Origin of the sequence: Aliidongia dinghuensis, assembly GCF_014643535.1 — a bacterium.
GTDB lineage: Bacteria > Pseudomonadota > Alphaproteobacteria > ATCC43930 > CGMCC-115725 > Aliidongia > Aliidongia dinghuensis.
In genome coordinates, this window is sequence record NZ_BMJQ01000001.1 from 113,160 (window position 1) to 168,291 (window position 55,132).

Annotated in this window: 56 protein-coding genes (2 of these 56 only partly in view); 19 read left to right on the forward strand and 37 right to left on the reverse strand. The window is 67.5% G+C overall.

Going from position 1 to position 55,132, the window contains the following annotated elements; all coding sequences use genetic code 11:
• Positions 1-778, reverse strand: partial view of an MOP flippase family protein gene (locus IEY58_RS00465; RefSeq protein ID WP_189041298.1) — the 5' portion only. The gene continues 668 nt to the left of window position 1, outside the view; 778 of the gene's 1,446 nt are visible here — the first part of the coding sequence; the start codon lies at positions 776-778; its stop codon lies beyond the left edge, outside the window.
• Positions 779-1,083: 305 nt separating this feature from the next.
• Here IEY58_RS00465 and IEY58_RS00470 point away from each other — a divergent pair, with 305 nt between their 5' ends.
• Entirely contained in the window at positions 1,084-1,806 is a 723-nt protein-coding gene (locus tag IEY58_RS00470) for a class I SAM-dependent methyltransferase (RefSeq protein WP_189041300.1), read from the forward strand.
• Positions 1,807-1,830: 24 nt separating this feature from the next.
• Here IEY58_RS00470 and IEY58_RS00475 read toward each other — a convergent pair whose 3' ends face one another.
• Positions 1,831-4,053 (reverse strand): GumC family protein, encoded by a 2,223-nt coding sequence (locus IEY58_RS00475; protein ID WP_189041302.1) that lies wholly within the window; start codon positions 4,051-4,053, stop codon positions 1,831-1,833.
• A gap of 99 nt (positions 4,054-4,152) precedes the next feature.
• Positions 4,153-4,533 carry a hypothetical protein gene (locus IEY58_RS00480; protein ID WP_189041304.1) on the reverse strand — a complete coding sequence of 127 codons (381 nt, stop codon included), beginning with the start codon at positions 4,531-4,533 and terminating at the stop codon, positions 4,153-4,155.
• 188 nt (positions 4,534-4,721) lie between these two features.
• On the opposite strand from IEY58_RS00480, the gene IEY58_RS00485 reads away from it, so the two are divergent.
• Positions 4,722-6,059 carry a hypothetical protein gene (locus IEY58_RS00485; RefSeq protein ID WP_189041306.1) on the forward strand — a complete coding sequence of 446 codons (1,338 nt, stop codon included), beginning with the start codon at positions 4,722-4,724 and terminating at the stop codon, positions 6,057-6,059.
• On the opposite strand, the gene IEY58_RS34555 is transcribed toward IEY58_RS00485, so the two are convergent.
• From IEY58_RS34555 to IEY58_RS00495, 3 genes are all read right to left on the reverse strand, one after another.
• Positions 6,010-6,141, reverse strand: coding sequence for a hypothetical protein (locus IEY58_RS34555; protein WP_268237539.1), 132 nt, complete (start codon positions 6,139-6,141; stop codon positions 6,010-6,012). The genes IEY58_RS00485 and IEY58_RS34555 overlap by 50 nt on opposite strands.
• Before the next feature lie 129 nt (positions 6,142-6,270).
• Positions 6,271-7,434 (reverse strand): acyltransferase family protein, encoded by a 1,164-nt coding sequence (locus IEY58_RS00490; RefSeq protein WP_189041308.1) that lies wholly within the window; start codon positions 7,432-7,434, stop codon positions 6,271-6,273.
• Positions 7,434-8,405, reverse strand: coding sequence for a glycosyltransferase family 2 protein (locus tag IEY58_RS00495; protein ID WP_189041310.1), 972 nt, complete (start codon positions 8,403-8,405; stop codon positions 7,434-7,436). Before IEY58_RS00495 ends, IEY58_RS00490 begins: the two co-directional genes overlap by 1 nt.
• Positions 8,406-8,704: 299 nt before the next feature.
• On the opposite strand from IEY58_RS00495, the gene IEY58_RS00500 reads away from it, so the two are divergent.
• Entirely contained in the window at positions 8,705-9,649 is a 945-nt protein-coding gene (locus IEY58_RS00500) for a hypothetical protein (protein WP_189041312.1), read from the forward strand.
• 13 nt (positions 9,650-9,662) lie between these two features.
• Positions 9,663-10,856, forward strand: a complete 1,194-nt coding sequence (locus tag IEY58_RS00505; protein WP_189041313.1) for a glycosyltransferase family 4 protein — start codon at positions 9,663-9,665, stop codon at positions 10,854-10,856.
• A gap of 200 nt (positions 10,857-11,056) precedes the next feature.
• Here IEY58_RS00505 and IEY58_RS00510 read toward each other — a convergent pair whose 3' ends face one another.
• Positions 11,057-11,653: a polysaccharide biosynthesis/export family protein gene (locus IEY58_RS00510; RefSeq protein WP_189041315.1), complete on the reverse strand. Its 597-nt coding sequence runs from the start codon at positions 11,651-11,653 to the stop codon at positions 11,057-11,059.
• A gap of 25 nt (positions 11,654-11,678) precedes the next feature.
• The gene (locus tag IEY58_RS00515; protein WP_189041317.1) at positions 11,679-12,956 is read right to left on the reverse strand and encodes an outer membrane beta-barrel protein; all 1,278 of its coding nucleotides are present in this window, start codon (positions 12,954-12,956) and stop codon (positions 11,679-11,681) included.
• 537 nt (positions 12,957-13,493) lie between these two features.
• On the opposite strand from IEY58_RS00515, the gene IEY58_RS00520 reads away from it, so the two are divergent.
• From IEY58_RS00520 to IEY58_RS00530, 3 genes are all read left to right on the forward strand, one after another.
• Positions 13,494-14,231: a sugar transferase gene (locus IEY58_RS00520; RefSeq protein WP_229743386.1), complete on the forward strand. Its 738-nt coding sequence runs from the start codon at positions 13,494-13,496 to the stop codon at positions 14,229-14,231.
• 13 nt (positions 14,232-14,244) lie between these two features.
• Entirely contained in the window at positions 14,245-15,426 is a 1,182-nt protein-coding gene (locus IEY58_RS00525) for a glycosyltransferase (RefSeq protein WP_189041321.1), read from the forward strand.
• 181 nt (positions 15,427-15,607) lie between these two features.
• Complete coding sequence (locus tag IEY58_RS00530) at positions 15,608-17,605, forward strand: glycoside hydrolase family 16 protein (protein ID WP_189041323.1); 1,998 nt, start codon at positions 15,608-15,610, stop codon at positions 17,603-17,605.
• Positions 17,606-17,678: 73 nt separating this feature from the next.
• Here IEY58_RS00530 and IEY58_RS00535 read toward each other — a convergent pair whose 3' ends face one another.
• Complete coding sequence (locus tag IEY58_RS00535) at positions 17,679-18,254, reverse strand: hypothetical protein (protein WP_189041326.1); 576 nt, start codon at positions 18,252-18,254, stop codon at positions 17,679-17,681.
• A gap of 280 nt (positions 18,255-18,534) precedes the next feature.
• On the opposite strand from IEY58_RS00535, the gene IEY58_RS00540 reads away from it, so the two are divergent.
• Positions 18,535-19,290, forward strand: coding sequence for a SapC family protein (locus tag IEY58_RS00540; protein ID WP_189041328.1), 756 nt, complete (start codon positions 18,535-18,537; stop codon positions 19,288-19,290).
• A gap of 150 nt (positions 19,291-19,440) precedes the next feature.
• Positions 19,441-20,886 carry an MFS transporter gene (locus tag IEY58_RS00545; RefSeq protein WP_189041330.1) on the forward strand — a complete coding sequence of 482 codons (1,446 nt, stop codon included), beginning with the start codon at positions 19,441-19,443 and terminating at the stop codon, positions 20,884-20,886.
• Positions 20,887-20,914: 28 nt separating this feature from the next.
• On the opposite strand, the gene IEY58_RS00550 is transcribed toward IEY58_RS00545, so the two are convergent.
• The 4 genes from IEY58_RS00550 to IEY58_RS00565 form a co-directional block, all read right to left on the reverse strand.
• Complete coding sequence (locus tag IEY58_RS00550) at positions 20,915-21,274, reverse strand: GFA family protein (protein WP_189041332.1); 360 nt, start codon at positions 21,272-21,274, stop codon at positions 20,915-20,917.
• Positions 21,275-21,371: 97 nt separating this feature from the next.
• Complete coding sequence (locus IEY58_RS00555; protein ID WP_189041334.1) at positions 21,372-22,613, reverse strand: RNA polymerase sigma factor; 1,242 nt, start codon at positions 22,611-22,613, stop codon at positions 21,372-21,374.
• A 13-nt stretch (positions 22,614-22,626) separates the two neighbouring features.
• Positions 22,627-22,995 carry a YciI family protein gene (locus tag IEY58_RS00560; RefSeq protein ID WP_189041336.1) on the reverse strand — a complete coding sequence of 123 codons (369 nt, stop codon included), beginning with the start codon at positions 22,993-22,995 and terminating at the stop codon, positions 22,627-22,629.
• 139 nt (positions 22,996-23,134) lie between these two features.
• On the reverse strand, positions 23,135-23,476 hold the full coding sequence (locus tag IEY58_RS00565; protein WP_189041338.1) for a TfoX/Sxy family protein: 342 nt from the start codon (positions 23,474-23,476) through the stop codon (positions 23,135-23,137).
• 173 nt (positions 23,477-23,649) lie between these two features.
• Between IEY58_RS00565 and IEY58_RS00570 the strand changes: the two genes are divergently transcribed.
• A complete protein-coding gene (locus tag IEY58_RS00570) occupies positions 23,650-25,074 on the forward strand; it encodes a porin (RefSeq protein ID WP_189041340.1) in 1,425 nt (474 codons plus the stop codon).
• Here the strand turns inward: IEY58_RS00570 and IEY58_RS00575 are convergent.
• Complete coding sequence (locus IEY58_RS00575; protein WP_189041342.1) at positions 25,049-25,747, reverse strand: TetR/AcrR family transcriptional regulator; 699 nt, start codon at positions 25,745-25,747, stop codon at positions 25,049-25,051. The genes IEY58_RS00570 and IEY58_RS00575 overlap by 26 nt on opposite strands.
• Positions 25,744-26,088: a hypothetical protein gene (locus IEY58_RS00580; protein ID WP_229743388.1), complete on the reverse strand. Its 345-nt coding sequence runs from the start codon at positions 26,086-26,088 to the stop codon at positions 25,744-25,746. The genes IEY58_RS00575 and IEY58_RS00580 overlap by 4 nt, the downstream gene beginning before the upstream one ends.
• A 334-nt stretch (positions 26,089-26,422) precedes the next feature.
• Between IEY58_RS00580 and IEY58_RS00585 the strand changes: the two genes are divergently transcribed.
• Positions 26,423-27,526 carry a hypothetical protein gene (locus IEY58_RS00585; RefSeq protein ID WP_189041344.1) on the forward strand — a complete coding sequence of 368 codons (1,104 nt, stop codon included), beginning with the start codon at positions 26,423-26,425 and terminating at the stop codon, positions 27,524-27,526.
• Positions 27,527-27,544: 18 nt separating this feature from the next.
• Here the strand turns inward: IEY58_RS00585 and IEY58_RS00590 are convergent, their stop codons facing one another.
• Entirely contained in the window at positions 27,545-27,967 is a 423-nt protein-coding gene (locus tag IEY58_RS00590) for a gamma-glutamylcyclotransferase family protein (protein ID WP_189041346.1), read from the reverse strand.
• Between the two features lie 170 nt (positions 27,968-28,137).
• Between IEY58_RS00590 and lepB the strand changes: the two genes are divergently transcribed.
• The 4 genes from lepB (at position 28,138) to IEY58_RS00610 (ending at position 33,040) form a co-directional block, all read left to right on the forward strand.
• The gene (gene lepB / locus IEY58_RS00595; protein WP_189041348.1) at positions 28,138-28,914 is read left to right on the forward strand and encodes a signal peptidase I; all 777 of its coding nucleotides are present in this window, start codon (positions 28,138-28,140) and stop codon (positions 28,912-28,914) included.
• A 182-nt stretch (positions 28,915-29,096) separates the two neighbouring features.
• Positions 29,097-30,452 carry an oxalate/formate MFS antiporter gene (gene oxlT / locus IEY58_RS00600; RefSeq protein ID WP_189041350.1) on the forward strand — a complete coding sequence of 452 codons (1,356 nt, stop codon included), beginning with the start codon at positions 29,097-29,099 and terminating at the stop codon, positions 30,450-30,452.
• A 69-nt stretch (positions 30,453-30,521) separates the two neighbouring features.
• Positions 30,522-31,943, forward strand: coding sequence for a malonyl-CoA decarboxylase (locus IEY58_RS00605; protein ID WP_189041352.1), 1,422 nt, complete (start codon positions 30,522-30,524; stop codon positions 31,941-31,943).
• A 65-nt stretch (positions 31,944-32,008) separates the two neighbouring features.
• A complete protein-coding gene (locus tag IEY58_RS00610; RefSeq protein WP_189041354.1) occupies positions 32,009-33,040 on the forward strand; it encodes a proline racemase family protein in 1,032 nt (343 codons plus the stop codon).
• Between the two features lie 16 nt (positions 33,041-33,056).
• Here the strand turns inward: IEY58_RS00610 and IEY58_RS00615 are convergent, their stop codons facing one another.
• The 4 genes from IEY58_RS00615 to modA form a co-directional block, all read right to left on the reverse strand.
• Positions 33,057-33,785, reverse strand: a complete 729-nt coding sequence (locus tag IEY58_RS00615) for a site-2 protease family protein (RefSeq protein ID WP_189041356.1) — start codon at positions 33,783-33,785, stop codon at positions 33,057-33,059.
• A 5-nt stretch (positions 33,786-33,790) separates the two neighbouring features.
• Positions 33,791-34,720, reverse strand: coding sequence for a DUF2167 domain-containing protein (locus IEY58_RS00620; protein ID WP_229743390.1), 930 nt, complete (start codon positions 34,718-34,720; stop codon positions 33,791-33,793).
• A 125-nt stretch (positions 34,721-34,845) separates the two neighbouring features.
• Positions 34,846-35,481 (reverse strand): LysE family translocator, encoded by a 636-nt coding sequence (locus IEY58_RS00625; RefSeq protein WP_189041357.1) that lies wholly within the window; start codon positions 35,479-35,481, stop codon positions 34,846-34,848.
• An 84-nt stretch (positions 35,482-35,565) separates the two neighbouring features.
• A complete protein-coding gene (gene modA / locus IEY58_RS00630; RefSeq protein WP_189041359.1) occupies positions 35,566-36,345 on the reverse strand; it encodes a molybdate ABC transporter substrate-binding protein in 780 nt (259 codons plus the stop codon).
• Between the two features lie 148 nt (positions 36,346-36,493).
• Between modA and IEY58_RS00635 the strand changes: the two genes are divergently transcribed.
• Positions 36,494-36,778, forward strand: a complete 285-nt coding sequence (locus IEY58_RS00635; RefSeq protein ID WP_189041362.1) for a DUF1330 domain-containing protein — start codon at positions 36,494-36,496, stop codon at positions 36,776-36,778.
• Positions 36,779-36,835: 57 nt separating this feature from the next.
• On the opposite strand, the gene IEY58_RS00640 is transcribed toward IEY58_RS00635, so the two are convergent.
• Both IEY58_RS00640 and IEY58_RS00645 read right to left on the reverse strand, forming a co-directional pair.
• Positions 36,836-37,534 carry an SDR family oxidoreductase gene (locus IEY58_RS00640; RefSeq protein WP_189041364.1) on the reverse strand — a complete coding sequence of 233 codons (699 nt, stop codon included), beginning with the start codon at positions 37,532-37,534 and terminating at the stop codon, positions 36,836-36,838.
• A gap of 81 nt (positions 37,535-37,615) precedes the next feature.
• Positions 37,616-38,971 carry a short-chain fatty acid transporter gene (locus IEY58_RS00645; protein WP_189041366.1) on the reverse strand — a complete coding sequence of 452 codons (1,356 nt, stop codon included), beginning with the start codon at positions 38,969-38,971 and terminating at the stop codon, positions 37,616-37,618.
• 81 nt (positions 38,972-39,052) lie between these two features.
• Here IEY58_RS00645 and IEY58_RS00650 point away from each other — a divergent pair, with 81 nt between their 5' ends.
• Entirely contained in the window at positions 39,053-39,214 is a 162-nt protein-coding gene (locus IEY58_RS00650; RefSeq protein WP_189041368.1) for a YciI family protein, read from the forward strand.
• A gap of 102 nt (positions 39,215-39,316) precedes the next feature.
• Here IEY58_RS00650 and pcaF read toward each other — a convergent pair whose 3' ends face one another.
• From pcaF to IEY58_RS00700, 10 genes are all read right to left on the reverse strand, one after another.
• Positions 39,317-40,519, reverse strand: coding sequence for a 3-oxoadipyl-CoA thiolase (pcaF, locus tag IEY58_RS00655; RefSeq protein WP_189041370.1), 1,203 nt, complete (start codon positions 40,517-40,519; stop codon positions 39,317-39,319).
• A 16-nt stretch (positions 40,520-40,535) separates the two neighbouring features.
• Positions 40,536-41,201, reverse strand: a complete 666-nt coding sequence (locus IEY58_RS00660) for a 3-oxoacid CoA-transferase subunit B (RefSeq protein ID WP_189041372.1) — start codon at positions 41,199-41,201, stop codon at positions 40,536-40,538.
• 11 nt (positions 41,202-41,212) lie between these two features.
• Positions 41,213-41,893, reverse strand: coding sequence for a 3-oxoacid CoA-transferase subunit A (locus tag IEY58_RS00665; protein WP_189041374.1), 681 nt, complete (start codon positions 41,891-41,893; stop codon positions 41,213-41,215).
• A 124-nt stretch (positions 41,894-42,017) separates the two neighbouring features.
• Positions 42,018-42,794, reverse strand: a complete 777-nt coding sequence (locus tag IEY58_RS00670) for an IclR family transcriptional regulator domain-containing protein (RefSeq protein ID WP_189041376.1) — start codon at positions 42,792-42,794, stop codon at positions 42,018-42,020.
• A 91-nt stretch (positions 42,795-42,885) separates the two neighbouring features.
• Positions 42,886-43,335 (reverse strand): hypothetical protein, encoded by a 450-nt coding sequence (locus tag IEY58_RS00675; RefSeq protein ID WP_189041378.1) that lies wholly within the window; start codon positions 43,333-43,335, stop codon positions 42,886-42,888.
• A gap of 292 nt (positions 43,336-43,627) precedes the next feature.
• Positions 43,628-44,389, reverse strand: coding sequence for a DUF6065 family protein (locus tag IEY58_RS00680; protein ID WP_229743391.1), 762 nt, complete (start codon positions 44,387-44,389; stop codon positions 43,628-43,630).
• Positions 44,386-46,119: a sensor domain-containing protein gene (locus tag IEY58_RS00685; RefSeq protein WP_189041380.1), complete on the reverse strand. Its 1,734-nt coding sequence runs from the start codon at positions 46,117-46,119 to the stop codon at positions 44,386-44,388. The genes IEY58_RS00680 and IEY58_RS00685 overlap by 4 nt, the downstream gene beginning before the upstream one ends.
• Positions 46,120-46,204: 85 nt before the next feature.
• Positions 46,205-46,828 carry an SAM-dependent methyltransferase gene (locus tag IEY58_RS00690; RefSeq protein ID WP_189041382.1) on the reverse strand — a complete coding sequence of 208 codons (624 nt, stop codon included), beginning with the start codon at positions 46,826-46,828 and terminating at the stop codon, positions 46,205-46,207.
• Positions 46,825-47,100 carry a DUF1488 family protein gene (locus IEY58_RS00695; RefSeq protein WP_189041383.1) on the reverse strand — a complete coding sequence of 92 codons (276 nt, stop codon included), beginning with the start codon at positions 47,098-47,100 and terminating at the stop codon, positions 46,825-46,827. The genes IEY58_RS00690 and IEY58_RS00695 overlap by 4 nt, the downstream gene beginning before the upstream one ends.
• 239 nt (positions 47,101-47,339) lie before the next feature.
• Entirely contained in the window at positions 47,340-48,326 is a 987-nt protein-coding gene (locus IEY58_RS00700) for a 2-hydroxyacid dehydrogenase (RefSeq protein WP_189041385.1), read from the reverse strand.
• 162 nt (positions 48,327-48,488) lie between these two features.
• Between IEY58_RS00700 and IEY58_RS34275 the strand changes: the two genes are divergently transcribed.
• Both IEY58_RS34275 and IEY58_RS00710 read left to right on the forward strand, forming a co-directional pair.
• Positions 48,489-49,187: an SH3 domain-containing protein gene (locus IEY58_RS34275; protein WP_229743392.1), complete on the forward strand. Its 699-nt coding sequence runs from the start codon at positions 48,489-48,491 to the stop codon at positions 49,185-49,187.
• A complete protein-coding gene (locus IEY58_RS00710; protein ID WP_189041387.1) occupies positions 49,184-49,978 on the forward strand; it encodes a class I SAM-dependent methyltransferase in 795 nt (264 codons plus the stop codon). Before IEY58_RS34275 ends, IEY58_RS00710 begins: the two co-directional genes overlap by 4 nt.
• On the opposite strand, the gene IEY58_RS00715 is transcribed toward IEY58_RS00710, so the two are convergent.
• The 5 genes from IEY58_RS00715 to pnp all read right to left on the reverse strand — a co-directional run.
• Positions 49,975-50,142: a Flp family type IVb pilin gene (locus IEY58_RS00715; RefSeq protein ID WP_189041389.1), complete on the reverse strand. Its 168-nt coding sequence runs from the start codon at positions 50,140-50,142 to the stop codon at positions 49,975-49,977. The two genes, IEY58_RS00710 and IEY58_RS00715, sit on opposite strands and share 4 nt — an antisense overlap.
• Before the next feature lie 280 nt (positions 50,143-50,422).
• On the reverse strand, positions 50,423-50,866 hold the full coding sequence (gene irrA, locus IEY58_RS00720; protein ID WP_229743393.1) for an iron response transcriptional regulator IrrA: 444 nt from the start codon (positions 50,864-50,866) through the stop codon (positions 50,423-50,425).
• A 109-nt stretch (positions 50,867-50,975) separates the two neighbouring features.
• Positions 50,976-52,373 (reverse strand): NAD(P)H-dependent flavin oxidoreductase, encoded by a 1,398-nt coding sequence (locus IEY58_RS00725; protein WP_189041397.1) that lies wholly within the window; start codon positions 52,371-52,373, stop codon positions 50,976-50,978.
• 112 nt (positions 52,374-52,485) lie between these two features.
• A complete protein-coding gene (gene ugpQ / locus IEY58_RS00730; RefSeq protein WP_229743394.1) occupies positions 52,486-53,262 on the reverse strand; it encodes a glycerophosphodiester phosphodiesterase in 777 nt (258 codons plus the stop codon).
• 83 nt (positions 53,263-53,345) lie between these two features.
• Positions 53,346-55,132, reverse strand: partial view of a polyribonucleotide nucleotidyltransferase gene (gene pnp / locus IEY58_RS00735; RefSeq protein ID WP_189041399.1) — the 3' portion only. It continues 340 nt past the right edge of the window; 1,787 of the gene's 2,127 nt are visible here — the last part of the coding sequence; its start codon lies beyond the right edge, outside the window; its stop codon occupies positions 53,346-53,348.

Sequence of the window (55,132 nt, forward strand, 5' to 3'; positions counted from 1 at the left end):
TGCGGTAGACCGGCTCCACGATCAGCATCCAGGCCATGTTGTAGTAGCCGAGCGGCTGTGGCCCGAGGAGTGCGCCGATCAGGAACTGATCGAGCCGGAGATTGATGTAGTTCACCGCCCGGTCGCCGACCTGGAACAGGCCGAACTGCATGAAGTGCCGGATTTCGGCATAGTGCAGGCGAAACTCGATCTTGATGAGCGAGCGGCCGGCGAGCCACAGGAACAGGCTGCGCAAGGTCGCGGTCAGGAGCTGCGAGAGTACCAGCGCATAGATGCCGACGCCTGCCCACAGCAAGGCAGCGGCGCTGGCGGCGCTCAAGAGGTTGGCGCCGAGCTCGACCCGGCCCAGCCGCTCGAACTGCAGGTTCTTCTGCAGGAGCGCCTGGAAGGTCTGGCCGATGGGGGCCACGGCGAAATTGGCGGCGGCGACCAGCAGCATGCCGATGAGCTCTGGCTGGCGGTAGCCGTAGGCGATGACCGGCGCCAGGACGGCGAAGAGGGCGGCGACACCGCAGCCGAACAGCAGGTTGAACCAGTAGAGGCTCGAGAGCTGGCGGCCGTCGGCGTCCTGCTTCGCGATGATGCCCTGAGTGACGCCGGCATCTGCGAAGATATAGGCGAAGCCCAGCACCAGGTTGACGATGGCGAACAGGCCGAGCTCGAACGGCGGCAGCATGCGCGCGGCGAACAAGGTCACGCCGAAGCGCGCGGCGATGTTCGACACCGTGGTCGCCGCGGTCCAGCGGACCGATTTCAAGGCTTTGACGCGCAGACTCATTGCGGTTCGATCGTCCTTCGACGCCGGAGACGTGGGCACCCGTTGCCGGGCAGGGGAGCGGCTGTGCCGGCGGACGAGGCCCGCCCTCCGGAAAAGGGCAGATCGGACGGTCGGGTCGCGGTCTCGGCCGGGCCGCACGGGATTCCGGCGCCTTGCGCGTATTTTGCTCGGTTGGGGGAACGTTCCGGGCGTGAGAGCGGTTCCCAGCTGGAGTGCGAGAAAACGCAGGTGCAGCATTGCATCCTTAGCGTGTATTCTATCTCTCGCCGGAGCACGTTGCCCATCCAGCTATCAACAGGTGTGTAATGCCGGACACGAAAGCCCGTCCGATCGTGCATTTCGTCAAGCAGGTGCCGCTCGTCGGCCCGGTCGCCCGCTCGATCGCCCGGCTGCCGCCGGTCGAACGGTGGCGCCGGCAGATGTCGTTCCACAGCTCGGCCGACTATTGGGATGCACGTTACCGGGCAGGCGGCACCTCCGGCGCCGGTTCCTACGGGCGTCTCGCCACCTTCAAGGCCGAGGTGCTGAATGAGTTCGTGCGCGCGCGCGGCATCCGCTCGGTGATCGAGTTCGGCTGCGGTGATGGTGCCCAGCTGGCGCTTGCAGACTATCCCGCCTATGTCGGGATCGACGTCTCGCCGGCGGCCGTCAGGATGTGCCGGGAACGCTTCGCCGGGGACCCGACCAAGCAGTTCCACGTCTTGGGCAGCATCCCGCCCGAGCTCGGGCCGTTCGGCCTCGTCCTGTCGCTCGACGTCATCTACCATCTGGTCGAGGACACGACGTTCGATGCCTACATGCGCGGCCTGTTCGACCACGCGTCCGACCATGTCGTGATCTATGCGAGCGATCGGGACGCGCCCGGCACGTCGCCCCATGTCCGCCATCGCTCGTTCACGCCGTGGGTGGCGCGGCACCGGACGGACTGGCAACACGCCCACACGATCCCGAACCGCTACCCGTTCGACGCGGCCGATCCCGACGAGACGTCGTTCGCCGATTTCCATTTCTTCGAACCCCGGCGGTAGCGCCGCGGCGGCGGGCGGACGCTATTACCGGCTGTAGCCGGAATAGACGTCCTGGCCCGTCGCCTTCTCGACCTTGGTCAGGATGATGCCGGTCGGCATGTCCGGATCGAGCGCCAGGCGGCGCAGCGCCTCACGCACCAGGCGCTGGCGCGTACGCTTCCACGACACGATGAGCGCCACCGCGTCGACCGAGCGGGCGAGCAGCATGGCGTCCGGCACGCGCATGACCGGCGGGGAGTCGATGACGATATAGTCGTACTCCCGCCGCGCATCGCGCAGCACCGCGCCCAGCCCGTCGGACTCGAGCATCGGCGCCAGCCGGTCGGTGTCTTCGGTCGCCGTCAGGTAGTTGAGGCCCGTCAGGTCGTCGACGCCGACCCAGTCGCGCCAGCCGGCCGGATCGTCGAGGAAGCTCGGCTGCCCCGGCCGCGACGGCGGCGGCAGCACCGTCTCGAGCGTCGGACGGCGGAAATCGCACTCGACCAGCAGTACGCGGCAGCCATCGCGCGCGGCGAGCCGCGCGAAGGACAGCGCGAACGAGGTCTTGCCCTCGCCCGGCACGGCGGAGCTCACCAGGATCGTCTTCAGCGACCGCCCCTCGGACGCCCAGCGGAGCTTCGCCCGGAAGGCGCGCAGCGTCTCGGCGACCGGCGAGGTCGGGTTGTCGACGACATAGCGGTGCGGCAGGCGCTTGCGGCCGAGGTTGCGCACCATGGGCAGGGCTGCGAGGCCCGGCAGGCCGGTCACGGTGCGGACCTGCTCCAGGCTCTCGAAGCCATGGTCGAGCTGGGCATAGAGAATGGAGCCTGCGATCGCGATCAGGCTGCCGGCGAAGGCCGCGAGCAGCGCCATGAGCGTGATCTTCGGGCTCGATGGATGCAGCGGCACCTCGGCGGACGAGATCATGCGGGCGTTGGCCTGCTGGATGTCCTGCGGCTTCGCCGTCTGCGCCACGCGCAGCATGAACTCGTCATAGACCTTGCGCTTGCTCTGGGCGTCGTCGTTCAGCCGCTGCAGCTGGTCCTGGGCCGCCGAGCTGGCGGTCGCCTTGGCGTTGAGCGTGGCGATCTGCTGGACCAGGCTCGACTCACGCGCCCGGGTCACGTCGACCTGGCCCCTGAGCGAGCTCACGACCTTGTCGATTTCCCGGTTGATCGCCGACTGCAGGCCGGCGACCTGCTGGTTGGCGGCCTTGAGGTCGGGATGGTTCGGGCCGACGCGGCTGCGCAAGTCGGACTGGTTGCGCGCGGCTTCCGCCTCCTGCGCGCGCAGCGCCTGGATGACCGGCGATGCCAGGACGTTGCTATTGGCGGCGACGCCGCCCTGCTTGGCGGCGATCGCCTGGTTGTATTGCGCTTCGGCCGCTGCCCGGTCGGCCCGCGCGGTCGCGAGCTGGCCATTGAGCTCGGCCACCTGCTGGCCGGCGACGGTGCCCTGCGGCGTGACCAAGAGGCCGGTCTTGTTGGTGAAGTCCTGGACCTTCTGCTCGGACTCGAGCATCTGCTTGCGCAGTTCCTCGCCGCGTACGTCGAGCGACTGGTTCGCCTCGATCGTTGCGGCCCGGTTTTCCGAGACGTACTGGTCGAGATATGTGCGGATGAGCGTGTTGACGACCTGGGCCGAGATCTCGGGCGTCTCGCTCTTGTAGGTGATCGAGATGACGTAGTCGCGGCCGTCGTTCACCAGGTCGAGATTTTTCGTGAGCGTATACAGCACGCCTTCATGGATCGCGGCCTGCGGATCGCCCACCTGCTTCTGCGGCCCGCGCATCAGCCCCTGGATGAACGGGATGGGGTTGAGCCGGGCCAGGAGGCTGTCGTCCTCGGGCTTCAGCGTCGGATTGAACTCCGGCACCTGGTCGAGGTGCAGCTTGTCGGCGACGGCGTTCAGCACCTGCCGCGAGCTCATGACTGCCATCTCGCTGCGGACGAGCGCCTGGTCGCCGGTCGGCGTGACGAGCGTCTCGAGCTCCGGGATCGACATCTTGCGGGTCGCGACCACCACGGCGCCGTCGGCGGTGTATTTCGGCGTCAGCTGCTTGGCGACCAGCACAGTTACCGCCATCGCCGCAAGGGCCGTCGCGCAAATGACCCAGCGCCGACGCCACAAGAGGGCGCCCATGCCGAGGATCGTCGTGGTTTCGATCGCGGGCGGCGCGAAGCTGTCGAGCGCCGGATGCTCAATCAGGGCGCCGCGGCGATAAATCGGGGCCGATGGCAGCCCGCTGCCGCTGGTGGCGTCGGTCATACGCGAGATCCTATCTCAACATCGGCGGAGGGCCTTGCCCAGGCCCAAATACTACGCCGACATGGTGGTGCTAGTCACCTCGCGTAAACGATCGAACTCCTAATTCGTTGCACTGCACACAATAAGAATTATTGCCCCGGCCGCAAACACGCCGCCGCAGAGCAGCGCCTTGAACGCGCCGCGCAGGACGCGGGTCATGCCGGTGACACCCTCGAGCGCGCGGCGGTCAGCCGAACGGGTCTCGCGGCCCATGAGCAAAACCATGTAGAACGAGAAGCCGAAGATCGTGTAGCTGTCGCGGATGTCGATCGGATGGCGGCCGATCGGCCGCGTGCCGAAGGCGCGCTTCAACGCCATGAACTGGCTCGCCGTAAAGGACCCGGCGATCGAGGGGCCGACGCGATTGGCAAGAATCTTGAAGAACGGGTCGACGTCGTCGGCCTGCGGCATCAAGATCTCGGCTTCGGTCTCCGCGGACATGCTGCTGGCTCCCGTGGCGCGATTTAACCGGCCACGTTCAAGAAGAAACTTTTTGACGGACCCCGTTTCCGGCACGCCTCCGCGCGCACCGCCTGAAGTCCGCCGGCGGAACAAATTCGAGCGGGCGATGGAGCGACTTTGGCCTCAAAACCGTTGACAAGGGCTTAAGCAGACGAGAGCGAATTTCGATGGATACAACGCTAGGATCGGTGGGGATCGAGCGCCGATGGCGCGGCACGGCGACGCGGCAGGGCACGATCGTCTCGAGCGTGCTCGCGGCGATGCTGAGTTCGTGCCTGTTCCTGACGCGTTTCGCGCTGACGGTCGGCAAAAGCGAATTGTCGCTGGCGCTTGTCGTCGTGCTGTGCGGCACGGCGCTCCTGGTCTTGACCGGCTCGATCCGGATCAGCCCGAGCCGCCTCGGGCTCTTCGGCGTGGCGGCGGCGACGCTGCTGCTGTCGGTGATGCTGAGCGGCGGCAGCCAGCCGTCCTACATGTCGTTCGCCAATCTGCTGCTGCTCTATGCCTGCTGGATCTTCGTGGTGCCGGACGACCGGCAGTTCGCCATGGTGATCACCACCGTTCGGCGCATGCTGCTCATCATCGCGATCGCCGGCATCCTGCAGTTCTTCGCCCAGGTCGGGATCCACTCGCAGACGCTGTTCAACTGGGACGTCCTGCCGCGCGCGGTGATCAGCCATGGCTTCAACTACGTCATCCCGGCGCCGGGGCTGGGCGGGCTCAACAAGTCGAACGGCTTCTTTCTGCTCGAGCCGTCGAGCCTGTCGCAGATGATGGCGATCGCCATCATTCTCGAGCTCGAATTCTATCGCGTGTCCTGGCGGATCGGCGTGCTGGCCGCAGCCCTGGCGCTTGCCCTTTCCGGCACGGGTCTCGTGCTGTTCTGCGCGATCGTGCCGCTGTTGCTGCTGCGCCGGGGCTTTGGCGGCGTGCTGCTGGTGGCGGTGCCGGCCGTCATCCTGCTGGGCTTGATCGTGGCCGGGCCCAAGCTCGCGCTGCTGCTCGACCGCGTGCAGGAGTTCCACTCGGACCAGTCGAGCGGCTTCGCGCGCTTCCTGTCGCCGTTCTTCCTGTTCAGCGACTTCCTCTATCCGCACCTGCAGACGACGCTGTTCGGCATGGGGCCGGGCGCGATCGAAACCTTCACGAACAAGACGGCCTACCTGATCCACGACCCGACCTGGGGCAAGCTCATCTTCGAATACGGCTTCCTCGGCGCCGTGCCCCTCTCGATCTTTGTCGGATATTGCTTCTTTGCCGGCGCGCGCTCGGTCTGGCTCGCAAGCGCGCTGTTCGTCAATTACCTGCTGCTCGGCGGCAACCTGGTCGATGCCCGACTGCAGGCGATGATCCTGGCCCTGGTCGTCCTGCAGAACCGGCCGCGCGACGTCCGCGGGGCCACCGTCCGGTCGGTGATGCCTGGTGCGCCCATGCCCCGCGCGCCCATGCCGGGCGTCAGAACTGCAGCGCCAGGCTCACATAGTCCGGTGCGCAGGGTCCGCTGAGCTTGAGCGAGCCGTCCCGGCTCGCGCAGCCGGCGACTACGGCCAGTGCGAAGAGCAGGCCCGCGATCCGCAGCAACCCCATGGCAGCCTCCGCCGAAATCCTTCAGCCGACATAGGGAAGTGGCGCCGCCGCCTGCTGCGGTCAATAGGGGCTGCGGTTAATGAGGGCTGCGGAGGGACGCCGCTCTTGGCCCGTGTATCGTCGGTCCGGTCAGGCGTCCGCCGGCAGGGTGCGGCTCTGGCTGCGCCGGTCGATGAGGCCCTTGGCGAGCGCGGCGAGCCGGTGATAGTGCCGCTCGAACAGGAACCAGAAGACCCAGGCACCGACGTTCGCGATCACCAGGATTTCGACGAAGGTGCCGACGTCGTGGTGCGTGGGCGAGGGCCGGTGCACGGCGAACCACATCAGCACCGTGTAGTGGATGAGGTAGAGCGAATAGCTGTAGTCGGCGATCCGGTCGATCGCCCGGCTGACGAAGCGCGGCACCGTGACCGGCGCCACGCCCAGCAGGAAGAAGCCGCCGAACAGGATGCCGGCCGTGAAGACCGCGAACTGCAGGTCGTAGATCCGCGTGTCGGTCACGAACGCCCGGCCGGCGAGCAGCATCGCCGACAGCAGGATCCCGACCGTGAGGAACCAGGCCCAGCGACCGCGGCCCGGCAGCGCCTGCGGCCCGCCGCGCCGCATCAGCCGGTCCTGCGCCCAGGCAGCGGCAGCGCCGGTCGCCCAGACGAAGCTCAGGCACTGGCCGACGCCGCCCATGGCGTTGTAGATCGGCACGATGCCGACCAAGGCCAGGATCAGGAGGTCGCGCACGGCGAGGCGCCGGAGCCGCGTCACGAAGAAGGCGAGATAGCCGAAGGTGAGATAGATCCACCATTCGATCGCCACGGTCCAGAACGGCCGGCCCGAGCCGAACGCCTCGATGAACCAGGGCCGATCGGGGCTGCCAAGCCTGCGCAGGATCTGGAACACCGGGAATTCCTGCAGCATCACCAGGTTGCCGAGCCACTGCAGCGGCGTCGAGCTTGCCGCATAGGGATAAGCCGGCAGGTCGTGCATCAGGCTGTCGACCAGCGCCACCAGCACCAGCGCCGGCAGGTAGGCCGAGAAGATGCGGCAGAACCGGTCGATCACGTAATGGCCGAAGCGATAGTCGGACCGGTCGCGCTTCTGCCGTACGCTGAGCGCAATGAGAAAGCCCGAGAGCAGAAAGAACACGAGCACGCCGAACTGCTCCCAGCGGCCGCCGCGGTCGTGGCCGGCGAGGAAATAGGCCGTGCTGTGGCCGACGAGGACGATCTGGGCGGCGAGCGCGCGGACCAGATTGAGATAATCGACCTGGCAGGGCGCCAGCTTGACGGAGTGGGCCATCAGGAACGGTGGGCTGCAGGGTGGGCCGCGAGCAGGCTGCGCAGCGCGCGGCGGATCGCCTTGCCGGGCCTGAGCGCCGAGGCGAGAGCCAAGTAGGCGTAAGCCGTGGTCTTGCGCCCGCCGACGAGTGCAGTGGTCGAGCGCCGGTAAAGCCCGTCCGACATGAGCTGCGCCCGCAAGGCCAAGCGCTCGCCGATCGGCCGGCGCCGCTCGTGCTCGAGGAACGCGTCATAGCTGAGCGTTGGCCGGCCGTCCCGTGCCGCATAGAAATTATGATAGGTCCAGCGCACGCTCATGAACTGCCGGGTCGCCGTGCGCGCCGAGATCGCGCCCGCATGGACGCGGTAGTGCAGCAGGATCTCCGGCTGGATCAGGATCGGCGCGCCGGTCGCCAGCATGCGTGCGAACAGGTCGACGTCCTCGGCAGGTTCGGCCGCCGAATTGTAGCCGCCGAGGTCGACGGCCGCCCGCCGGCGGAAGATCATGCTCGGGTGCAGGAAGCTCAAAGGCTCGCGCGCCTCGATGAAGCGGGTGAGTTCGTCGCGCGTGCGCGGCAGCGGCATGCGGCTCCCATGGCTGCACCCGTCGGTATCGATGATCTCGTAATAGCTGCCCGCCGCGATCAGGTCCGGGTTGGCCACGACGAAGGCCAATTGCCGCTCGAGCCGCTCGGGCAGCATCAGGTCGTCGCAATCGAGCCGGGCGATCCAGTCGGCCCGCGATGCCGCGATGCCGCGGTTCAGCGTGTCGGCGATGCCGGAGTTGGACTTGGCGATCGGACGGATGCGCGCATCGCGCTGGGCATAGTGCTGGATGATCCGGGCGCTGTCGTCGGTCGAGCCGTCGTCGACCAGGATCAGCTCGAAGTCGCCCAGCGTCTGGTCGAGCACGCTGTCGATCGAGGCGGCGAGATATGCGGCCCCGTTATAGATCGGCATCACGACGGAGACGCGTGGTGCGGCGGATGTCATAGGTCGGCTTCCAGCAGCAGAAACGGATGAAGGTGCGGCTGGTCAACGCCAGACCCTAGCCGAAGGGTCCCGAAATGTCGCCCGGCTTTTCATCGATTGCTCCCTAAATTCCACAAAAACGGGCGTGCGCTGCGGGAACGAACCGGTCACCACCTTGTTTGCGTGGCGCGTCTCGGGGAAATATGTCGATATTGCGCCGCACAAACGGCGTGCCGAACGTCTCAGAATCTTGCGCTTTGAGGATCTTGCCACTGCGGGCCGCACTCCGTGCCTCGCGCCGATCGCGAGGGGATTTCACGGTGCCAGCGAAGCTTCAGCCATCCGAGCAGCAACCGGGCAAACTGCTGATCGTCAGCTCGTCCGACACGAAGTTTTTCGGTCTGCTCAAGGACATGATCCTGTCGCTCGAGCGACTGGCGCGCCAGCCGGCGAGCCGGATCCCGGCTTACGCCCTAGGCATCGTCGACCTGGGTCTGTCGGACGAGGATCGCGCCTGGCTCGCCGAGCGGGATGCGATGATCGTGGCACCCCGGCCGCATATGGGCGCGGGCTCGCTCGACCGGCCGCTCGAGCTTGCGTTCCTGGTGCGGCCGTTCCTGCCGGAATATTTCCCCGGCTACGACATCTATTGCTGGATCGATTCCGACGTCTGGCTGCAGAACGAGGACGCAGTGCTGGGGCTCGTCGACGGGGCGGCCGAAGCGGGCATGGCGATCGCCCACGAGAACGAGCGCGCCTATCGCTTCCAGCGCTGGCTGTTTCTGTGGACGGCGAAGCATTTCGTCCTGGGATACGGCCCGTTCCGCGGCGCATGGCTCTTGACCCGGCCGCATCTCAACGCCGGCATGTTCGCGATCCGCGCCGGGGCACCGCATTGGGCGGCCTGGGCGCGACGCTACAAGGCCGCGATCGACAAGACCGGCAAGATCACGCCGCACGATCAGTTCGCGCTCAACCAGGCGATCTATCAGGACCGGCTGCCGACCCGCTTCCTCGATGCCAGCGCCAACTGGATCTGCGATCGCGGTGTGCCGATGTGGAACGACGAGGCCGGCGCCTTCTGCCGGCCTTACGCGCCCTATGAGACGATCTCGGCCTTGCATCTGGCCGGCCCGGGCAAGCGGACGGCCTATCGGATCGCACGCACCGGCGGCGGCTCGTTTACGACCATGATCCGGTATGGTGCCGCACCTGTGCCGGCGCCGGCGGCCGAACCGGCCGGCCTGTCGGTTGCGGCGCATTGAGGGGGCGGTCCGGATGCGCGTTGCCCTGATCGATCCGTCGCTCTTCACGCTGCCCTATGACGAACGGCTGGCCGAGGCGCTGCTGCGGCGCGGCCACCGGGTCGAGTTCTTCGGCAAGGCCCTGGGGCCGCGCGACGCGCCGCCGCAGAGCGTGCCGCTGCGCCAGCATTTCTATCGCGAGCTCAACACCCTCGGCGTCGACCACTGGCCTCGCGTGCCGGCAAAGCTCGCGAAAGGCTTCTTCCATGCGCGCGCCATGGCGTCGCTTGCCCGGCAGCTCGCGCGCGAACGGCCCGACGTCATCCATTTCCAATGGGTGCCGCTGCCGGTGGTCGACCGCCTGTTCCTCGGGCGCTTCGCCCGGGTGGCACCCCTCGTCATCACCTGCCACGATTCGCAGCCGTTCAACGCCAATCCGGGCGCTGCGGTGCAGCGGCTGGGGGCCACCACGATCCTGACGCGCTTCGACCGGGTCATCATCCACACCGAGCAGGCGCGGCCGCGGCTTGCCGCCTATGGCGTCGAGGCGCGACGGGTGCAGCGCATCGCGCATGGCTTCCTCGACGAATCGGCGCCGACGGCCCCACCGCCCGCGATCGAGGCGGGGCGTCCGGTGCGCTTCCTGCTGTTCGGCAAGATCAAGCCCTACAAGGGCATCGACCTGATGATCGAGGCCGTGAAGCGCCTCGCCCCGGAGACGCGGCGGCAGGTCGAAGTCCTGGTCATCGGCAAGCCCTACATGGACACGGCGCCGCTGGCCGCCGCCGCGGCCGGCATGCCCGAGATCCGCTTCGACTTCCGCTTCGTGCCGGACGAGGAGATGGCCCATCTGTTCCGCTGGGCCGACGTGCTGGCCTTTCCCTATCGCGAGATCGAGATGAGCGGGGTGCTGATGGCGGCGCTCAAGACGGCGCGTCCCATGGTCGCCTCCAACATCGGCGGCTTTGCGGAATTGCTCACCGATGGCGAGACCGGCTTCCTGGTGCCGCCGGGCGAGGTCGCAGGCCTTGCCCGGGCGATCCAGCGGTTGGTCGAGGAGCCCGAGACCCGCGCGCGCATGGCCGCGGGCCTGGTCGACCTCGTCCGCGCGATCCCGAGCTGGGACACGATCGCGGCCGAGACGGAAGGGCTTTACGCCGAAGCGATCGCCGAACGGCGCGCGGCCGAGGGCCGGCCGATCGGCGCGGCAGCCTCGCGGGCCCTCTAGTCGCGGGTCATTTGGCGGCGGTCGTCAGCCGCCAGCGTCGAGCCGCGTCCAGGCGAGCGTTTGGCCCGATGGGCAGGTAATCGGATTTAGATACGGGCGATCCAAGGTCGCGGTGCGACGCCGGCGGCGCCGCCCCCGGCAAGGCGGCGATCGCCTTGCCGGGGGCCGCGTGCGCGAAGGCTTCGCTGGCGCGCGCTCGCTCAGAACCAGCGTTCCGGCACGATCACCGTGTCGCCCGGCTCGATGCCGGTCGACTGATCGGCCGTATATTGCTGGTGCTGCGGATCGCCATGGCGGATCACGCGCAGGTCTTCCTTCTTGGCGCGGTAGGTGTAGCCGCCGGCGAGCGCCACGGCGTTGATGGCGCGCAGGTCGCCCGACCAGTCGTAGCTGCCGGGCTTCGCCACCTCGCCCACGACATAGACCGGCAGGTGATGCGTCACCACGACCGAGACGCTCGGGTTGACGACGATGCCGCCGCGGCCGAGCCGGTCGCGCAGCGCCCCTTCGGCCTGCATCGGCGTGAGGCCGGCGACCTTGGTGCGGCCGGCCAGCAGGACCGAGACTTCGCCGCTATCGTCGATCACTTGTTCGCCGGTCAATTGGTCCTGGCCGAACACGGTGATGGACACGGTGTCGCCGACATGGAGGAGGTTCGCATCGGTGGTCGCTTCCGGGGCGTTGGGCGGCGCCGTTTCGGCGCAGCCGGCGACCAGGCCTGCCAGCGCCAGGCCGAGCAGGGGGGCTCCGAAGCGGGGAGCGAAGCGGGCAGCTATGTTGGAGCCTGCGCGAGGCATGGTGTGGTTCCCTTCTGATCCGGCCTCAGAACTGCTTCTTGAAGGTCAGCATGAGGATGTTGTCGTTGAAGGTGCGGCTGGCATTGGACGTGAGGTTTTGGAACATGTAGTCGACGCCCACGATGAAGCCGCGGAGCGCCTCGTACTCCACGCGCCCGTCCGTCGAGATGATGTCGTAGCGGCGCGTGGATTTCTGCAGCGTGCGGGCATCGTAGCTCGCGGAGGCCTTGAGCAGCAGGTCGCGCTTCAGCTCATGGCTGACCGTCAGCGTCGTCATGTCGTGGACGTAGCCGGGGCTCTCCGCGAACAGATCCTCGAAATATTCGTGGGTGAACTTGATGTCGGCCTGCGTAAGGTCCGTCGGCGACCAGAGCAGGTCCAAGACCACGTCCGGCTTGTTGATCGTGCCGTAGCGCGGGTCGGCGTAATCCTGCGTCTGCCAGCCGCCGGTGATCGAGATCAGGAACAGGCTGTCGATATCGAACACGAAGCCCGCATCGCTGCGCACGCCGTTGCTGTCGCGGTGGAAGCCCGAGGCGTCGGTCTCGCGGCCGAAGGTGCGGCCGTCGGGGCGGATCTCCAGGAAGGCCTTCTGCTGGCCGAAGAACGTATGGTCGTACCGGACGTCGCCGAAGATCTCCTGGCGGTCGCGGTCGTTCGTGATGATCTGGCCCTGGGAGCCGAAGGACTGGTCGAAGATGCTCTGGTTGACGCCCATCGTGACGGTCACGAGGTTGCTGGACCCGTTGCCGAGAGCAACGCCGGTCTCACCGTCGTAGAGCAGGTAGGTCGCGGGCTGGAAGCCGTTGATCGTGTTCGGATCGCTGCGCGGCACGGACAGGCGCTGCACGCCGCCCTGTGCGAACAGGCTGACGTCCCGGCCGATCTGGTCCGAGAGGTTGAGGCGCGCGCCGCCCTGCCAATAATCCTCGTTCGGCAGCGTGATATAGCGGCGCTCCTGATAGTTCAGGTCGAGCAGCGCCCGGAAGCCGTCGTAGTGGTAGTCGCCGCTGATCCGCCCGCCGTAGTCGACGAAGCCGTCGCCTTTGACCCCGGTCTGCTGGGCGAAGACGTTGTCGTTGTATCCCAAATCTGCCACGGCGGATGCCTGGAACGACACGGCGCCGATCTGCGTTCCTGGGACCGAGGTGCGTCGGTCGAATCTGTCCTGCAGCAGCTCGTGCGGACGGACCTCGTCGGGTGGTGTGTTGATCGCCGGCTGGTCCGGCGTCGACTGTGCCGCCGCAGAGGGGCTGAGCGCCGTGGCAAGCAGGACCCAGAGGCTGGAGGCGACCAAGACCATCGCCTTGCCGGCCCTCCGATCGGTAGGTATCCGATCGGCAGGCCAGGGCCAGGACGAGGCAGCCGCCGGCATCTTCGGAACCGAGAGCAGCGAATGGGAGTTTTTTGAGTTTTTGCGGTGCAGCATCATCGGTCGGTGTCCAGCGGGGTTTCCTCGCATTGTTGACAATTTTACGTTTTTCTTCGCCGAAAATTCCATGGACCGCGAAAAAAACCGAAACGGCTTGGAAAATTTTCTGATAGAACTATGTTGCGTTGCAAAGACGACATGCGGTGCTCGTCGCTACCGAGGTACGCTTGCAGCGCTTAAAAGTTGCGGATACGATCCGTACATTCCCAATAATCGAGAAAAAAGCAACCCTGGGGCCGCTCGTGCCCTAAATTTGCTCCGAACGCGACTCCCGCACCTTCATTAGCATGCTGCGCATGCGAATGAGATTTCGAACTTGGTAGCGGGTATCTCTAGCCGATCCTGCAAGCATCTCCGCGAACATTTATCTGTGGATTTACTTGATCGGGGATCACGATGAAGTCATCGATGTCGAATTTGACTGCGCGCGCCGAGGGGCTCTCGGTCGCCGACCGGCCATCTTTCGGCACGGGCAGCTACGGAGCCGATTTCCGATCAAATCAGCCGGCCGACACGGCCCGAAAACCGCTGACGCCGGCTGATCGGACGAGCAAGCGCGTATTTGATCTCACGGCGAGCCTCATCCTCATCGTCCTCCTGGGGCCGCTGCTCGTGGCGCTGGCGCTGGCGGTCCGCTGTGACGGCGGCAATGCGCTGTTCGGCCATCGGCGAATCGGTATGGGCGGCCGGACCTTCCGCTGCTGGAAGTTCCGTTCGATGGTGCCGGATGCCGAGGTGGTGCTGGCCCGCACGCTCGCCAGCAGCCCGGCGGCCCGGGCTGAATGGGATCGCGATTTCAAGCTGCGCGACGACCCGCGGGTGACGCCGCTCGGCAAGTTCCTGCGCAAGTCGAGCCTCGACGAGCTGCCGCAGCTGTTCAACGTCGTGAAGGGCGAGATGAGCCTGGTCGGACCGCGCCCGATCGTGGCGGCCGAGGTCGAGCGCTACGGCACGGCGATCGACGATTATCACGCCTGCAAACCCGGCATCACCGGCCTGTGGCAGGTGAGCGGCCGTAACGACATCGACTATGCCGAACGCGTCGAGCTCGATCGGCGCTATGCCCGGACCTGGTCGCTCGGCGGCGACTTCATGATCCTTCTGCGCACGCTGGGCGCCGTCGCCCGGCGCAGTGGCGCCTACTGAGGAGCCCCGCGTCATGACCGCAGCCGCGATCCTGCTGGTGCTCTCGCTCCTCTTCCTGGGCCTGGCGGCGCATCCGTTCGTCTCCTATCCGATGAGCCTGCGCTTCGTGACGCGCGGCCGCGGCGCCCAGCGGCCCGATTCGTCGGCCCCTCCTTTGTCGACAGGGATGCGCCATCGTTTCGCGGTCTGCGTCTGCGCCTATAACGAGGCGGCCTGCATCGAGCGCAAGGTTGAGAACATGCTCGAGCTCAGGCAGACGGCGGGCGGCGATCTCGACATCCTGGTCTATGTCGACGGCTCGTCCGACCGCACGGCCGAACTGCTCGAGCCCTACGCTGACCGGATCACGCTCGTCGTCTCGCCGGAGCGGCGCGGCAAGACCTACGGCATGAACCTGCTGGTGAGCCGCACCAGTGCCGACGTCATCGTCTTCACCGACGCGAACGTGCGCATCGATCCGACCGCGATCGCGGCGATCGACCGGCGCTTTGCCGATCCTCAGGTCGGCTGCGTCTGCGGCCATCTCATCTATACCAACGGCGAGGAGACCGCGACCGCCGAGGTGGGCTCGCTCTATTGGCGGCTGGAAGAAACGATCAAGCGGCATGAGAGCGCGTTCGGCGCAGTCATGGGCGCCGACGGCTCGCTGTTCGCGATTCGTCGCAACCTGCACCGCGCCGTGCCGGCCAACCTGATCGACGACATGTTCGTGTCGCTCGGCATCCTGTGCGACGGCTACAAGGTCGTGACTGCGCCCGACGCGCTCGCCTACGAGGCATCCGTGACGTCGTCGAAGGAGGAATTCCGGCGCAAGGTGCGCATCGCCTGCCAGGCGTTCAATGTCCATCGCGAGCTGTGGCCGCGCCTGAAGCGGCTGCCGGCCGCCGTCGTCTATATGTATCTGTCGCACAAGCTCCTGCGCTGGGTGGCCGCGTTCAATCTGGCGCTCTCGGCGCTGTTCGCCGCGGCCGGCCTCTTCGTCATGGGCGTGCCGGCGGCGGCCCTGGCGCTGCTCGCAATTCTCGGGACGGGGATGCTCTGGGCCTCCATCCGCTTCCAGCTGCGGCCGCTGTCGTCGATCGCCGAGATCCTGGTGGCGCTGGCTGGCGCCTCGCTCGGCGTCATCCAGTCGCTGCGCGGGCATCAGTTCCAGACCTGGACCCCAGCCTCGTCGATCCGCCGGGTGGGCCATTGACGTTTGCTCGGCTGTCGCTTGGGCGGATCGCCCTGCGGCGGATCGGCGCGGTGGCGAACCAGGGCACCGTTCGCCGCCGCGCCGATTATGATGGGGCGAGCACGCGTCGGGCGGTGATTGCCGGAGGTGGTGATTGCCGGCCGGAGTGTTGCGCCCCTGACATGAGATGGAGCGTCCGCGCTTGATCTTCGCTTCGCTCCCCCGCCGCGACGTCCTGATCGGCGCCGCGGCGCTGGCCGCTTGGCGGCCGACGCTCGGATGGGCCGCCGAGGCCCCGCCGCTGCTGGCGCTCGACTTCACCCAAGGACTGCCAGCCGGCGCTCGTTTCGAGCGCGGCGGCCCGGCGATGGCCGAGGCGCCGGGCGGTGCGCTCAAGCCGGTGGCCGCCCATGTTCCGCGCCAGGCACTCGATCCGGCGACCGGCCGGCCGCAGGGCCTGGTGATCGAGGGCACGGCGACCAACTATGCCCGCAACGCGCTGGCGCTCGCGAGCCATACCTGGCAGCCGAAGGGGGCGGCGATCGCGGCGGTGGCGCCCGACGTCGCAGCGCCCGACGGCTCCCATACCGTCGCCCGTCTGCGCATCCATCAACAGAAGGGCGACCTGGGCATCGTCGGCGGCGCCGGTCCGATCGGGGCCGGCGAGATCTGCACACTCTCGCTCTATCTGCGCCAGATCGGCGAGGGCACCGAATGGTCGCTCAACCTGTTCGATTATGGGACCTACCACGGCCATTTCGAGCGGGTGCCGCTCGCGCCCGACTGGCGGCGCGTCAGCTTCACCATGCATTGGGACGGGCGCGACATCAGCAACAAGGTGATCAACCTCGCGCCCGGTCGCCCGGAATGGGCTGCGGGATCGACCCATGAGGCGCTCGCCTGGGGCTGTCAGCTCGAGCTCGGCCGGGTCGCTTCGTCGCTGATCGCAACGGACAGCCTGCCGGTCGCGCGCCCGGCGGAGACGGTCACGATCGACGCGGCTCCCCTGTCGCGGCCGGCCGGGCTCCTGCGCCTCGTCCTGCCGCGCGGCGGCGTGCGTGGTGCAACCTTGCTCGATACGGAGGGCGGCGGCATCCGGTTCGGCTATAGCGAGAGCGGCTGGCTCGAAGCGACGGTCGGCGGGGTTGCGGTCAGCGGCAGCAGCGACGCGACCGGTGATACGGTGGTCGAGCTCGGCTGGGGGTCGTCCGGCGTCATCCTGCGCAGCGGAACCGGCGGGACCGCGACGCTGCGCGGCAGCAATCCGGCGAAGCCCGGGCCGGTTGCCTGCGGGGCCAGCGCCCGTCTTTTTGCCCGCATGGACGGCTCAGCGCCGCTCAACGGGGTGCTGGGCCAGCTGGTGCTCGAGGCGAACGCGCCGGCGGCGCCGCGAATGGCCGCTGCGGCTGCGGCACCCGGCTTCGTGCCCGCCGGCTACAAGCTCGTGTTCGGCGACGAGTTCGACGATCCGGACGTGACCCGCATCAACGAGAACGCGACCGGTGGCCGACCGGGAGCACCCGCCTGGCGCAGCCGGTACCATCAGGACCGGTTCCAGGTCATCAACCAGGAAAAGCAGATCTACATGGATCCGGGATTCGGCGGCAAGGCCGGCCATCCCTTGGGCGTCCAGCCGTTCTCGATCAAGAACGGCATCCTCACCATCACGGCCGATCGCGCCGACCCGGTCGGGGTCAGCCCGCATATCCTCAATTTCAAATACACGTCGGGCTGCATCACGAGCGAGCTCACCCACTGGCAGACCTACGGCTATTTCGAGATGCGCGCGCGGCTGCCGGTCGGCAAGGGCTTCTGGCCGGCATTCTGGCTGCTGCCCAAAGCGCTGCACTGGCCGCCTGAGATCGACATCTTCGAGGGATCGGGCACGCGGCCGAGCGCCGTCCATCTGGGCGTGCTGATCGCCAAGGGCCAGACGGCCGACAAATGGATCGAGGACGTGATCAACGTCGGAGATGGCTTCCACGTCTACGGGCTCGAGTGGACGCGCGAGGAGCTCGTCTGGTTCCTCGACGGCAAGCCGGTCTGGCGCCAGCCGAACGGCATCAACGAGGACATGTACATCCTGGCGAACCTGGCGCTCGGCAGTCACGACCCGAAATTCATACCGGACCCGGACGAGACGACCCCGTTCCCCGGCAAGTTCGAGATCGACTACATCCGCGCCTACCGCAAGGGATAGGCTTGCAGGCAAGGAAAAAGCCGCGGGCCCTGCGGCGCCGCGGCTTTTTCTTGATTCTGGCCGATCCCTGGGATCAGACGCTGATGCCGACCGAGCCCAGCACGCTCGTCAGTGCCGAGACGCTGTTCTGCAGCGCCGCCGTAGCCGAGGACGCGGTCGTGGCGCCGCTCGTGCTCGTCGTGCCGTTCGTGTCGGCGCTGGTCAGCGCGGTGCTGCTGCCGTTGACATTGCCGCCGCCCGTGCGCGCGTAGATCGCCTTGCCGACTGCGGTCAGCTCGTAGGTGGCGCCGGTCACCTTGCCGCCGGACACGATCTTCTTGTCGAGCTTCAGCCAGCCGGCATTGCGGATGTTCGCGACCGTAGTCGGCTCCGTGCCGGTCGCGTTCCAGGGAATCGTGAGCGGGCCGCTATTGTCGCCGACCGCCTGCAGCACGCGCTGCTGGCTGTTGGTCAACCGGCCTTCGGAGAGTGCGAGAGTGGTCGACGGTGTCGTGGAGCTCGATTGGGTCAAGAGCGCGCTAATGGCGCTGCCCGAGCTCGAGCCGCCGAGCAGGTTCGCGACGCTCGCCGAACCGGTGGTCGATCCGAGCCAGCTCCCGAGGATGCCGGAGGTCGAGGAGACGCCGAAGGAGGACGGAATCGAGGACATCGCACTAACCCCTAGGTGTTTCCCCGAGAGGACGGCGCCGTCGGGGCGCCCTTCAACAACATCGACTGGGTTCAACCATTCCGGAGTCGACGAGCCGGAGCCGTTCGGCCAGTGCCTTTGCACCACGCAGCATAGAAGCACCGAATCCTTAACAAGTCGAGAACAAAGCTGTCGAACGCTGGCATCTGCGGTTGTCCGGCGCTAATGCTGCAGGGGGCAAGTTCTCGAATTGGAAGGGCGCGTCATGGTTGCAGCGGGTGCAGAGGCTGGCGAAGGCGGTATGGGTGGTGACGCTCCGGCGCTGCCGCCGTTCTTCAGGCAGGTCGTGGCCCTCAACGCCGCCCGGCACGGCGCGCTCAAGCTCGACCGCAGCCGCGGCTACGGCTTTGCGGCCGGCGTCAACGCCCTACCGCTCGGCCTTGGCGAAGTGCCGCTCGCGGCACAGCATTATCCGGTCGTGCTGACGGCGGGGCCGAACCCGGTGCCGGTCGCGGTTCTGGGATATCGCAACGGCGAGAATCTGTTCGTCGACAAGGACGGCGCCTGGCTTGCCGGCGCCTACGTTCCGGCCTATGTCCGGTCGTTCCCGTTCATCCTGATCGAGCCGCCCAGCACCGGGCAGAATCCGGCAGGAGAGGTCTATCTCGGTATCGAGACCACGACGCCGATGCTGGGCGAGACGGGCGAGGCACTCTTCGCCTATGGCGAGCCGACCGAGCTTGCGGCCGAGGCGATGCGCTTCGCGGTCGCCTATCGCGACGAGCTCGCCCGGGCGACGGCGTTCGGGCAGGCGCTCGGCGTAGCCGAGGTGCTGCAGGCGAACGCGGCGCGGCTCGACTTCAAGGACGGCGGCACGGCCCGGCTCGACGGGTTCCAGGTGATCGACGTCGCGAAGATCGAGGCGCTCGACGACGCCCGGTTCCTCGACTGGCGCCGGCAGGGCTGGCTTGCAGCGCTCTACGCGATCCCGCAATCGGCAGCCCGTTGGGCCACGATCGTCGATCGGGCGCATGGCCGGCGGCGCGACGAGCCTTGAGCCGGGGCACCTTCACAGGCGATGAACCAATCCCTAACGGGCGGCGGACATCGCCTCGGCGGCGGCGCGTTTCAGCCATGTGCCAACGGTAATTGTTGGTAGGCCCAGGCGAGCGCACCTTTACTTCGCAATCTTAGCTGATGGCGAAGCATGTCCCTGCGCGTGTCGAAGCCCATTCTGGTGGCGCTGATCATCGCCTGCGCGATGTTCATGGAAAACCTGGACGGTACGGTTATTACGACCGCTCTGCCGGAGATGGCGAAGTCCTTCGGGACCAACCCGATCCGGCTGTCGCTCGGCATCACCGCCTATATGCTGAGCCTCGCCGTCTTCATCCCGATCAGCGGCTGGATCGCCGACCGGTTCGGCGCCCGCACCATCTTCAGCGCGGCGATCGGCGTGTTCACCTTGGGCTCGATCCTGTGCGGCATCAGCCAGAACGTGCCTGAATTCGTCGGCGCCCGCGTGCTGCAGGGCATCGGTGGCGCCATGATGGTGCCGGTCGGCCGGCTGGTCCTGCTGCGCTCCTGCGAGAAGTCCGAGCTGGTACGCGCCATGTCCTACCTGATGGTGCCAGCCATGATCGGCCCGGTCGTGGGCCCGCCCTTGGGCGGCTTCATCACGACTTTCGCGTCCTGGCACTGGATCTTCTTCCTGAACGTGCCGGTCGGCCTGCTCGGCATCGTGCTGGTCCAGCGCTTCATCGAGAACCATCGCGAACCGGCGACGGCGCCGCTCGACTGGTGGGGCTTTGTGCTGACCGGCCTGTCGCTCTCGTGCCTCATGTACGGGCTGGAACTGGTCGGCCGGCCCGAGGCCGGCGCGGCCCAGACCCTGGGCTTCCTCGGCGCCGGGCTTGCGATCGGCCTGCCGGCGGTGCGCCATGCCCTGAAGCATCCGCAGCCGCTCGTTGACCTGGCTCTGCTGCGCGTGCCGACCTTCGGTGCCACGGTTATCGGCGGCTCGCTGTTCCGCATCGGCGTCGGCGCCATCCCGTTCCTGGTGCCGCTCATGCTGCAGGTGGGCTTCGGCATGGATGCGTTCAGCTCCGGCCTCCTCACTTTCGCGGCCGCGGCGGGCTCGCTCACCATGAAGATGTCGGGCCGGCCCATCCTGAAGCGCTTCGGCTTCCGCGCCGTGCTGGTGGTGAATGGTGCCATCAGCGCCTTCTTCATGATGATCTGCGCGCTGTTCACGCCGGCGACGCCGGCCGTCACCATTTTCGTGCTGCTCTTGGCCGGCGGCTTCTTCCGCTCGCTTGAGTTCACCAGCCTGAACACGCTCGCTTTTGCCGACGTGTCGAGCCCGAAGATGAGTGCGGCCACCAGCCTCTCCAGCATGGTGCAGCAGGTCTCGCTCGGCACCGGCGTGGCACTGGGCGCCATCCTGCTGCACCTGCATCTCATGCTCCGCGACGCGCCGCATGGGCCGCTCGGCACGGGCGACTTCCATTTCGCCTTCGTCATTATCGGGCTTATCTCGCTTGCCGCGGTCGCCCTCTTCATGCGGCTCGCCCCCGACGCCGGTGCCGAGCTCAGCGGCCATCGCCCGCGCGGCTTCGCGCCCGAGCGCGCGCCTGCCGCTGGCGACGACTAGCCGGGGACGACTAGCCGGGGACGACTAGTCAGTCGAGATAGGTCCAGCTATCGGCACCGTCGAAGTGCCGGATGCGGATGCCTTCGATATCCTTGGGCGGCATCAGGCGTGCGTTGACCGCGCAGCGGTCGGCTGTCTCGGTGCTGATGCCCCACCAATGGGTGATGCAGCCGCACACCCGGCAGTGATGCGTCTCGAGCGTCCTGTCGCCATGCACATAGGCGACGGTGGCGCCGGGCGCCGCGCGGATCGTGATCTCGTCCTTCGTGTAATAGGCCCAGCGTGTGCCGAACTTGCGGCATGTGGAGCAGTTGCATTCGGTGAGATGCGCCGGCGCGCGCGAGACGTCGATATGGACGGCGCCGCAATGGCAGGACGCTTCGAACATGACGGGCCCTCCGAACGCTATGGGGCCTTGAAGGTATAGAGCGGGCGCCGGAATGCCAACCGCTGCCGGGGCTTCTGCTGGGGCTTCTGCCGGGGCTTCAGACGGTGCCGAGGCTCGCGAGCCGCCGTTCGAGCCAGAGCCGCTCGGCCGGCGCGGGGTCGAGCGCCAGCACGGCGCCGTAGGCCGAGCGCGCCTCGTCGAGCCGGCCGGTCCGGCGCAGCAGGTCCGCGCGCACGGCATGATAGGGCGCGAAGCTCCGGAAGCGCTCGGCGTCGAGCCCTTCGACCTCGGCCAAGGCGGCGGCCGGGCCGGCGACCTCGGCGAGCGCCACCGCACGGTTAAGCCGGACGACCGGATCGTCGCCGAGGCGCAGGGCGTCGTCGTAGAGCGCCAGGATCTCGGGCCAGGGCGCCGGCTCGTCGAGGTTGCGGCGCCGGCACCAGGTCGCGTGCAGCGCCGCCTGCCAGCGGCGCCGTCCATGGGTCGGGCGCGCCGCCGCCTGGTTGAGATAGGCGTCCGCCGCGTCGATCAGCGCACGATTCCACAGCGTCGGATCCTGCTCCGACAAGGGCACCATGGCACCCGTCGCGTCGAGCCGTGCCGGCCGGCGCGCCTCGGCGTAGCGGACGAGCGCCGCCAGCGCCAGCACCTCCGGCTCGTCCGGCAGCAGCTCGGCCAGCACACGGGTGAGATCGAGCATCTCGCGACCATAGCCGGCGTGCGGGCCGGCGCCGGCTGCATCTTCATGGGCCTTGGCGTAGGCGATCTCGAGCGTCTGCAGCACCGCTTCGAGCCGTTCGGGCCAGGCCGCTGGTCCCGGCACCTCGAACGGAACGCCAGCCTCGGCGATCTTGCGCTTGGCGCGGACGAGCCGCTGGGTGAGTGTCGGCTCGGCGAGAAGGAAGGCGCGGGCGATCTCGGCGACCGTAAGGCCGCAGACGAGGCGCAGCGTCAAGGCCGCACGGGCGTCGGCCGCGACCGCCGGATGGCAGCAGACGAAGATCAGCCTGAGCCGCTCGTCCGGGATCAGGAGGGCATCGTCGAGCATCAGCTCCTCCGCAGTCGGCCCGGGATCGACGGGTTCGGGCGCGACCGGCGCGGGCCGTTCGCGCCGGCTCCGGCGGCGGAGCGCGTCGAGCACGGCCCGGTCGGCAGTCCGATAGAGCCAGGCGGCCGGGGCGCGCGGGATACCGTCACCGGGCCAGCGCTCGGCTGCGCGGGCGCAAGCCTCGGCGAAGCCGTCCTCGGCCAGGTCGAGGTCGCGATAGCGGGCGGCGAGGGCGGCGATGATGCGCGCCCCCGACGCCCGCGCCGCGGCGTCGAGCGCCGCGCCGGTCATCGAGACGCGACTGTCACTGCGCCTCGTAGCCGCCCGGCGGCGGCGGGATCACCGGACGGACCTCGATGGCGCCGTGGGCCGTGAGCGGCACGCGCCGGGCGATCGCGAGCGCTTCGTCCAGGTCGGCGACGTCGATCAGGTAGAAGCCGCCCAGCTGCTCCTTGGTTTCGGCGAACGGGCCGTCGTGCACCGTCTGCCGGCCATTGTCGGTGCGGATGGTGGTGGCGAGCTTGACGCTCTTCAGGCCCGAGCCGCCGATGCGCTTGGCGCCCAGCTCCCGCACCAGGGCGATGTGGCGGGGCCTGATCGCGTCCATGGCCGGGCCCTCCTTGTTCGGGCCGTAGACCGTCTCGTCCTCGTAGATCAGCAGCGCATACAGCATCGAACCGCTCCTCTTTCGCATGCGGGCACGCGGGGATCGCATCCCGTCGAGGCAGAGACGCGCAGCCTCGGCCGGAATCGACAGGCGGTCGAATAATTTTGTCGAATTATTTTCCGGCCTAATTATTTTTCGGGCCTAATTATTTTTCGGGCCGGCTCGCCGCGACGAAGCGCTGCGCTTCCTCGGCGAGCGCCGTCCAGTCCGCCTCGCGGGCCGGATCGACGGTCAGCCACTCCTTCATCGGCCGGCCCTTGTTGGCGTCGAACGGCACGCCCCAGCCGGCCTCGACCAGTTCGGCGACGCGGGGGCGCGGCAGCTTCACGACGAGCCGCCCGCGCGTCAGCATGGCGAAGATGCGGCCGTCGGTGAGCAGTGCCGTCGAACCGAAGCCTTTCTTCTCGGACAGGCTCGCGGTGCCGCGCGCGACGAACTGGGCGGCGAGCGCCGCGTAGCGGGCTTCGGGCGTGAGGGCTTCATCCATCGTCGGGCTCCGATGATCCGGATGATTCGCGCTGGGCGTTTCTTGACCCGCTGCTGCAAGTCCCTACACTAGCATCGTGATTGGCACATCTGTAACGTTGGCGACGTACTTTTCCGGCCATGACAATCCAGTTCCCGCCCGGGGATCGAGAGCGCCAGAGAGCGAGGCCTGCGATGAGGAAACAGCTTCTCCAGACATCCGCCTTCGTTGCAGCGAGCCTTCTCGCGCACGGCGCCTATGCGCAGACCACGACGACGGATCAGCCGATCCAGATGCGGCTCGGTGGCCAGTACTACACCGGCGCCGCCGCGATGATCTCGCAGGACGACAACCCGGGCCAGGCCGCCTACAAGCGCCAGCCGACCGGGTTCCAGGATTATTTCCTGATCCGCTTCATGGGCTCGACCACGTTCGCGAACGGCATCACCGCCGGCGTCTTCACGCGTCTCAATGCGTTCAGCGCGCCCAATGGCACGGTCAACACGTCGAACGGCTTCCAGAGCTCGAACAACACGACGATCAAGGACTCGTACATCTATCTGAAGAACGCCAACAGTTTCGGCGAATGGCGTCTCGGCGACTTCAGCGACGTGCGCCGTGACGATGCGGTCGGCATCAATGCCGGCGTTACCGGCGACCAGGCGATCGGCGCCAACTCGGGCGACATCTATTTCTCGGGCTCGCCCGTGATCAATCTGACCACGCTCAACCTCGACAGCCGTGGCACCAAGGTGGCCTACTACAGCCCGGTCATCTACGGCTTCCATTTCGATGCCAGCTACACACCGGACAAGGCGGGTGGTCATACCAACGGTCCGGGCAACATCGGTGACAACAACGGCCCGACCGACAACCAGACGAACGGCCTGACGCCGAGCTATCTCAACAACGCCACCGCCTATAACTACTGGTCGCTGGCGACGGGCTGGACCGGCACGGTCGGCCCGGTGAAGCTGGCCTGGACGGCCGGCTATACGGAGGCGAGCCGCAAGGGCGCCTGCGCCAACAAGGTGGCGCTCGGCAACGACGCGGCCATTCTTGCCAATGGCAACGTCGACTGCGCGCTGACCTCGACCAACAACGCCAATCCGCGCGTCTACAACAGCGGCATCCAGGTCAACTACGGACCCTATGAACTGGGCTTCGACTACGAGCAGTCGGTCGCGATCCCGAACGGCCTGACCGGCGGCATCGGCCAGGCGACGACGTTCAACGCCGCAGGCCTGCCGACCGCGTTCACCAACCGCACGAACGAGGAGGTCAACAAGGAGTTCGACCTCAACCTGTCCTACACGATCGGCGCGATCCGCCTCGGTGCAGAATGGGCCCGTGGCGAGTTCGAAGGCATCACCGGCGATCCGGACGTGAAGCGCGCCGCGATCAACGACGTGATCCAGGTCGGCGCCACCTATACGGTCGGGCCGGGCGTCAATGTCGCCGGCTTGATCCAGCAGACGCTCTACGACCCGAACGGCCACTATATCCCGAACGGCGCCAGCTTCACGCCGGGCAACGGCGGCGTTGCGGCCAACAACAACGTCTACGCCAAAAGCTTCAACTCGACGGCGCTCATCATGGAGACGTCGTTCCGCTGGTAGCGGGCTCGTCTGCGGTCGGCTCGGGCCAGCCGTCGCAGCCGCCAAGGAACAGGCGCGTGGTGCGCCGGACCCAGTGCGCCTGTTCGGCGGGCGTCATGGGCGTGCCGAGGCCGAGCGCCAGGCGCTGCGGCCACGAGACGATCATCTGGATGAATTGCCCGGCGGCGAACTCGGCCGTATCGGGGGATAGGGCGGGGCCGTCCTTCCGCGTGCGCAGCACCTGAGCGATGAGCGCTACTGCTTCGGCCCGGCCGTGCTGGGTGCTGACGGCCGCCACCAGTTCCGGGAAACGGGCCGATTCCGCGACGATCAGGCGGTTGAGCGCCAGCGCGCGCGGCGCCAGCGCCGCCTGCAGCATGAGGCCGCCCAGCCGTTCCAGGATCGCGGCACTCGTGGTCCCGACCAGCAGCGGGACGTCGGGCGGCGGGCGGATCTCGTCGACGATCCGGGCGACGACGGCGGCGAACAAGGCCGGCTTGCCGTCGTAGCGATGATAGAAGGTCCGCTTGGACATGCCGGCGGCCTGGGCGATCGCTTCGATGCTGGTGCTGCCGTAGCCGTCGCGCAGGAAGAAGTCGGTCGCGATCTCCAGGATCTTTTCGCCGAGCCGTTCCGCTGCCGCCCGCGACGGTCGCCCGCCGCGCGCCCTCTGCCGATCCTCTGCTGCCGTCACCGCGGATAATAGCCGGGCGGCGCGTAATAGCCGGGCGGCGGCGCGTAATAGTAGGGCTGCGGGGCGTAATAGGGCTGTGGTGGCGGCGCGTAATAGACCGGCGGCGGTGCGTAGTAGGCGGGTGCAGGGGGTGCCGCATAGACCGGCTCGGGGGCTATCGCGCGGAACGGCGCTGTCGCGATCACTGCCGCCGTGCCGACGATGGCGGCCGCAGCCGCGGCGAGGCCGAACACGACGCCGCCGCCGTGATGGAAATGCTCATGGGCAGAAGCCGGGGAGATGGGCGCTGCGGCCAGCGCCGCGGCCGCGAGGATGCTGAGCGAAACGGTCGTGATGCGCATGGCCCGAGCCTTTCGAGGGGCGCCCGCAGAGGGGGCCGCTCACGAATATAGGCGCGCGATAAACGAAACGCAACGGTACCGTTTTGTTTTTAAAGACCGCATTTCGTCAGATGTCAACGGTCGCACGCAAAAGGTGCGCGGTATCCATTTGCGCTGCTCACAATTGCGCTTAGACTGGGTGCGTCCCAACGCATCTTGACCATGAACCGGGCGCTTCCCCGTGTGCCGATCGGTCCCGGCCCGCCCCGGCGGATCTGCTCCGGGCGACGACGTCGCCCGCGCCGGACACGTACGCCCAACTCTCACATGCGCTCGACTCTATCGGGAGAAGGCCATGATGCAGCGCTCGATCCGGTCTGCCGCCGTCCTTGCGACCCTGCTTGCCGTCGCCGGCGGCGGGGCAGCCTTGGGCGGCGACCCGTCGCCTTATGTGATGCAAAAGCTCAGTCTGCCCAGCTCATTGCTGAACTATGCCGAGGGCATCAACAATCACGGTGTCGCCGTCGGTGGCGTCGATCCGAACAGCTTGCTGCGCGATATCGGGCTGAGCGCCGCCATCTATTCCAACGGACAGGTCAGCGGCGCGGGCGTGCTGGTCGGCGCCACCGGCAGCTACGACTATGCCATCAACGACCTCGGCCGGTCGGTCGGCTGGGCGATCAAGCTGCTCGGCGTCTATCCGGGGCCGACGCTCACCCACGCCGTGCTGTTCGCCCATGACACGGCGCAGGACCTGGGCGCACTGCCGGGCGGCGGCAACAGCGAGGCCTATGCCATCAACCAGCTGGACGTCGCAGCCGGCTATTCCCAGGTGAACGCGCTGTCGTTCGAGACCCACGCGACGCTCTTCACCTTCGCCACCCATTCGGTGACCGATCTCGGCACCTTGCCAGGCGACATCTCCAGCATCGCCTACGGCATCAACGACTATGGCCTGGTGGTCGGCTCGTCGTTCGACAGCAACGAAAACGAGCGGGCTGTGCGGTTCTTGCCCGGGCCGGTGACGGCGCTCGGGACGCTGCCGGGCGACAGCATCAGCGAGGCGCGCGGCGTCAACGACCAAGGCCAGGCGGTGGGCTTTTCCACCAGGCTGCGCGGTTCCACCCATGCCGTGATGTTCGCGGGCGGCCAGGTGGTCGACCTCGGCGTCTATCCGGGCGGCACGTACAGCGTCGCGGCCGCGATCAATAATTTCGGCCAGGCGGTCGGCTCCGGCGATACCGGCGACGGCAGCTTCGGCCATGCGCTCCTGTTCCAGAACGGCCAGGTCGTGGATTTGGGCCAGCTGCCGGGCGGCAACAGCAGCTGGGCGACCGCCATCAATGATCGAGGCGACATCGTCGGCTCGGCCAACGACGGCAACGGCACCGTCTGGGCGGTGAAATGGACGCTCGCCCACTGGGCCGTCGGGCCGCTACGCCCGTTGCCAGGCCGATAAGTCAACGGGGCAAATGAGTCAGCGGGCGAGCCAGGGCAGCAGCTCGGCCGCGACATAGTCGGGCGCGAATGCCCGTTCGACCGCAGCCGCGATGATCGCTTCGAGATAGCCGGGCTTGGGCGCGCCCGGCGCCTCGTCGCTCGCGACATAGACGAGCGTGTCGAATCCTTCGACCGGAATCTCGTGCTTGAGGTAAAGGCTGCGCGCCACCCCCTCGTAGCGGTCGAGCGCCGTCTCGCAGTCGGGTGTCAACGCCCAGACCACGCCCAGGACATGGGCGGCCGGATCGGGCACGATCGTCGCGAAGCCGCGCGTCATGATGCGGAAGCGCCAGCCGTCGAGCCGGGCATGGCCGACCGCGCGCGCCGCTGGGCAGCGATGGGTCATCTGGCGGGCGACGATGTTCGAGCCATAGGCGAAATAGCGGCGGGGCGTGGTCATGACAGGCGGTCGGGCTCCTCTCCGGCGGCATGGGGCGGCATCGCGACACAAGTAGGGTCTGGGCCCGGCCTTGCCAATGCCCCTCCGCGACGTGCTGCCTCATAGTCTTGACAGGGTGAGTTTCGCTCCCCTTATGCTCGCCGGAGTATCCGAAGAGGGGCGAGGCTCCCATGGGCGACCGCAGCACCGGCAAGACCGTCACATCCAAGCGCAAGGGCGAATGGCGAAGCACGATCGCGACGCTGGTCGTGACGTTGCTTTGCGTGCTGACGATCCGCACGGTCGCGGCCGAGCCGTTTGTCGTGCCCTCGGGCTCCATGGTGCCGACGCTGCTGGTCGGCGACGAGCTCGTGGCGGCGAAATATCCCTACGGCATCGGCAAATATTCCTCGCCGATCGGGCTCATGCCGGATTTCGACGGCCGCATCGCGGGCCACGCGCCCGAGCGGGGTGACGTCATCCTGTTCCGCCTGCCGCGCGATCCGGAGCAGACTTACGTGAAGCGCCTGGTGGGCCTGCCGGGCGACCGGATCCAGATGAAGGCGGGCCGGCTCCTGATCAACGGCGTGGCGCTGACGCGCCGCGCCGTCGGCAGCTACGAGGCCATGCTCGACGGCAAGCACTATCACTTCACCCGCTATGTCGAGACCCTGCCGGGCGGGCGCGAGCATCCGATCCTGAAGCGCGATGGGGGCTCGCCGCTCGACGACACGGTCGAGTTCACCGTGCCGGCGCGGCATTACTTCATGATGGGCGACAATCGCGACATGTCGCTCGACAGCCGCGTGCCGGCGGAGGCCGGCGGCGTCGGCTTCGTGCCGGAGGAGAATCTGGTCGGCCGGGCCGACCGGGTGCTCTATTCGCGCGACCCCGCGGTCGCGGCCTGGGATCTTGCCGACTGGCGCGAGATCTTCCGCTCCGACCGCTTCCTCGGCCGCATCGACTAGGCCCGCATCGACTAGGTCCGCATCGACTAGGTCCGCATCGACTAGGTCCGCATCCGGGGCCTGCCCGTCGGCCTCACCTGCGGGCTTCCTTGCAATCGCAAGTTTTATATTGCGCACGGATGGATTGAATTCCCGCAGCGGCCGGCTGATGATGGGGTCCTGGGACCTTATGCGGGCGTGCGATGCAACGACAAGAAAATGTCGCCGCTATAGCTGAGCGGCTGCCGCGTGGACCCGGGCGCTGGGGGCAATTGGCGCTCGGCATCGTCGGCATGATGATGATCGCCAACCTGCAATATGGCTGGACCCTGTTCGTCGTGCCGATCGAACAGGCCAACCATTGGGGTGTTGCGCGCATTCAAGTGGCCTTCACGCTCTTCGTGCTGGGCGAGACCTGGCTGCTGCCGTTCCAGGGCTATCTGGTCGATCGCGTCGGGCCGCGCCCGACGGTGGCGGCGGGCGGTCTGTTCGTCGCGGCGGGCTGGATGCTCAATGCAGCGGCCGACGGTCTCGTGATGCTCTATGTCGCGGCCATTATCGGCGGCACCGGTGCCGGCATGATCTACGGTGCTGCGGTCGGCAATGCGCTCAAATGGTTTCCGGACCGGCGCGGCCTCGCCGCCGGCCTGACCGCGGCCGGGTTCGGCGCCGGCTCGGCGGCGACGATCGTGCCGATCGCGGCCTGGATCGCGGACCACGGCTACCGGTCCGCCTTCTTCTGGTGGGGCGTCGGCCAGGGGCTCGTCGTGCTGGTCGTCGCCCTGTTCCTGCGTTCGGCACCGATCGATGCGGCCGCGGTCGGCCTGCCGATCGGCGCCCGACCGTACCGACATGGGCCGCACCGCCATGGGCCGCATCGCCACGGCAAGCCGGTCACGGACAAGACGCCGCGCGAAGTGCTGGCGACGCCGATCTTCTGGCTCATGTATCTGATGTTCGTGCTGGTCTGTGCCGGCGGCCTGATGGCAACCGCGCAATTGTCCGTCATCGCCCGGGATTTCGGCGTGGCCGAGGCGCCGGTGGCGTTCCTGGGCCTCACTTTGCCGGCGCTTACCTTCGCGCTCTCGCTCGACCGCATCATGAACGGCATCACCCGGCCGTTCTTCGGCTGGGTCTCCGACCGGATCGGGCGCGAGACGACCATGTTCGTCGCCTTCCTGCTCGAAGGCATCGGCATTCTGGCGCTGCGCTATTGGGGCGATGATCCCGTGCGCTTCGTGCTGTTGTCCGGGCTCGTGTTCTTCGCCTGGGGCGAGATCTACAGCCTGTTCCCGGCTTTGAGCGGCGACGTGTTCGGCCGCCGTTTCGCCACGGCGAACTACGGGCTGCTCTACACCGCCAAGGGGACGGCGGCGCTTCTGGTGCCACTTGCGAGCGTGCTCAAGCAATGGAGCGGCGACTGGACCGGCGTGTTCACGGTTGCCGCCGGCTGCAACGTGCTCGCGGCCTTCCTCGCCGTGCTGGCGCTCCGGCCGATGCGTCGCCGGTGGGCGAGCGTCGCCCGGCGCACGGCTGCGACCATCCTGTCCACGCAATGACGCTTGCGCCTGTCATGCGCCCGTGCGGAACATACTGTCCGCGCGTCCGCCGACCGACGGAGTGTCCTGATGAGCGCCACCTGGTTCGACCGCCTGCTATCCTCGATCGCTGATCGCGGCCGTGCCTGGGTCAAGATCCCGACCGGCGTGCCGCCGCTCGAACAGACGATCCAGCTGAGCCGCAGCCTGCTGTCGGAACGGGGCGAGGCGTCGGGCGCTGCCCTCGCGCGCGCCCTGCTGGAGGCGCTTGGGCCCATGGGCGAGGCCGACCGGCTCGCCTTCTATAAGCTCGTCGCGACCGATTTCGCGCCGGACCCGGAGCCGCTCAGGCGCGCGGCCGAGGCCTATCTCAAGACCCCTTCGCCGGCAACGGCCATGGCGCTCGGCGATGCGGCCGAGCCGCCGCGCCAGGAGCTGCTGCGCCGGATCAACATGGCGCCGGGCGGCACGGGCACGCTCGTGCGCATGCGCGAGAACCTGCTGCCGCTGCTGCGCGAGCATCCGGACCTGGCGCCGCTCGACAACGACCTGCATCATCTCCTCGGCTCCTGGTTCAACCGCGGCTTTCTCGAGCTGCGCCGCATCGACTGGCACGAGACGCCGGCCGCGATCCTGGAAAAGCTGATCCGCTACGAGGCGGTGCACGAGATCAAGGGCTGGTCCGACCTGCGCCGCAGGTTGGCGCCCGACCGCCGCTGCTTTGCCTTCTTCCATCCGGCGCTGGCTGAAGAGCCGCTGATCTTTGTCGAGGTGGCGCTGGTCAACGGCCTTTCCCAGGCGATCCAGCCGCTCCTGGAACAGGGCAACATCCAGGTGCCGAAGGCGCCCGACACGGCGATCTTCTATTCCATCTCGAACTGCCAGAAGGGGCTGCGCGGCATCTCGTTCGGCAACTTCCTGATCAAGCAGGTGGTCGAGGAGCTGAAGGCGGAGACGCCGAGTCTCACCCGGTTCGCGACACTGTCACCGGTGCCGGGCTTCCGCCGCTGGCTCGAAGCGCGCTTCGATGCCGGGGCGAAGCACATGCTCACTGCGGAGGAGCGCGTGCCGATCGCGGCCCTGGCCGATATCAAGGGGGCGAAAGGCGCGTTCCGCCGCCTGCTGGACGCACCGGGCTGGCACGAGGACACGGCGACCGCGGCGGCACTCAAGGCGCCGCTGCTCAGGCTCTGCGCCGAATATCTGACCGCGGCCAACGAGGGCAAGGGGCCGGCCGACCCGGTCGCCCGCTTCCACCTCGGCAACGGTGCGCGGCTCGAGCGGGTCAACTGGCTCGCCAACATGGCGCCGCGCGGCCTCAAGGAAAGCTACGGCGTCATGGTCAATTACCTCTATGACCTGGAGCGGATCGAGGCGAACCACGAGGCCTTCGTGCGCCATGGCACGGTCGCCCATTCGGACGCGGTCGCGGCCCTCGTCGCCCAGGGCGCCCGCGCACGCAACGGCGTCACCAGCCTGCTGAACTTCACCAGCCGGCGGAATGCGTCGTAGCAGTCCCTCGCCCGCGCGAGCGGGAGAGGGTAAGCACAAGACGAACACGAGAGGCCTTGCACCCCATGACCCGGCAGATCTACGAGACGGTCGACCTGCATACGGCCGGCGAGCCGGTGCGCATCATCACCGGCGGCTATCCAATGCTTGTCGGCGAGACGATCCTCGACAAGCGGCGCGAGGCGCGGGCGCGGTTCGACCATATCCGCACCGCGCTGATGCTGGAGCCGCGCGGCCATGCCGGCATGTATGGCGTGATCCCGACGGCGCCCTGCAGCCCCGACGCCGATCTCGCGGTGCTGTTCACCCATAACGAGGGCTACAGCACCATGTGCGGTCACGCGACCATCGCGATCGGCCGCTGGGCGGTCGATGCCGGCCACGTCGCGTCCGACGGCGGCCGGGCCCGGTTCGGGCTCGAGACGCCGTGCGGCGTCGTCCGCGTTGCGGTCGAGCCCTCGGAAGGCGACGCGCCGCTGGTGACGTTCGAGAGCGTGCGGTCGTTCGTGAGCCATCTCGACCTCGCGGTCGAAGTGCCGGGCCATGGCCGGGTCGTGCTCGACATCGCGTTCGGCGGTGCGTTCTACGCGATCCTGCCGTCGGAGCGTCTGGGGCTGCCGTTCATGGCCACACCGGTCGAGACCCTGGTCGCGGCCGGCGTGCGCATCACCGAGGCGATCCGGGCGACGGTCCCGATCGCCCATCCGGACGAGCCGGACCTGGGCTTCCTCTACGGCACGATCCTGACCGACGATGTGGCGCCGGACGCGAATGAGCCCAGCTACAATCTTTGCATCTTCGCCGAGGGCCAGATCGACCGCTCGCCGACCGGCAGCGGCGTCACCGCGCGGATGGCGCTCGATTTCGCCCGCGGGCGCATCGCACCCGGCCGCGCGCGCGAGTTCCGCGGCATCTCCGGCCAGGGCTTCCAGGGCGAGCTGGCCGAGGCGACGGGCGCAGGTCTCGCGGCGGCCGTGACGGTGCGGGTCTCGGGCCGGGCCTATTACGCCGGGGAGCAGCGCTTCATCGTCGAGGCGATTGACCCGCTCGGTCCCGGCTTCCACCTGCCGCGCCGCTTTGCCGATCTCGAGAGCTGAGCGCCTGGGCTGGCCGTCAGTAACGGCCCTGATGCAGCGTCGTCAGCATGTCGTGGACGCTGTGCGTCATGATGCCGAGGAAGGCGGCGAGGCCGAGATAGAACAGGCCGTACTCGACCTTGAGGCCGATCGGCGTGCCGTAATAGGCTTGGTTTTCCGGCGCGTTCGGGTCGTAGCGCCAAGCCTTCATCACCGATGGGATCGACAGGATCGCGATCATGATCAGGAGCGGGCTCGGCCGATAGAGGGCGAGCGCCACCATCATCGGCGCGCCCAAGAGCCAGACGCGCGGGCTTAGGATCGCCGTCATCCGCCCGCCGTCGAGCGGCGACAGCGGCAGCAGGTTGAAGAAATTGAGAAAGAAGCCCGAATAGGCGACCGCGAGCAGGAGGGGGCTGTCGCTTTCGCGTGCCCAGAAATAGACGCCGGTCGCAGCCAGCGTGCCGATGAACGGGCCGGCGGCCGCGACATAGGCCTCGGTCTCGACGTTCATCGGCTGCGCTCTCAGCTGGATCCAGGCACCGACGAACGGGATGAAGGTGGGCGCGCCGACCGCCAGGCCGCGCTGGCGTGCCGCCAGATAGTGGCCCATCTCGTGGGCGAACAGCAGGCCGATGAAGCCCGCGGCATAGCGCCAGCCGAACAGCGACCCATAGACGGCGAGCGACAGCAGCATGGTGCCGGCGGTCGCCGCGACCTTGCCGAGCTTGAGGAAGCTCAGCAACAGGAACAGGAGCTTGATCATGCCGCTTACTCGTCCGCCGACGGCCGGCGCCGGAAGAAGCGCCGGATCGCGGCACTGATGCCAAGGAGCACGACCGCGGCAAGCTTCCAGACCTTGAGCACGAACACGCCAATCACGGCCAAGAGGCCCAGCTTCTTGACCGCGACCGCGCCGACCAGGGCGGCGAGACCATAGGCGGCAACCTTATCGGTCGAGCCGTCGAAATCCTCGTAGCGTTTGCCGGGCACATAGCCGAGGGCGGCCAGCAGCCCGCGGGCGATCGGCTTCTCTGCCTCTATTCTGCCGGAGTTGGTAAGAAGATTCAGGCTGAAATAGCCGTCGCGACCGAGCGCATAGGTGTTGTAGTTGACGACCTGCGGCTCATCGGCGGGGGCGTTCCGGATACGCCCGGACGCCGACCAGACCAGGCGCCGGTTGGCGGCGTCGTAGGTCGGCGGCTCGATCCAGCCGAGCACGTCCAATTCGGGATAGCCGTCGGCCGCGCGCTGCTTGTTGGTTGCCTCCGTGCCCTCGCGAATGTTGCTCAGCAGGTCATCGGCATTCCAGGTCTTGGCGTCGTCATCCTTGATGTAGCCTTCCTTGATGAAGTCGACGACGACCATCCATTGATCGTCGTCCCCGGTGCCGGTGACGAGGCCGACGAACGTATCCCCCACGCTGTTGCCGTAGGCATGCATGATGCTGCCGGCCTCGGCCGCCGGGATGAACACTTCGGACGCCGGCACCTGCAATTTGGCCTGATCCAGCAGCTTGACGGTGCCGGGTCCGCGGATCGCCACCTTCTCGGCCGCCTGCCAGGCCGCGTCGATCTCGGCCTGATGATCGGGCGCGCCGTCTGACGGTTGCTGGGCCAAGACCGGACCGGCGAGCATCAAGGACAGGACGAGGGCGAGCCCTGACAGGAGGCGACAAGCGCGCACGGGGCGGTGGGACAAGAGCGGCCTCGATGAAAGAATGCGGAAGCGGGGCGGCTTCGGCGGGCAGACCGACCCGCGATCATCTATGGCGATGGCGGCTGCTTTTCTCAATCGAAGATTGTCTTCGGGCACGCGCTCGCTGGTCAGTGCCGTTCTGCGGCGATGCGGATGCCGAGCCCGATCAGCACGGCACCCGTGACGCCCTCGACGGCGCGGCGCACGCCCGGCCGGCGCAGGAGGTCGCCGATCCGGGCGATCGCCACGGCATAGAAGGCGAGCCAGACGAAGGTCATCGCCGCGAAAATCAGGCCGAGGCTGAGCAGGCCGGTGAAGGTGGCGGCACCAGCCGGCACGAATTGCGGCAGCAGGCTCGCGAAGAACACTGTCATCTTGGGATTGCCGAGGTCGCTCACGATCCCCTGGCGAAATGCCGAGGCCGGCCCAAGCCGCGTCGCCCGTCGCGACGGGCCGGCCGACGGTGCCGCTGCTGACGCCGGCCGGATTGCCGTGCGGAGCGCCAGCGCGCCCAGATAGACGAGATAGACGGCGCCGGCGTATTTGACGGCGAGGAAGATCGGCTCCGATGCGAGCAGCAGGGCCACGATGCCGGCGCTGGTGGCAAGCGCCCAGATCGTCTGGCCCGCGGCAATGCCGGCCGCGGTCAGGATACCGCCCGTGCGGCCGCCCATGAGCGTGTTGCGAATGGTGATGGCCGTGTCCGGTCCCGGCGCCACGATGACCAGGACCGAAATGCCAAGAAACGCCAGGAAGGACGACATGCCGCCTCCATCGAGAGCCCGCGTGCCGTCAATTAGAACGGGTGGATAGGCCCGGAGGCAAGTCTCGTCGGTCGGCCCAGCGCCTCAGGCTGGCGGCACCAGCCGGGTGAAGCCCTGGCGGGTGAAGAACGGCGCGGCCGCGGCACCTTCCAGATATTCCAGGAACGGCTGCGCCTGCGGGCTGTGGCTCGCCTTGACGAGGGCGGCCGGATAGATCACCGGCGGGTATGAGGTGGCCGGGAACTCGGCCGCGACGCGCACGCCCGGGTCGGCCGCGGCATCGGTCGCATAGACGATGCCGAGCGGCGCCTCGCCGCGGCTCACCAGCGCCAGGGCCGCACGTACGCTTTCGGCCCGGGCGAGCTTCGGTTCGACCTTGGCCCAGAGCCCGAGCTTCTCGAGCGCGCTTTCGGCATATTTGCCGGCCGGCACCGATTGCGGGTCGCCGATCGCGAGCCGGCCGGACCCGATCAGTGCTGCGAGATCGGTGTCGGGGCCGATCGTGATCGCTCGCTTGTCATCCTTGGCCGCAACCAGCACCAGCCGGTTGCCGAGCAGGTCGACCCGGCTCTCCGGGCGGATGAGGTCGTGCTGGGCGATCTCGTCCATCCATTGCAGGTCGGCCGAGATGAACAGGTCGGCCGGCGCGCCGGCCTCGATCTGGCGCGCGAGCGGCCCGCTTGCGGCATAGGAGACGTCGATCTTGACGCCGGTGCGCTTGCCATAGTCGGCGATCGCGTCATCGAGCGCGTTCTTGAGGCTGGCCGCCGCGAACACCAGGAGATCGGCTGCGGCGGCAGGACGAGCGGTAAAGGCGGCGAGCAACGCCACCACGAGCAGGCCGAAACGGAACGGGCGACGCATGCAACCTCCGGGCTTCGATATGTTCCGGAAAATATATCGCTGATAAGGCAAAGGCCAAGGGCTACATGCGCTGTTGTTCAATCGTTCGGTTTGAGGCTCAACTGCACCGGTACGGCGCAAAGCCGAACGCACGACGTGGGAGCGAGACATGAAGGGGTATGTGATCGCCGAGATCGAGATCATCGACCAGAAGACCTATGACGAATATCGAGCCCAGGTGCTTCCTACCGTCGAAAGATACGGCGGCCGCTTTCTCGTCCGCGGCGGCAAGGCGGAGGCCCTTGAAGGCAGCGCCCCTGGGCGCGTTGTGGTTCTGGAATTTGCCTCTTATGACGCCGCAGCGGCGTGGTATCGCTCCGCGGAATATTCCCCGCTCGCGGCGCTGCGTCAGTCCGCGACGCGTGGTCGGCTGATCCTCGTCGAGGGCGCCTGACGGATCCGGGTCAGCCGCCGCCGATGATCGCGATAGGGCGGTGCCGTGCCGATCCTGTCAGGCACCCGCCGCGCCGACGGTCATGCCGCCGCAGACATAGAGCACCTGGCCGGTGACGAAGCCGCTGCGGGCGTCGAGCAGGAAGGCCGCGGCGTGGGCGATGTCCTCGGGCGTGCCGACGCGCCGGACCGGCACCGCATCGATGATCGCCTGGGTGCGCGGGCTGTCCGGCGGATTGGCCCGGTCGAACAGCTCGGTCCGGATCGGGCCCGGGCCGATGGCATTGGCGGTGATGCCGTATTCGCCCAGCTCCAGGGCCCAGACCTTGGCCATGCCGATAAGGCCCGCCTTGGTCGCGGCATAGACCGTGCGCAGCTCCTTGCCCAAGGCTGCCCGGGACGAGATATTGACGATGCGGCCGAACCGCGCCGCCTTCATGCCCGGCAGCAGCGCCTGCACGCATTGCAGGCTGCAGCGCAGGTTGAGCGAGACCACAGCCTCCAGGTCGGCGAAGCTCTGCTCCTCGACCGGGCCGGGTCGCACCACGCCGACATTGTTGACGAGCCGGGTGATCGGCCCGCCGGCGAGCGCCTCCTCGAGGGCCGCGGCGGTGGCCACCGGATCCGAGAGATCGGCGATGATGCCGTCGCCGTCGCGGTCGATGACGATGGCCTCGTAGCCCTCGGCCCGGCAGCGCTCGGCCGTGGCGTGGCCGATGCCGGAGGCGCCGCCGGTGATCAGTACGCGTTCCTTCATCTTCGTCCCCTCGAACAGTCGCGATCCGCGTCACGGGCGAGCCGAAAGCACCGCCTCCGGCACTCGCTCGCAGGAACCAGGTCATGCCAGCAGGAGCAGGGCGGCACCGTTGATGACGCCCGCGACCAGGAACGTGACCGTGGTGTAGCCGAGCACGCGCTGGATGCCGATGCCGGCCATGGCGACGACCGGCAGGGCCCAGAACGGCTGCAGCATATTGGCGACGTCCTCACCCATGGCGACGGCCAGGGTGGTCGCCGGGATGGACGCGTGCAAGGACACGGCTGCCGGGATGACGAACGGCCCCTGCACCGCCCAGTGGCCGCCGCCGCTCGGCACCAGGAAGGTGATGAACAGCGATGCGATGTAGCTCCAGAACGGCAGGCTGTGGGTGGTCGAGAAGGCAACGAAATATTTCGAGATGACCTCGGCCAGGCCGGTCGAGGTCATGATGCCCATGATGCCGCCATAGATCGGGTACTGCAGCATCATCGACCCGGTCTGCTTGGCGGCATTGCGCATGGCGGCCACATAGGCGACCGGCGTGCCGTGCAGTGCCAGGCCGAAGATCAGGAACAGGAAGATCATGGCGTTGATGTCGAGCGACACGCCGGTCTTCGACCAGGTCATGACGAGGTAGGCGGCACCGGCGGCGGCGATCAGCAGGCTGCCAATCATCGATTGTTCCAGCCGCTGAGCAATCGAGCCGTCGCGCTTGCCGGTGCCGGACGCCGCCGGCGCCTCGTCCGTCGGCGTGAAGGCGATAAGGTCCGCCTCGGCGGGGCGGATGGCGAGGAAGGCGATCGGCACAGCGATCACGATCAGCAGGGTCGGGATCACGTTGACCGGCGCGAAGATCGTCTGGTCGAACCCGATCAGGTTGCCGGTCAGCTTCTCGACAATGTTGAGCGCATTGCCGTGGGTCGCCTGGGCGAGCGCGATCGAGCCCGAGATGCCGCTGGCCCAGATCACCCAGCCGGAATAGGCCGCGGCTACGAGCCAGGCGAAATCGAGCCGCATCCGCTTCGCCACTTCGCGAGCCAGCAGCGCACCGATGACCAGGCCAAAGCCCCAGTTGAGCCAGGATGCGAGTGCTGCCAACAGGAAGGTCAGCACCACCGCCTGGGCCGGAGTCTTGGCCAGCGCGACGATCGCCTTGAGGCCCCGCTGCACCGGCGGGGCGTGCGCCAGCACGTGACCCGTGACCAGGATGAGGATCATCTGGAAGGCGAAGCCCAGGATGTTGAAGATCCCGGCATACCAGGAGGACAGGATGATCTCGGGCGTGCCGTGCGGGGCGAGGAGGGCGGCGAGGAGAGCGACGAAGACGGTCAGCGCGATCGCGATCACAAACGGATCGGGCATCAGCTGCTCGAACAGGTAAACCGACAGCGACACGAGACCGCGCCGACGGGGTTCCTCTACGGCAATTGTCATCTGCTTGGCATCCTCCAGCTTTGCTTGCTTGTTTCGAACGGACGGGCGGCGCGTGCCGCCTTGTCAGCGAAAAGGATAGCAATGCCCTACATCATCGAGACGTGGGACAAACCGGGCCAACATGCCGTGCGGCAAAGTGCGCGGCCGGCACATCTCGCGTTTCCGGAAGTGCGCAAGGTGCTGCTGCTCGCGCGCGGCGGCCGAGGTCTATCCCGACCGCAGGAATTTCTGGCGATCGCCTGACATCCGGTACAGACGCATCCGGTGCCGACGCATCTGGTCCTGACGCATCTGGTCCTGACCGGCCATAGGCCCCGCCTGCGCGCGCCGGCGGGGCCGAGCTTGTTAGACGCGCTCGATCAGGGCCGCGATGCCCTGGCCGACGCCGATGCACATGGTCGCGACCGCACGCTTGCCGCCGCGCGTCTCGAGCCCGTTGACCGCGGTCAGGGCAAGGCGTGCGCCCGACATGCCGAGCGGGTGGCCGAGAGCGATCGCGCCGCCATGGGGATTCACGTGCTCGGCCGCATCGTCGAGGCCGAGGTCGCGGGTTACGGCCAGCGCCTGGCTCGCGAAGGCTTCGTTGAGCTCGATCAGGTCGATGTCGCGGAGCTCGAGGCCGTTCCGGGTCAGCAGCTTCTTCGTCGCCGGCGCCGGGCCGAAGCCCATGATGCGCGGCGCGACGCCGGCCGTCGCCATGGAGACGATGCGGGCGCGCGGCGTCAGCCCATGTTTGCGCGCCGCCGCCTCGCTCGCGATGATGAGCGCCGCGGCACCGTCATTGACGCCCGACGCATTGCCGGCCGTCACCGTGCCGGGATTGCGGAACGGCGTCTTGAGCTTCGCCAGCCCGTCCAACGTCGTGTCGCCGCGCGGATGCTCGTCCAGCCCGACGATCGTGTCGCCCTTGCGGCCCTTGATCGTGATCGGCGAGATCTCGCGCGCGAAATAGCCGGCTTCCTGCGCCGCCTTGGCGCGCTGCTGGCTGCGGTAGGCGAACGCGTCCTGATCCTCGCGCGAGACATTGAACTGCTCGGCAACATTCTCGCCGGTCTCGGGCATGGAATCGACGCCGTACTGCGCCTTCATCAGCGGATTGACGAAGCGCCAGCCGATGGTCGTGTCATAGATCTGCGCGTCGCGCGAGAAGGCGCTATCGGCCTTGCCCATGACGAACGGCGCGCGCGTCATGCTTTCGACGCCGCCGGCCAGCACCAGCTCCGCGTCGCCCGCCATGATCATGCGCGCCGCGGTGCCGACCGCGTCGAGGCCGGAGCCGCACAGGCGGTTGATCGTGCCGCCGGGCACGCCGACCGGCAGGCCGGCCAGCAAAAGCGCCATGCGCGCCACGTCGCGATTGTCCTCGCCCGCCTGGTTGGCGCAGCCCATGTAGCAATCGTCGACCGCGGCCCAGTCGACCGACGGGTTGCGCTCGACGAGCACACGCAGCACGTGGGCCGCCAGATCGTCGGCGCGCACGTCCTTGAGGGCGCCGGCATAGCGGCCGATCGGTGTGCGCGTGAAATCGCAGATGAAGGCGTCAGCCATGGTTCGTTTTCTCCCCTTACGCGCGTTGCAGCTTGGCGTCGGTCCGCGCCTGGAGCGCATCGAATGTGAGGCCAGGCACCATTTCCCGCACAATGAACCCTTCTGGCGTCACGTCCAGGACCGCGAGATTGGTATAGACCCGGGTCACGACCCCAAGGGCGGTCAACGGGTAGGAGCAGCGCTTGACCAGCCGGGGCTGGCCGTCCTTGGTCGTGTGCTCCATGACGACCCAGAGCCGCTTGGCGCCGGCCGACAGGTCCATGGCGCCGCCGACGGCCGGGGCGCTGTCGTTGACCGAGGTCGCCCAGTTGGCGATGTCGCCATTCTCCGCGACCTCGAACGCGCCGAGCACGCATAGATCGAGATGACCGCCGCGGATCATGGCGAAACTGTCGGCATGGTGGAAATAGCTGCCGCCGGGATTGAGCGTGACATGCTGCTTGCCGGCATTGATCAGCCAGGGGTCGACCGCCTCCTTGGGCGGCGCCTTGCCCATGCCGAGCAGGCCGTTCTCCGAATGGAAGATGACTTCCCGATCGGCGGGGACGTGATCGGCGACCAGGGTCGGCACGCCGATGCCGAGATTGACGTACCAGCCTTCGGGGATGTCGGCGGCGACACGCGCGGCCATCTGCGGCCGGGTGAGAGGCGTGAAGTCGGCGGTTTCGGATGGGTGGGACATGGTTCGCTCCGTCACGCCTGCGGGTCGCCGTAGGGAATATGGATGACCCGATCCACGAAGATGCCGGGTGTCACGATCGCTTCGGGGTCGATCTGGCCCAGCTCGGCCATGTGCTGGGTCTGCACGATGGTGCGCTTGGCCGCCGTCGCCATGACCGGGTTGAAGTTCCGGCCGCTCTTGCGGAAGGTCAAGTTGCCCCAGCGATCGGCGGTCCATGCCTCGACCAGCGCCACGTCGCCGCGCAGGGCATATTCCAGGATATAGCGCTTGCCGTCGATCTCCCGCTCCTCCTTGCCCTGGGCGAGCTGGGTCCCGACGGCCGTCGGTGTATAGAAGGCCGGCACACCTGCGCCGGCGGCGCGCAGCCGTTCCGCAAGCGTGCCCTGCGGCACGATCTCGAGCTCGATCCGGCCGGCCTTGTAGAGCTCCTCGAACACGACCGAGCCGGCGCTGCGCGGAAAGCTGCAGATGATCCGGCGCACCCGGCCCAGCTCCATGAGGCGGGCGAGGCCGACGTGGCCCGTGCCGGCATTGTTTGCGACGACTGTGAGATCCCGGGCGCCCTGTTCGATCAGGCCGTCGATGAGCGCATTCGGCTGCCCGACGGCGCCGAAGCCGCCGACGAGCACGGTGGCGCCGTCCTCAACGCCCGCCATGGCCTCGGCCATGCTGCGCACGGTTTTATCGATCATGGCTCTGGCTCATCGGCATTCCTCCGGCTCGATCGCGGGCGTGATAATTTGTCCGCATAGCGGTCATTTCGACCGCACTTCGGACAAATTTGTGGCCGACGCGGAGCCGCGTCAAGCCCTCCGCTCAGCCGATGAGAAGCTCGCGCATCTCCGCGGCCGCTGTACGCAGCACCGGCAGGCAGGATTCTTCCAATTCCGCGAGGCTGATGCGCGCAGCCTGGGCACCGATGTTCAGGGCAGCAGTCACGCTGCCCGACGCGCATCGGACCGGCACCGCGATCGAGCGCAGTCCCGGTTCGAGCTCCTGGTCGACGATGCAGTAGCCCTGCCGGGCGACGCCGCCGATCAGCGCTGTGAATGCATCGGGATTGACCACCGTGCGCTCGGTATAGGACACGAGCGGCGTATCGCGCAGCCATTGCTGCAAGTCTTCGGCCGGCAGGGCGGCGAGCAGAACGCGCCCCATTGCCGTGGCCGCGGCCGGCAGGCGCGAACCGACACCGAGATCGACGGCCATGATGCGGCCGGTCTGGACGCGGGAGACATAGACGATCTCCGCACCGTCCAGGATGCTGAGCGAACAGCTCGCGTTCAACTGGCGGCTGATGCGCTCGAGGAAAGGGCGCGAGACCCGGGGCAGGGGGGTCGATCCCAGGTAAGCATTGCCGAGCGCCAGCACCTTCGGCGTCAGGTGATAGAGCCTGCCGTCAGACTCAACGTAGCCGAGGGCGCCGAGCGTCAGCAGGAAGCGCCGGGCGGTGCCGCGTGACAGCCCGGCGCGCTGGGCGAGCTGGGCCAGGCTGAGCCCGGACTCACTGGTGCCGCATACCTGAAGCACCTCGAGCCCGCGGGCGAGTGCCGTGATGAAGTCCCTGTCGGTCGGGCCGATTTTTGCGTCCATGGGCGCTAGATAGAATGAGCACCGCCGCGCTGCCAAGTGTCGGATCGACGGGCGGGTGTTGGGGGCGCGGTCACGCGAAGCGTCAACGCCGTCAGCCGTCATTTCCCCCGTCGAGCGCCAGCTTCACATGCACGGGTTGCGGCATGTCCGAGGGAGGCCGGCCGATCGCGTGCCGTTCGAGGATCGCATGCAGATCCGCGTCGGCTTGCCGGTCCTGGAGCGGCTGAAACTCGAGACGCGCGACCTTGCCTTCCGCATCCACCCACACTTGAATGAAGAGAGCGTTTGATTGAGAGCCCTCGACGACCCTGGTCTTGAGGAACTGGCGGAAGCGATCCGCTGTCGGGTCATCGGCTTCCAGGCGTGCCTTGAACTGGTCCTGGACCAGTTGGGCAAACTGAGCCCACGAAGCCGGTACGGCCTGAGCCGGATGGTGGGCGGTCGGATGGTCGTCGTGCGTGCGGAAAGGGGGCGTGTAAACGACGGATGACGGCCGGAGTGCGAGCATCACGACGCCGCCGGCCAGGAATACGGCAACCAACAACAAGAATCGGTTTAGACGCCCATCCATTTCCGACAGTTTCCACAACTACGGCTTCGGCTTCGCGGCGACGGATCGCGTCGCCGCCGTTGGCCGTTTCCGAAGCTCCTGCCTATAAGACACTTTCGGCGATCCAAAAGCGAAGCACCGCGGGTGCTTTTTCTTGTGCCCGCTGCAACGGCGAGAGAATCGTGACCGGATCGGCGCCACCGTAGGATGGCTGTCAAGGCTCCGATCGCCGCGGCGAGCGCTGTCGGCGAATCGCCTGACGCTGTCCCGGAGCGGCGACGGCCTACTTGAACTCCTTGAGCTTGAGCTTGGTCCGGTGGTCGGCTGGTGCCGTGCCGAAGCCGGTATCGACGCCGCGGAAATAGTCCTTCTGCCATTTGGCCGCTTGTGCTGCGGAGCCCGGAACCTGCAGTTCCTTGTTGAACTGGGCGCGGTCGGCCGACCATTTCGTGTAGGCGTCGAGCACCTCGGGATCTTCCGCCATCGACCGGAACTCGGGTTCGACCCGCTCGACGAGGCCGCGCTCGATCGGGAACAGGCAGCAGAACGGCTCGCCCTCGGCGAAGGTGATCGGCTGATTGGCCCGGGTGAACTTCCAGTTCATGGTGAAGGTGAAGGGCGACCAGTCGGTCTCGACCACGCCGCTCATCGGCTGGATCGCGTCCTTGAACATGTTGGTCGGCCCGCCGACCCACAGGTCATAGCCGGGCTCGGTGCGGAACAGGCCGGTGACGTGGAAGGTCAGGATACCCTGGCCGAAATGGCTGAGCGCGGGGGGCGTGGTGCCGCTGGTGCTGGGGCTGGTGATGACCGCGTCGGTGCCGGCGCCGCCGGTCCAGAAGGCGGCGAACCCGACCGGGTTCAGGATCTGCCAGCCGTGCGAATTGGCGATGTTAAGCGGCAGGCAGCGATAGGCGAAGCCCTCCGGCGTCGCCGACATCCAGTCGCGCTCGACCGGCGCCGTGCGGATGAGCGGCGGCGCGCCCGATGTCGGATAGCAGATGAGGCGCATGGGCGGCGGCGATTGGGCCTTCTCGTCGCTCATTGCGGCACGGCCGGTGCCACGGTTTCGATCAGGCCGCGCGCGGTCGGGATCGGCGCCGGATGGCGCAGCAGCTCCACCGCCTCCTGGGCCGGCACCGGTCGGCCGGTGAGGAAGCCCTGGACGACCCGGCATTTGAGCGCGCGCAGCACGGTCAGCTGCTCGCGCGTCTCGACGCCCTCCGCGACCACGTCCAGCCCCAGCTCGGCGGCAAGCGAGATGATGGCGGAGGCGACGGCGCGGCTCGCCCGGTCCCAGTCGACATCCTTGGTGAAGGCGCGGTCGATCTTGAGCGTGGAGATCGGCAGGCGGTTGAGGCTGGCAAGGCTCGAATAGCCCGTACCGAAATCATCCATCGCCACCTTGATGCCGGCTTCGGTGAGCGACGTCACGATGCGGCAGACCCGGTCGAAGTCATCGATCATGGTGCTCTCGGTAATCTCGATCTCCATCAGCCCATCCGGCAGGTCGAACTGCTTGTATGCGGTCAAATGCTCCTCGAGCAGGTCGCCCAGGAACTCGCGTGGCGAGACGTTGATCGCGATCGGCACCGGGTGGAGCCCGGCGTCGAGCCATTCGCGCTGGTGGCGGCCGACCGCCTCGAACACCCAGCGGGTCAAGGGGCCGATCATGCCCGCCTCCTCGGCCAGATTGACGAAAGTGACCGGCGGCAGCATGCCGCGCTCGGGATGCAGCCAGCGCACCAGCGCCTCGAACCCGACCAGCCGATAGTCGGGCAGCGAGACCTTCGGCTGGAAATGCAGCACGAGCTCGCCGGCCGGAATGGCGCGGCGCAGGTCGGTCTCGAGGTCGAACCGATTCTTGGCGTTGCCGTGCAGGTCGCGGTCGAAGAAGGCGAAATGGTTGCCGCCCAGCTGCTTCGCGGTCTGCAGCGCCGCTTCGGCCGCGCGCATGAGCTCGCTCGGCTGGTAGCCGTCGTCGGGAAAGATCGAGATGCCGACGGACGCGGTCAGCTCGTGCGGGATGTCGTTGAGCCGGAACGGCGTGCGGCACAGGTCGAGCAGCCGGCCGGCTGCGCGATAGGCGCTCTCGGTGCTGAGGCTGGGTTCGGCGATCATCACGAACCGGTTGCCCGACAGGTGGCCCGCTACCTCGTGGCCATGGCGCATGAGGCCGATGCGCCGGCCGACCTCGGCCAGGAGCGCGTCGCCGGCGCCATGCCCCTGCGTCTCGTTGATCGTCTGGAACCGGTCGACGCCGAATGTCAGCACCGGCAGCTTGCGGCCGTCGGCGCGGGCGTTGTCGACCGCGGCCTCGATCAGGCTTTCGATGAGCGCGCGGTTGGGCAGGCCGGTCAGCTTGTCGTGCGTCACCATGCGGGCGAGCTCGTGCTCGTGCTGCCGCGCATCGGTCACGTCGAGGCTGAGCCCGATCGTGCCGCGGTACCGGCCGTCCTTGTCGAACAGCGGCTGGCCGCGCACCTGGATCCAGCGATATTCCCCGTCGTATCGGCGGTTGCGGATCTCTGCGCGCAGGGGTTGATGGTTTTCGAGATGGTGGGCGAGCGACGCATCGAGCGGCACGAGATCGTCGGGGTGGATCGTCTCGCGCCAGCCGTTGTTCAGCAATTCCGCCGAACTCTTGCCGGTGAAGGCGAGAGTTGCCTGATTGACATAAACGCAGGCCTGATTCTCGTCGGTCATCCAGATCATGGCCGGGATGTTTTCCAGCAAGTGCCAGAGAAAATCGCGATCCAGCTCCGGTTCGCCCATGGGTTCTCTTTCCCCTCGCGCAAGGACGGCGGAGTCTATCTTCAATCCGGTAGGGAAATAAAGCAGCCTTGTCGGCTCTGGCGGTTCAAATCCTGCGGCCGAGATAGCGCACCACGGCCGACGGGCCGCGGTGCTTGCTCCCCTCAGCGAGAAGTACGGTGCCCTCGAGCAGCTCAACCGTTTCGAGCATCCTGAAATCGTCGGCAAGCGCCTCGGCATCGTAGAGCAGGGGGCGCTGCGTCAGGCCAGCCGACGGCGGGCTGCCTGCCGCCGGGTCAGCCTGGCGCCGCTGAAACGCCTCGACGAGCGCCAGGCCGCCGGGCCTGAGGCTCCTGGCCATCGCGCCATGGATGCGCCGGCGCTGCTCGACCGGGACATGGACGAAGATCTCGACCGCAAGGTCGAACCGGTCCTGCGGCCAGTCCCAGCGCGTCAGGTCGGCCACGATGGTCTCGATCCGGCAGCCGCGTTCATCCGCGAGGCGGCGCGCCTTGTCGAGGCCGACCGGCGAGATGTCGACAAGCGTCACGTCGAGGCCGAGGCGGGCGAGCCAGACTGCGTTGCGTCCCTCGCCGTCCCCGACCGCAAGCGCCCGCTGCCCGGCGGCAAAGCGATGGGCCTGAGACAGCAGATAGGCGTTGGGCTCCGTGCCGAACAAATAATCCTCGGACGCGTAGCGCGCATCCCACAGCGCCTGCTCGTCGCTCACTGCTTCAGATCCGCGATCGAGAGATCGATGTTGCCGTCGGGCGAGAGGCGGCGCTCGCGGATGCGGCGCTCGACCGCCTGCTCGAAGCGGGCGCGTTCCAGGTGAAAGGCTTCGACGCAGGCTTCCGGCGTCGGGCTTACGGGCAGCAGGGACTGGAACAGGCTGCGTGGCACGCGGATTTGGCCGCGATATTCGCCGACCTCGACGGAGAAGACGACGGCGCGCAGTTCGTCATCCCATTCGGCATCGTCAGGGAAAGTGAAGATCGGCATGATGGCGAAGATGCCGTCATGCCGGCGCGCTGTCTAGCGGACGCGCTTAGTGCAGCACCATCAGCGTCAGGAAGCCGAAGAAGATGGCTGCGACGCCAGCCAGGCCGATCACATCCGCGAATTCGTGAAGCCGCTTCATGGGAACCCTCCTCAAGGGAACCGCGAAACGACTTATTTTCTCTCCGGTTCGCTCCGGAGGGAAGGCGGATTCGATTCCGCACTGCGGTATAATTGTAGGTCTAGAACATCGTCTCCAGCACGCGGTCCGGCGGCCGGTGGCCGTCGACGAAGGTCTTGATGTTGATGATGACCTTCTCGCCCATGTCGATGCGGCCCTCGATGGTGGCCGAGCCCATGTGCGGCAGCAGCACAACGTTCTGCAGCTTCAGGAGCTTGGGATTGACCGCCGGCTCGTGCTCGAACACGTCGAGTGCCGCGCCGGCAAGCTCGTCGGCGACCAGCATGCGGGTCAGCGCGTTCTCGTCGATCACCTCGCCGCGCGCCGTGTTGACGACATAGGCATGGCGCTGCAGCAGCTTGAGGCGCCGCGCCGATAGCAGATGGTATGTGGCCGGCGTGTGCGGGCAGTTGACCGAGACGATGTCCATGCGGGCCAGCATCTGGTCGAGGCTTTCCCAGTAGGTCGCCTCCAGCTGCGCCTCGACCTCGGGCAGGACGCGCCGCCGGTTGTGGTAATGGATCGACAGGCCGAAGCCCTTGGCGCGGCGGGCGAGTGCCGTGCCGATGCGGCCCATGCCGACGATGCCGAGCCGTTTCCCCCAGATGCGGTGGCCCAGCATGTGCGTCGGGCCCCAGCCGGTCCATTTGTCCGAGCGGATAAGCCGTTCGCCCTCGGACAGGCGGCGCGCAACCGCGAGGATGAGTGCCATGGTCATGTCGGCGGTATCCTCGGTCAGCACGCCCGGCGTGTTGGTGACCGTAATGCCGCGCTGGCGCGCCGAGGCGAGATCGATATGGTCGACGCCGGTGCCGAACGAGGCGATCAGCTTCAGCTGCGGGCCGGACAGTGACAACACGGCGGAATCGATCCGGTCGGTCACGGTCGGCACCAGCACCTCGGCGGTCTTGGCCGCCTCGATGAGCTCGGCCTGGGTCAGCGGCCGGTCGTCGAGATTGAGACGGGCGTCGAACAGCTCCATCATCCGGGTCTCGATCGGTTCCGGCAGCTTGCGCGTGACGACGACGATGGTGCGTTTTTTCTGCATGGAATTTCCCGTCCCGACGAGGCCCACCCCCCAAGGCCATATCAGCGGGCATCCATCTTTGTCCAGGCCTGCCGCAGCGTATGTTTCTCCTGAAGCGCCTGCTTGACCCGGACCGCCCCCGCGCTTAACAAGAATTTCGCTGGGGGTGAGTGGGAATTCAGGGTGGAACGGTCTGGTCTTTGGGGTTCCGTCGCCCGCGTGACGGCTGGGGTGATCGTGCTGGCAATGCTCGCTTGCGGCACAGGCCTCGCCGCCGACAAGATTCCACGCCCGAAGGTGAAGCCGCCGGTGCCGCCGGCCACCCAGCCAGCGCCCCCGCCCGCGGCAAACGCGCCCACTGCCAATGCTCCCTCTGCGACCGGCGGCGACGGCAAGACGCCGCCCGCCGCTGCAGACAAGCCCAAGGCCGACAAACCGGCGCGCTCCTCCCACGAGACCGGGCTGCCGACGCCGCGCTTTGCCTCCATGCGCAAGGGCGAGGCCAATCTCCGCGTCGGGCCCGGCTATCGCTTCCCGATCGACTGGGTGCTGACGCGCAAGGACATGCCGGTCGAGATCCTGGCCGAGAACGACGTCTGGCGGCAGATCCGCGACTGGGAGGGCACGGTCGGCTGGGTGCTGTCTTCGCAATTGAGCGGCCGGCGGATGGTCATCGTGAAGGGCCAGGTCGGCACGCTGCGCAGCGATCCGGCGGCGACCGCGGCGCCGGTCGCCCATATCGAGCCGGGCGTCATCGGCAAGCTCATGGAATGCCCGGTGCCGGGCGACTGGTGCCGGGTCGAGGTCGAGGACATCCGCGGCTGGATCCCCCGCAGCGAGGTGTTCGGCGTCTATCCGAACGAGGCCTATCCCGCGCCATGAGCGCCGCGCTCTCCGACGATATGTCGGCCAGCGAGTCGCTGGGCGATGAGTATGGCGATGCGGAGCTCTACGACGCCGAGAACGGCTGGGGGCCGGACGACGATTTCTACCACTCGCTCGCAGCCGAGACTGGCGGGCCGATCCTCGATCTCGCGTGCGGCACCGGTCGGCTCGCCCGCGCGCTGGCGGCGGACGGGCATCGCGTCGTCGGGCTCGATCTCGCCCCGGCCATGATTGCGCGGGCACGGGGGCTCGATCCCGAAGGCACCGTCGAATGGCATCAGGCGGACGCCACGCGCTTTGCGCTCGGCCGGCAGTTCCGTCTGATTGTCATGACGGCGCACGCGTTCCAGCATGTGCTGGGCGCCCAGGCGCAGGCGGCGCTGTTCGCGCGGATTACGGATCACTTGGCGCCTGACGGCATCTTCGCGTTCGAGACGCGCAATCCTGGCCAGCAGGACTATGCCGACGGCTCCGATTTCAAGCTCTGGCGCCGCTTCGTCGATCCGCGGCGCGGACCGGTCGAGGTCTGGGTGGCGTCGGCCCTCGATACGGTCACCGGGATCGACCATGTGACGCTGGTGCGCCGCTTCGCTGACGGCATGGAACGCCGGACGGCGGCGCAGCTGCAATACACCGCGGCCGCGACGCTGGAGGCGCGCTTGGGCCAGGCGGGGCTCGCCGTCGCGACGCGCTATGGCGATTTCGGTCGCGAGCCCTACGGCCCGGCGAGTCCTGAGATCGTCACGCTCGCCCGGCCGGCCGCAGCCGGCCGGCTGTTGCGGGATTAGATGCTGCCGCCGACGGTGGTGAAGATGCCGGCGAGGTTCGTGCCGAACGCCGTGATGCCGCCGATGATGGCGAGCGCGATCAAGGCTGCGAGCAGGGCATATTCCACGGCGCTGACGCCCCGCTGATCCGCCGACAGCTGGCGCAGGACAAGAAGAAGATTCATCAAAACGCTCCCGATTGATGTGCGAGCTTCACGCGTTCTCAAGGTCAACCGCGCAGTATTTCTTAAAACTTTTCGCGATTTTGCCGATACTGTTCCTAGGCAGTAGCAGGCTCCGCCTGCCACTCCAGCGTTATACTAGAGGGATTTTGTAAGCGGGCAATTAAGAGCTGCGAGAATTTTAGGTAAAACGCGGCAATGGCGTAGCAGCGGCCGAGCGAGGCGTCGGCCATTGGCGGATCTGTCGGGAAGTTCGGTCGGGCGCGGTCAGGCCCGGATGCAGTCAGGCCCGAGCGGGGCCGATGCGGATGATGACGTCGACGCGGCTGATCGCCGTGCCTTCGGGCGGCGTCGGCAGACAGGCGAGGCTGACGCTGGCGCCCGGGATGTCGAGCAACTGGCCCGTGCCCTCGACGTAGAAATGATGATGGTCGTCGGTGTTCGTGTCGAAGTATGAGCGGCCGGGCTCGATCACCACTTCGCGCAGCAGGCCCGCTTCGGTGAACTGGTGCAGCGTGTTGTAGATTGTCGCGAGCGACACCTTGATGGCGCTCATGCCGGCTTCGCCGTGCAGTTGCTCAGCCGTGACGTGGCGATGGCCGGCGTCAAACAACAGGCTCGCCAGCGCCAGGCGCTGGCGGGTCGGACGCAGGCCCGCCGCCTTCAGGCGCGCGGGCACGGCCTGGTCATGGGACGGGCGAGGCATCGTCGGGGCGATGTCGGTCATGGACATGCCTCCAATATGGTCACGATTTCGCCGCAAGGGAAGCATTCATGCCATGTGCCCCGCGCGACGAGCCCATGTAAGGTCGAAAGATCGCGCGGGGTTCCGGCCATCAGGCACCCGTCTGGAGCCGTTCGATCAACTGCCCCACGGTCGGCACGAAGCCGTCGGCGTAGAACGGATCGCTGCCGAAACGATAGGCATTGTGCCCGGCGAACATCAGGTTGTGGTCGATCTCGTCCGAGTGGCTGATGCCCTGCAGCGTCTTCTGGATGCAGAAGGAGCGCGGGTCGGCCTTCTTGCCGGTGGTGCCGCTCTCGCCCTGCGACCAGTTGGAGAAGCCGCAGGCCGACAGGCAGCCCATGCAGTCGATCTGGTCCGTGCGGATCTGCTCGGCCGAGGCCGGCGTCACGAAGACGAGCGTCGAGTCCGGCGTGCGCATGGCTTCGGTATAGCCCTCGGCGACCCAGCGCTCGGCATGTTCCTTGTCGTGCGGCGCCAGATAGACGGTGCGGCCGCGCGGACCGACCGAGAAGGCGACGCTGTGCTCGCCGACCGGCTCGACCGTATAGGCGACCTGGCGCTCCGAGCGGCGGGTGAGGTCGTTCAGGAACTCGTTCTTGACGCCCGAGGAATAGAAGCCGGTCGGGCTGAAGCGGTTGAGATAAACGTCGCCCTTCTTCAGGGTCAGGAGCCGCTTCTTCCAAGCGTCCGAGATCGGGCTTTCCTTGGTCAAGAGCGGGCGCGTGCCGAACTGGAACGCTATGGGCCCCAGTTCCGGGTTGTCGATCCAGTCCTCCCACTCGTCGAGGCGCCAGACGCCGCCGGCCATGAAGATCGGCGTGTCAGCGAGCCCGAACTCGCGCATCTGCTGGCGCAGCTCGTGCACCCGCGGGAAGGGCGGCTCCGGCTTTTCCGGATCCTCGGAGTTGGACAAGCCATTGTGCCCGCCAGCGAGCCACGGGTCCTCGTAGACGACGCCGCCCAGGAGTTCCGAGAATTTGTGATAGGCGCGCTTCCAGAGCGCGCGGAAGGCGCGCGCCGAAGACACGATCGGATAGTAATAGACACCGTACTCGGCGCAGATCTCGGCGATCTTGTAAGGCATGCCGGCGCCGCAGGTGACGCCGTGGATCAGGCCTTTCGCCCCTTCGAGCACGCCGTGCAGGATGCGCTCGGCCGCCGCCATCTCCCACAGCACGTTCATGTGGATGCGGCCGCGGCCGTTCGCGACCTCGTGCGCGATCCGCGCCTGCTGGATGCCGCCGCGGATGGAATAGGCGATCAGCTCCTCGTGCCGCTCGCGTCGCGTCTTGCCGTAGTAGATCTGCGCAATGGCCTGGCCGTTATCGTCGAAGGAGTCCGCGTTCACGCCCGAGAAGGTGCCGACGCCGCCGGCCGCCGCCCAGGCGCCGGAGCTCTCGCCATTCGAGACGGAGATGCCTTTGCCGCCTTCGACGAGCGGCAATACCTCGCGTCCAGAAATGACCAGCGATTTCAACGCCTTCACTGTTACCACTCCCAATCCCAATCCGTCCGACGCGGGGCTTAACGACGGCCCGGACGCGATCACATGTTGTTACAGAATTCTTGCCCCTTATATGGGCTTCCTCGCGAAAAAGCTAATCCCGCTCTTGCGCGGCATCGAATCGAGCCTGCGCCAGCGACAGAATCTGGTCCGGCGCGTCGGTGAAGACGCCGGAAACGCCCCAGCCGAACAGTTCCTCCGCCCGGCCGGCATGGTTGACCGTATAGCAGAAAAGCGGATAGCCGCCGCGGCGGATTTCCTTGGCCCGCGCGGCCGTGAGCGGCGTGTGGCCGCAATGGATCGTCGTCGCCTCGATGCCCCGGGCGAGCTCAAGCCAGTCGTCGCCGACGGTCTCGAGCAGCAGGCCGCGCGCGATCTCCGGTGCTGCGTCGTGCGCCACTTCGAGCGAGCGATAGTCGAAGCTCGACACCAGCGGTGCCGGCAGATGGCCGGGCCAGGCCTGGCGCAGCAGCGCCATCACCGCCGCCGCGGTTGCATCCTCCGCACCCGGCGAGGGCTTGAGCTCGACATTGGCGCCGAGTTCGAGCTCGGCCAGCAGGTCTATGACTTCCTCCAGCGTCGGCACGGTTTCGCCGGCGAAGCGCGGGTCGAACCAGCTGCCGGCGTCGTAAGACGCGAGCTCGGCCAGCGTCATGCGGCCAACCTCGCCCGTGCCGTCGGTCGTCCGGTCGATGAGGTCGTCGTGGATCACGACGCAGCGGCCGTCCGCCGTCAGATGCACGTCGAACTCGACCCATTGGACGCCCAGCGCCTTGGCGGCGCGGAAGCCGGCGAGCGTGTTCTCCGGCGCGTGCGCCGCGGCACCACGGTGGCCGACCACCTTCGGCATCCGGAACTGGGGCTGTCGCATCGAACCCTCCTCGAACGAGAAAGAGCGGCCGCAAGGTGCCGCGGCCGCTCTTCCCGGATCGTCAGCTCTAGGCGTCGGGCCGGCTATTCGCCGGCCGCGGCCTCCTCTTTCTTGGTGAGGTCGGCGCCGGTCGCCTGGTCGACCTGCTTCATGCTGAGCTTGACCTTGCCGCGGTCGTCGAAGCCCAGGACCTTGACCTTGACCTGGTCGCCGACATTGACGACGTCCGTCACCTTGCCGACCCGCTGCGGGGCCAGCTCGGAGATGTGGACGAGGCCGTCGCGCGAGCCCAGGAAGTTCACGAAGGCGCCGAAATCGACGGTCTTCACGACCTTGCCGTTGTAGATCACGCCCAGTTCCGGCTCGGCCACGATGCCCTTGATCCAGTCGATCGCGGCCTGCGAGGCGGCGGCATCGACCGAGGACACCTTGATCGTGCCGTCGTCCTCGATGTCGATCTTGGCGCCGGTCGTCTCGGTGATCTCGCGGATGACCTTGCCGCCCGAACCGATGACCTCGCGGATCTTCTCCTTGGGGATGGAGATGGTGGTGATGCGCGGTGCGTTGCCCGATACGGCCTCGCGGCCCGCGGTCAGCGCCTTGGCCATCTCGCCCAGGATGTGCTTGCGGCCCTCGAACGCCTGGCCGAGGGCGATCTTCATGATCTCCTCGGTGATGGACGTGATCTTGATGTCCATCTGCAGGGCGGTGACGCCCTTCTCAGTGCCGGCCACCTTGAAGTCCATGTCGCCGAGGTGATCCTCGTCGCCGAGGATGTCCGACAGGACCGCGAAGCCCTTGTCTTCCTTGATCAGGCCCATGGCGATGCCGGCGACCGGGTTCGCGAGCGGCGTGCCCGCGTCCATCAGCGAGAGCGAGGTGCCGCACACCGTCGCCATCGAGGACGAGCCGTTCGACTCGGTGATCTCCGAGACGACGCGCATCGTGTAGGGGAAGGCTTCCTTGGTCGGCAGCAGCGGATGGACGGCGCGCCAGGCGAGCTTGCCATGGCCGATCTCGCGACGGCCGGGCGACCCCATGCGGCCCGCTTCACCGACCGAGTAGGGCGGGAAGTTGTAGTGCAGCATGAAGTTTTCGCGGTACTCGCCCTCGAGCGCGTCGATGATCTGCTCGTCCTGGCCCGTGCCGAGCGTGGTCACGACCAGCGCCTGGGTCTCGCCGCGGGTGAACAGCGCCGAGCCGTGGGCGCGCGGCAGCACGCCGACCTCGACGCTGATCGGGCGGACAGTCTTGGTGTCGCGGCCGTCGATGCGGATGCCGGTCTCGAGGATGGCGCCGCGGACGATGTCCTTCTCGACATCCTTGAACAGCTTGCCCGCCAGCTCGCGCTCCGCCGAATCCTCGAAGATCGTCTCGAGGCGGTTCTTGACCGCCTGGATCTTCTCGTGGCGCGCCGTCTTCTGCTGCTCGGCATAGGCGGCGGTCAGGTCCGCGGTCACCGCGTCGCGCAGCTTCTTGTCGACGGCGGTCACGGCCTCCGGCAGCTCCGGCATCGGCCAGGGCTCCTTGGCGCACTGCTCAGCCAGGTCGATGATCGCGTTGATCACGTCCTGGTACGCCTTGTGGCCGAACATGACGGCGCCGAGCATCGTCTCTTCCGTGAGCTCGCTCGCCTCGGACTCGACCATCAGCACGCCTTCCTGCGTGCCGGCGACGACCAGGTCGAGCTGGCCGTTCTCGGTCTCGCCCGACTTCGGGTTCAAGACGAACTGGCCGTCGACGTAGCCGACGCGGGCGGCGCCGATGGGGCCCAGGAACGGGATGCCCGAGATGGTGAGAGCCGCGGACGCGCCAATCATCGAGACGATGTCCGGATCGTTCTCGAGGTCATGGCTCAAGACCGTGCAGA

Excerpts from the sequence above, each read along its gene's own strand:
- IEY58_RS00605 (WP_189041352.1), top strand. The coding sequence starts at position 30,522 with ATGAGCGCCACCTGGTTCGACCGCCTGCTATCCTCGATCGCTGATCGC.
- IEY58_RS00680 (WP_229743391.1), bottom strand. The coding sequence starts at position 44,389 with ATGAGCGACGAGAAGGCCCAATCGCCGCCGCCCATGCGCCTCATCTGC.
- IEY58_RS00615 (WP_189041356.1), bottom strand. The coding sequence starts at position 33,785 with ATGATCAAGCTCCTGTTCCTGTTGCTGAGCTTCCTCAAGCTCGGCAAG.
- pcaF (WP_189041370.1), bottom strand. The coding sequence starts at position 40,519 with ATGGCTGACGCCTTCATCTGCGATTTCACGCGCACACCGATCGGCCGC.
- oxlT (WP_189041350.1), top strand. The coding sequence starts at position 29,097 with ATGCAACGACAAGAAAATGTCGCCGCTATAGCTGAGCGGCTGCCGCGT.
- IEY58_RS00540 (WP_189041328.1), top strand. The coding sequence starts at position 18,535 with ATGGGTGGTGACGCTCCGGCGCTGCCGCCGTTCTTCAGGCAGGTCGTG.
- IEY58_RS00660 (WP_189041372.1), bottom strand. The coding sequence starts at position 41,201 with ATGTCCCACCCATCCGAAACCGCCGACTTCACGCCTCTCACCCGGCCG.
- IEY58_RS00585 (WP_189041344.1), top strand. The coding sequence starts at position 26,423 with ATGATGCAGCGCTCGATCCGGTCTGCCGCCGTCCTTGCGACCCTGCTT.
- IEY58_RS00590 (WP_189041346.1), bottom strand. The coding sequence starts at position 27,967 with ATGACCACGCCCCGCCGCTATTTCGCCTATGGCTCGAACATCGTCGCC.
- IEY58_RS00700 (WP_189041385.1), bottom strand. The coding sequence starts at position 48,326 with ATGCAGAAAAAACGCACCATCGTCGTCGTCACGCGCAAGCTGCCGGAA.
- IEY58_RS00565 (WP_189041338.1), bottom strand. The coding sequence starts at position 23,476 with ATGGATGAAGCCCTCACGCCCGAAGCCCGCTACGCGGCGCTCGCCGCC.
- irrA (WP_229743393.1), bottom strand. The coding sequence starts at position 50,866 with ATGACCGACATCGCCCCGACGATGCCTCGCCCGTCCCATGACCAGGCC.
- IEY58_RS00490 (WP_189041308.1), bottom strand. The coding sequence starts at position 7,434 with ATGGCCCACTCCGTCAAGCTGGCGCCCTGCCAGGTCGATTATCTCAAT.
- IEY58_RS00685 (WP_189041380.1), bottom strand. The coding sequence starts at position 46,119 with ATGGGCGAACCGGAGCTGGATCGCGATTTTCTCTGGCACTTGCTGGAA.
- IEY58_RS00470 (WP_189041300.1), top strand. The coding sequence starts at position 1,084 with ATGCCGGACACGAAAGCCCGTCCGATCGTGCATTTCGTCAAGCAGGTG.
- IEY58_RS00480 (WP_189041304.1), bottom strand. The coding sequence starts at position 4,533 with ATGTCCGCGGAGACCGAAGCCGAGATCTTGATGCCGCAGGCCGACGAC.
- IEY58_RS00495 (WP_189041310.1), bottom strand. The coding sequence starts at position 8,405 with ATGACATCCGCCGCACCACGCGTCTCCGTCGTGATGCCGATCTATAAC.
- IEY58_RS00715 (WP_189041389.1), bottom strand. The coding sequence starts at position 50,142 with ATGAATCTTCTTCTTGTCCTGCGCCAGCTGTCGGCGGATCAGCGGGGC.
- IEY58_RS00510 (WP_189041315.1), bottom strand. The coding sequence starts at position 11,653 with ATGCCTCGCGCAGGCTCCAACATAGCTGCCCGCTTCGCTCCCCGCTTC.
- IEY58_RS00645 (WP_189041366.1), bottom strand. The coding sequence starts at position 38,971 with ATGACAATTGCCGTAGAGGAACCCCGTCGGCGCGGTCTCGTGTCGCTG.
- IEY58_RS00695 (WP_189041383.1), bottom strand. The coding sequence starts at position 47,100 with ATGCCGATCTTCACTTTCCCTGACGATGCCGAATGGGATGACGAACTG.
- IEY58_RS00520 (WP_229743386.1), top strand. The coding sequence starts at position 13,494 with ATGTCGAATTTGACTGCGCGCGCCGAGGGGCTCTCGGTCGCCGACCGG.
- lepB (WP_189041348.1), top strand. The coding sequence starts at position 28,138 with ATGGGCGACCGCAGCACCGGCAAGACCGTCACATCCAAGCGCAAGGGC.
- IEY58_RS00560 (WP_189041336.1), bottom strand. The coding sequence starts at position 22,995 with ATGCTGTATGCGCTGCTGATCTACGAGGACGAGACGGTCTACGGCCCG.
- IEY58_RS00570 (WP_189041340.1), top strand. The coding sequence starts at position 23,650 with ATGAGGAAACAGCTTCTCCAGACATCCGCCTTCGTTGCAGCGAGCCTT.
- IEY58_RS00580 (WP_229743388.1), bottom strand. The coding sequence starts at position 26,088 with ATGCGCATCACGACCGTTTCGCTCAGCATCCTCGCGGCCGCGGCGCTG.
- IEY58_RS00505 (WP_189041313.1), top strand. The coding sequence starts at position 9,663 with ATGCGCGTTGCCCTGATCGATCCGTCGCTCTTCACGCTGCCCTATGAC.
- IEY58_RS00545 (WP_189041330.1), top strand. The coding sequence starts at position 19,441 with ATGTCCCTGCGCGTGTCGAAGCCCATTCTGGTGGCGCTGATCATCGCC.
- IEY58_RS00535 (WP_189041326.1), bottom strand. The coding sequence starts at position 18,254 with ATGTCCTCGATTCCGTCCTCCTTCGGCGTCTCCTCGACCTCCGGCATC.
- modA (WP_189041359.1), bottom strand. The coding sequence starts at position 36,345 with ATGCGTCGCCCGTTCCGTTTCGGCCTGCTCGTGGTGGCGTTGCTCGCC.
- IEY58_RS00610 (WP_189041354.1), top strand. The coding sequence starts at position 32,009 with ATGACCCGGCAGATCTACGAGACGGTCGACCTGCATACGGCCGGCGAG.
- ugpQ (WP_229743394.1), bottom strand. The coding sequence starts at position 53,262 with ATGCGACAGCCCCAGTTCCGGATGCCGAAGGTGGTCGGCCACCGTGGT.
- IEY58_RS00670 (WP_189041376.1), bottom strand. The coding sequence starts at position 42,794 with ATGGACGCAAAAATCGGCCCGACCGACAGGGACTTCATCACGGCACTC.
- IEY58_RS00555 (WP_189041334.1), bottom strand. The coding sequence starts at position 22,613 with ATGACCGGCGCGGCGCTCGACGCCGCGGCGCGGGCGTCGGGGGCGCGC.
- IEY58_RS00485 (WP_189041306.1), top strand. The coding sequence starts at position 4,722 with ATGGATACAACGCTAGGATCGGTGGGGATCGAGCGCCGATGGCGCGGC.
- IEY58_RS00625 (WP_189041357.1), bottom strand. The coding sequence starts at position 35,481 with ATGTCGTCCTTCCTGGCGTTTCTTGGCATTTCGGTCCTGGTCATCGTG.
- IEY58_RS00550 (WP_189041332.1), bottom strand. The coding sequence starts at position 21,274 with ATGTTCGAAGCGTCCTGCCATTGCGGCGCCGTCCATATCGACGTCTCG.
- IEY58_RS34555 (WP_268237539.1), bottom strand. The coding sequence starts at position 6,141 with ATGGGGTTGCTGCGGATCGCGGGCCTGCTCTTCGCACTGGCCGTAGTC.
- IEY58_RS00710 (WP_189041387.1), top strand. The coding sequence starts at position 49,184 with ATGAGCGCCGCGCTCTCCGACGATATGTCGGCCAGCGAGTCGCTGGGC.
- IEY58_RS00515 (WP_189041317.1), bottom strand. The coding sequence starts at position 12,956 with ATGGTCTTGGTCGCCTCCAGCCTCTGGGTCCTGCTTGCCACGGCGCTC.
- IEY58_RS00525 (WP_189041321.1), top strand. The coding sequence starts at position 14,245 with ATGACCGCAGCCGCGATCCTGCTGGTGCTCTCGCTCCTCTTCCTGGGC.
- IEY58_RS00640 (WP_189041364.1), bottom strand. The coding sequence starts at position 37,534 with ATGAAGGAACGCGTACTGATCACCGGCGGCGCCTCCGGCATCGGCCAC.
- IEY58_RS00475 (WP_189041302.1), bottom strand. The coding sequence starts at position 4,053 with ATGACCGACGCCACCAGCGGCAGCGGGCTGCCATCGGCCCCGATTTAT.
- IEY58_RS00650 (WP_189041368.1), top strand. The coding sequence starts at position 39,053 with ATGCCCTACATCATCGAGACGTGGGACAAACCGGGCCAACATGCCGTG.
- IEY58_RS00665 (WP_189041374.1), bottom strand. The coding sequence starts at position 41,893 with ATGATCGATAAAACCGTGCGCAGCATGGCCGAGGCCATGGCGGGCGTT.
- IEY58_RS00635 (WP_189041362.1), top strand. The coding sequence starts at position 36,494 with ATGAAGGGGTATGTGATCGCCGAGATCGAGATCATCGACCAGAAGACC.